A 56,563-nucleotide genomic window follows, 5' to 3' on the forward strand; every position below is an offset into this window, starting at 1 on the left:
AAAATGTGGTGAAAATTTGAGAACCATTGAACTTCGCGGTGATAAGGTTGTTCTTGTTGATCAGACACAGCTGCCGTGGAGACTGGTGAGAGTAAGATGTCACAGCGCTGAGGAGGTGGCTGCGGCCATCGAGGAAATGAAGATTCGGGGTGCACCGGCGCTCGCCGCGGCAGCAGCCATGGCTCTGGCTATCACGGCTCTCCGGAGCAGGGCCAGGACCAAGGAGCAGCTAATGCGGGAGCTGGAGCGCGCGGGCGGAAGGATAAGAAGGACCAGGCCGACCGCGGTCAACCTCTTCGTGGGGCTGGAGCGAGTCCTCAGCGCCGCAAGGTCGGCGGTCGATATTGATGGGGTCCGCGAAGCCGTGGTCCGCGAGGCAAGAGCCATCGCCCAGGAGGACGTCAAGGTCAACAGGAAGATAGGTGAGAACGGGGCGGCGCTTCTGGAAGACGGCGATGTCGTCCTGACCCACTGCAATGCGGGCTCGCTGGCGACGGTTGATTATGGGACCGCTTTAGGCGTGATTCGTGCGGCACGAAGCGCCGGCAAGAAGATCGAGGTCATCGCAACTGAGACCAGGCCGCTCTTGCAGGGGGCGAGGTTAACGGCTTGGGAGCTGAGTCGCGAAGGAATTCCGGTCAGGGTGGTCACAGATGGAATGGTGGGATATCTAATGGCTAAAGAGATGGTTGATAAGGTAGTCGTCGGTGCCGATAGAATCGCCGCCAACGGCGACGCCGCCAACAAGATCGGGACCTACTCGATTGCGGTGCTGGCCAAGGAGCACAGGATACCGTTTTACATCGCGGCACCCACGAGCACGGTGGACCCGAAGGTAAAGACGGGAGCCGAAATACCGATCGAGGAGAGGCGTCCTGAGGAAGTGATCTTCTTCCGCGGAGTAAGGATCGTACCCAAAGGTGTGAAAGTTTTTAACCCCGCTTTTGACGTCACTCCTGCCCGCTACATCACGGCGTTCATCACTGAAAAAGGAGTCGTCAAACCGGGCGAGCTCTCAAAACTGTTTAAAAGCTAACCGCCACGACCTTTTTCACGCCGGGTATCTGTTTTTTCAGCTCTCTTTCGATGCCGAAGGCGAGCGTCATCGTCGACATCGGGCAGCCGGCGCAGGCCCCGACCAGCCTGACCTTGACTATCCCATCATCGGTCACGTCGACGAGCTCAACGTCGCCTCCATCGGCCTGCAAAGCTGGCCTGATCTTTTCAATCGCGGCTTCAACTTCCTTCTTCATTGGATCACACTTAAGATTGAGGCAGCCACCGTTTAAGCCTGTTGTTTCTTCAGGCCCCAAACTTGGGACTCTTGCCCATCAGGTCGACGATGATCGGGATGAGGTCCTTGCCGCGGATTCTACCCAGTCCCCCTTTTGCGGCCGCCCTTTCGCTAAAAGTTTTAACATCGTCAGTGCGCACTCCCGGGCCAGAGATGACCACAGGAACCGGGTCGGCGGTGTGGTTTTTGGCGCTGATTGGTGTGGTGTGGTCGGCGGTGATGACGATGAAGTCAAAGGCGTCGATGAACTGGTTAATGATAGTATCCACTCGCTCGATGATTTCTATCTTGGCCTTGATGTTTCCATCGTGGCTGGCTTCATCAGCCCCTTTTACATGCAAGATGACGAAGTCGTGGTTGTTTATTAGATTAAGCACAGCCTTAGCCTTGGCGTTGAGGTCGGTGTTGACGCTTCCCGTTGCTCCAGGGACATCGACCACGGTCATCCCGGCCAGCTTGCAGACTCCCTTAACCAGTGCCGCTGCAGCCACGCAGGCCCCATTGATCCTGAACCTCTCCTGAAAAGGTTTCAGGTGTGGAACCACACCACCACCGCGGATGAGGAGGTAATTGGCCGGCGGCAGACCGTTCTTGACGCGTTCGAGGTTAATCGGGTGCTTCTTCAAGACCTCGTGGGCTTTTTGCGAGAATTCGTTCAATAGCTTTGCCGTTTTAGCCGCCCACCTCCGGCGCATCACATATTTTCTGACACCACCGGCGATGATCGGATATGCGGGGACAACCTCTTCCTGTGACTGTAAAAAGGGTTCAACCTTCAACGGTCTTTTGCCCTCCTCATGGGGGTCGGAGTCGGAGACCTCGTGCGTGAGTCCTTTTCCCCTGAGCACAAGGGTTGCCCTATGAGCCACGGTGCTCCTGAAGATGAACTCGGCTCCCTTAAGCTTTATTTTCTGCACCGCCTCGGCTAGGGCCTTGGTATCCTGAATTCTTCCTGCCCTTCTGTCGGTGATGATCATGTTTTTGTCCACGGTGGCGTAGTTGACCCTGAAGGCGATGTCTCCCGGATGCAGGTCAATACCAGCGCCAGCCGCCTCAAATGGACCTCTTCCCGTGTAGGTTTCGTAGGGATCGTAGCCCAGTAGCGCTAGATGAGCCGTGTCGCTTCCTGGCGTTGTTCCAGGAGCGATGGTGTCCATTATCCCGCTGATGCCGCGCTTGGCCAGCCAGTCCATGTTGGGCTTCTTGGCGATCTCCAGAGGAGTCTTGTGGGCCAGCGCGGGGATGGAGCGGTCGGCCATCCCGTCGCAGATGATCAAAAGGGTCTTCATTCACTCAACCAACATACATACTAATTTGGTAGTAAAAAAGTAGTGTGGGGCCCGTGGCGCAGCCTGGATGGCGCGGCAAGTGGAAGCACCCGCAGGGCTTCGGGCTTATGGGAGGAAACCTGTAGGTCGTGGGTTCGAATCCCACCGGGCCCGCCACTTCAATTCTTATTTTTCTAGTGAGAGATAGCAATGGGCCGGTAGTCTAGCTTGGATAGGACGCGGGCCTCCGGGCTCCAAGGGGGGAGAGCCTGCAGCACGGGTTCGAATCCCGTCCGGCCCGTATCGTTTGATTCAGAAAAGTCTCAACAAATTTTAGAAAATCAATTGTGATATGAGCAACAGAATCAAAACGCTATATAGCACAGCAAAACAAGAGGGTGTGGGTGAGTAAGATGGAAAAAGGCAAAATCTGGGTTGTAGTTGTCATAGTTGCAGTAATAATCATCGCTAGCGCGGTATATGTTTTCTATTTCACCGGCTCCTGGGGTGTGGATTTGGAAACACGGGCCAGAGATTTCGTCGTTCTTCTTAAAGAGTGGAGATTCAATGAAGCATACGGGCTCTTCAATGAGCAGATGGCTGCAGCCATAACGGTGGGACAGCTTGAGGCCATATGGAATGGTGTGATCGGTGAGGTCGGGGCATACAAGGGCATTACTGGAACGAGAGCCGCAACTGAAGCCGGGTATGAGGTAGTATACGTTACCACGGAGTTTGAGAGAGCTTCACTTGATGTGAAAGTGGTTTTCGATGGAGCGTCAAAGATTGCTGGACTTTGGTTTTTTCCCAAAGGCTAGCTACACCCCTCCAGCATATGCCCATCCGGAGTCGTTCATTGAAGAAGAAATCCTCGTTGGTGCTGAGGGTTGGGCGCTGCCGGCCACCTTGACGGTACCTAAGGGAAATGGTCCTTTTCCCGCCGTGGTTCTCGTACATGGTTCTGGGCCTCACGACAGGGATGAAACCATTGGTCCCAACAAGCCCTTCAAGGATTTGGCTTGGGGCTTGGCCACTAAAGGAATTGCGGTGCTTCGGTACGAGAAGAGGACCAAACAATATCCAATCAAATGCGCTGAGATGATTGAAAGCTTTACCGTTGAGGATGAGACGATTGCCGATGCCTTGGCGGCGGTCGAAGCACTTCGCAGAGATAAAAGAATTGACCAAGAAAGGATTTTTGTTCTTGGACATAGCTTGGGAGGAATGCTTGCGCCCAGGATAGGCGTTCGAGATGGTAAGCTGTCCGGGCTGATCCTCTTAGCCGCCAACGCTAGGAATCTTGCGGACCTGATTCTGGAGCAAGTTCATTATCTTGCCTCCTTGGATGGAAAAATAGACGATGCGGAGGCCAAGCAGATAAAAGAAACAGAAAACATAGTCAGAAAGATTAAAGAGCTCGACATCGCCAGCGGAGAGGTTGTGTTGGGCGCGTCGAGGGCCTACTGGGAAGACCTGATGACATACGATCCCCTGAGGACCGCAAGAGAGCTTAGCCTACCCATGTTGATCCTGCAGGGGGGACGGGACTATCAAGTCACCCTGGATGACTTTAACCAGTGGAAAGAATGTTTAAGCGATCGAGAGTCAGTGACTTTTAAACTCTATGATAATCTCAACCATCTTTTCATTTCAGGTCGTGGCGTGCCCAGTCCTGCCGAGTATCAGCTTGCCGGCAACATGGATCAAACTGTAGTTGAGGATATCGCGGAATGGGTGAAGTCGCATTAAGAACCGCTTAAAATAATGTTTTTTCCTGCCCACCGGTAGATTTCACTTTTAACCGTCAAACTCTTGGATAACCGTCCCGAGTAAATAAGTGTGCGCTGCCCCAACGACTTTGACTTTCAGGAATTTTCCCAGTAAATTTTCTGTTGAGTGAACCACGATCGGTTTGTAGGCGAAATTCCTCCCAATCCAAGTGTTTTCTTTTCTGCCCTTTTCGTCGATCAGACATTCACCTTCCCATCCGATCCATTTTTTATTTTTTTCCAGCCAGATCGTTTTGCAAAGATTGAATAGTTCTTTAGACCTTTCTTTGATGACGTCTCCCGGAAGCTGTTCATACCCAGAAGCCTTAACCCAGGGCCGAGCACCGAACTTCGACACATTGGTGACCTCGGGCTTTATTCTCCTGATCAGCTCCAAAGTTCGTTTGAAATCAGAGTCGCTCTCCTCAGGAAATCCGGTTATGACGTCGGTCGCCAGTGTCAGCTCAGGCAATTTTTCCCTGAATTCTTCCACGATTTCCACAAAATCTTTTACTTGGTAACCGCGTTCCATTAGTCTGAGTATTTTATCCGATCCCGCTTGCAGCGGCAGATGGATGAACTTGAAAATTTTCGGGTTTCGGTATGCTTCGATTAGCTCTTTCAGCATGTTCTTTGCATGCAAGGGATTAATCATACCTACACGAACGAAAAATTTGCCTTCGACCCCACATACTGCATTCAACAATTCCGCCAAATTTGTCCCGCCGTCTAGGCCATAGCAACCGTTGTCTAGACTAGTGAGCCAGATCTCCTTACAGCCCTCAGCCACAGCCCTTTTAACCTCGCTAACTATCTCCTTCAGAGGATAGCTGAAGAGCTTACCCCGGTAGGGCTCGTGGCAGTAGCTGCATTTTTGCAGGCAGCCGCGGGCAATGGGTACAATGCCGATCACCGGATTTATTCGTCGTCGCGGTAAGTTGAGTTTGGGTTTGTTTTGGTCCTCTAGGAAGACAACTTTCTTTCCTTCCAGAGCTGAACCGGCCGCTTCAACTATTTTTTCAACAGAGTCAGGGGCTACTAACGAGGCATCTGGATTCAACTTTTCTATCAACCTTCTTTCCGTCTTTGTCATGCAGCCGGCGACGATTAAGGGTTTCTTTAAATTGGTCATTTGTTTGATCATATGGAGCATTCGGTTGAAAGTTCGAAATTTAACTATGCAGGTAAAAATTACATTAAGGTCTGACTTTTCGGAGTTGTCCACCAGCTCAAAACCAGCTTGGGTCAATAACCCGGCGGCAATTTCATAGTCCGCCAAGTTTGAGCTGCAGCCGTGGACGACGAGGTAGACCTTAGGCATTATCACACCAATGAAAATTTTAGGTTTTTGCAGTTTTACATAACTGTTTCCCGAATGCGTTTGAATTACAGAAGTCGGTGCTCCAATGAATTTTAGGATTTCGAGATTTTTTGATTTCCACCAACCTACAGCCTTCTGATGGGTAATATTAGCGCGTAAGGTATAAAATGAAGCTTCACCAATGAAGGATGGTGTTCTAATGGTTGATCTCTATGGGAAAGATTTCATCACCACCCAGGAGTGGAGCGTTGAGGAACTTAGGCATGCTATCGACGTGGCGAGAAAGTTGAGAGCGATTGTCAAGCGTGGCGACAGGCCGCCCAGAGTTCTGGACCGCAAGAACTTTTTCATGCTGTTCTACGCCCCCTCGACAAGAACGCGGGGAGCCTTCGAGGCCGCCACTGCGATACTGGGCGGGCATCCGGCTTTCATCGACGTTTCCACGACCAGGATGGAAGAAGCGGTAAAGGACGCCGCGAAGATGTATGATTCATATGCGGATGGTATCGGCGTCAGAATTCTGGATAAGTACATCGATTTCGTCTACGGTGCCGGGCTGAAGGTAGTCCGTGAGTTCGCCCGAGCCGCCAAGGTACCGGTGATCAATATGGCCGACTGCACCTTTCACCCGACGCAGGGTCTTGGGGACATAATGACGATCGAGGAGAAATTGGGCAAGCTGCAGGGTAAAAAGTACACCATCACTTGGGCCTACTCCAGCAAGCCGCGTGGCAGGTGCAGCATTCAGGAGGAGGTGCTGATTGCCACGAGGTTCGGCATGGATGTCACGCTTTCCCATCCCGAGGGCTTTGAAATAGATCCTAAAATAGTTGAATGGGCCAAGCAGAACGCGAAGGAAAGTGGCGGCAGCTTTGAGATCTGTCATGACTTTGAGGAAGGACTCAAGGGCGCCAACGTTGTCTTTCCGCGGAGCTGGGGGACGGCGGAGTTCCTCAGGGTAGGTGCGAGCAAGTTCGGTGTAGATAAGGAGATCGCTATCTACAATAGGTACCGGAACTGGATGCTGGATCAGAGGCATGTGGACGACCTGATGGACAAGCCGGCGATCGTGACACACGTTCTGCCGGTGATGCGGGGGGAGGAGGCCACCGACGCCGTCATGGATGGTCCGAACTCGGTGATCTACGAGCAGGCCGACGACAACTTCTACGCCAAGATGGCCACGCTGGCGTTGACGATGGCCAAGGAAGTACCTCTGTGAGCTGAAAGGATTAAGTTATTATTTTGCCCACGATTGGGATTTCACGCCTGCATTTCGGGCATTTTTTCTCCTTTAATTTAGATTCCAGCAGCTCCAGTCCAAAGCGTTTGATGAGCAGCTCCCCACAGCCGGGACAGTAGGTGTTTTCATATTTATGTCCCGGAACGTTGCCGATGTAAACGAAATCGAGCCCTTCAGAGACGGCAATGTCGTGAGCTCGCTCAAGGGTTGAAACAGGCGTGGGCAGCGCGTTGAATTTGTAGGCGGGGTAGTAGGCGGTGAAATGGAGCGGTGTGTCCTGCCCAGCCTCACAGTAGTGACGCTTGGCCAGCTCCCGAAGTTGCTCTTCTCGGTCGTTTACACCGGGAATTACCAGGTTAACCACTTCTAGGTGAATTCCGAGCTTCTTCGCTTCTCGCACGTTTCTCCAGACCAATTCAACGTTGGCTCCGCAGTATCTCCGCACCACTTCGGTATCCCCCTTGATATCAATGTTGATCGCGTCCAGTCCCGCCTCACGGAGCATATAAAGCGCTTTTCTAGTCATGTAACCGTTGGTAACAAAGGTGTTGTAGAGACCCCTTGTGCGGGCTAGCCTAAAAACGTCCAAGGAGTATTCAAACATTAAAGAAGGTTCGTTAAACGAGATGGATGTTCCATGGCAGTGCCACTCTATCGTTTGTTTCACGAAATTTTCGGGGCTAATGTAGTTTGCCTTCTTTAATTCTGGTGGTGATTTTGAGATGTGCCAGTTCTGACACCACGGGCATTCGAAATTGCAGCTCCAGCTGCCGCAGGTCAGGGCAACGCTCCCTGGCCAGAAGTGGTAGAAGGGTTTCTTCTCGATCGGGTTCGCAGATATTGAGGAGAGATTCCCATAAACCAGCGTGTAAAGATTTCCCCCGACGTTAAACCTAGTTCGACAGAAACCGGTTTTGTCAGGCTGGATTAGGCAGCGTCTTTCGCATAGCTCACATTTTACCCGATCGTCCATTTTTTCATAGAGCATGGCATCTCTAATCCAAGGGCGGCTTGGTTTCAGAATCTCGTTCATCATTTTTAACTTACATTTTTTTTAATTAAACAGTGAGAAAATTAATTGAATTAATATAAGATTTTAAAAGCAGTTCGTATGGTTTAGTTGTTATAAATATAACAAATAAATGCCTTAAAAGCCGCTTATAAGTGTTTTTATCGCTCACTTAACGTAATCCAACCATGACTTGTACTTAAGTTCCCTTCCCCGCACGGTGTTGAAGTAGATGTGCTGTAGCTTTTCCGTGAGCGGCCCCCTTTTTCCGTCTCCTATTTTATGCCCGTCTACCTCTCTGATGGGGGTGACCTCGGCAGCCGTCCCGGTGAAGAAGGCTTCGTCCGCGGAGTAGAGTTCCTCCGGCGTGAGGTCCTTCTCCTCGAAGTCGATTCCCTCGTCGCGAGCTATCTTGATCACAGAATCCCTGGTAATCCCAGCAAGGGCTCCTGATGAAATAGGTGGAGTGATGAGTTTACCATCTCTCACGATGAAGACGTTTTCTCCCGGCCCCTCGGCTATTTTCCCGTCAAGGTTGAGCAGGATCGCCTCATCATAGCCTGATTCTAGGGCGTCCACCTTGGCCAGTATCGAGTTGGCATAGTTGGCCACCACCTTGGCCTGCGGCGGCATGATGTTCGGGTGGATCCTGCGCCACCTTGAAATTTTGGCCCGAACACCGTTTCTGAGCCCTTCCTCACCAAGGTATGTCCCCCAGGGCCAGACCGCTATTGCCACGTCAACTTTGGATCCCTCCGGGTTCAGCCCCATGACCCCATAGCCGTAAAAGGCGATGGGTCGGATGTAGCACTCTTGGATGCGGTTGGCCTTTACTGTTTCCTTAGTGGCTTGGACTAGCTTCTGCAAGGAATAGGGGAGTTTCATCCCGACCAGCCTGGCGGAATTTTCCAGCCTGAGCATGTGATCCTTAAGCCTGAAGACCGCCGGCCCCTTTTCAGTCCGGTAACACCTTATTCCCTCAAAGACCCCCATCCCATAGTGGAGGGTGTGCGTCAAAACATGGATTTGGGCCTTAGCCCAAGGAACCAACTTACCATTCATCCAAATGTATTTCGTTGGTGTGAGCGACATCTGATCCAAAAACAAAATTACATTTGCTTCTTATAATAATATCCAAAAATTTTACTTGAGATCGCTTTCGTTGGGGATTTTGTCAGGCCTGCTGTTGGATAACTTAATTTAATGCAAAATTATTTCACCCGTTTATGGCCAGCGATTGGCAGGGACAGAATGGCGCTTATGAGGTGGTTCTTAGGCAATCGCTGAAAAACTAGGATACAAGAACCTACTCGTTTATGGATCGTGGCGGTAAGTGATACAGCATCTGGGCAAAGACCGCGGAAAAAGTTCTCGGTTTGATTTACGCCCAATTCAATGTAGCAGAGTAGTAAATTTTCTGTCAGGTTTTTTAAAATTGCTGTTTAATCACTTCTGAGAGGGCCTGAAGCATCTCCTCGATGTCCTCCATAGGGATGTATCCCATGTTGCCGATCCTGAAGGTGCTGTCCTTGAGTGAGCCGTAACCTTTAGCGAGTTCAAATCCCTTCTGTCTCATCCGTTTGTAGACCTCAAGGCCGCTCATCGATTTCGGCGCACGGACGCAGGAAACGGTGGGACTTTGGCAGTCCGTCTTGGGGAAAAGGGAGAGGCCGAGGGCTTCCACCCCCTCCTTTATCATCCGGCTGCGCCTCTGGTAGAGCTCCAGTCGCTTGGCCTTGCCGCCCTCCTTCTCAATGATCTCCAGCTCCTTGTTGAGCGCGGCAATCTGTGGCACCGGGGGCGTCATGTGGGTGCCCCAGTCCTCCTGATATTCCTCATAAAGTTTGAAGTCAAAGTACCAGCCCTTGTTTTTCGCCTTTTCTGATTTTTCGAGCGCCTCTTCACTTACGCTGCCCACCGCCAGGCCGGGCGGCACGCCGAAGCACTTCTGTGAGCTGGCGAAGCAGACGTCAATTCCCCACTCGTCAACCTTGATCTCAACACCGCCCATTGCGCTCACCGCGTCAACGAAAAGCAGCTTGCCTTGTTCCTTGACCACTTTGGCCAGCTCTGGCAGAGGATTTATCACGCCGGTGCTGGTTTCGTTGTATGTGATCGTCACTGCCTCAACGTCGGGGCACTGAGAAAGTTTTTCCTCGAGCTGCTCTGGAGTGGTCGCACTGCCCAGCTCAGTTTCCAGTCGTTCGACCTCCCTTCCGTTGGATACTCCGACCTCTGCGTAGCGCTTGCCGAATTCCCCGTTGATGCAGCAGAGCATTTTTTTGTCAACACAGTTTCTCACGGTACCTTCCATCACACCTGAGCCCGAGCTCGGAAACAGGAAGACCTGATTTTTTGTCTCTAGAAATTTCTGTAATCTCTCAACCGTTTGCCGGTGTAGTTCCCGATACTCCTCGCTACGGTGGCTGAACATTTGTCGCCCCATCTCAGCGAGGACTTCTGGCCTGCAGGCAACCGGACCGACCGTGAACAGTTTCACAATAATCCCTCGCATAATGAAGTCATCAGTTTCACTTATAACTTTCGGTATCAGGTTTTCAGAAGATTAGTTTGCTTGGGCTATCGGCGGAACAGGTTAGGTGGTATATTTTGAGTTGATCCGGACATAGTCGTAGGTCAGGTCGCATCCCCAGGCGGTGGCACAGGCCTTCCCCATGGCCAAGTCCACGTGAATCTCTATCTCGCGGCTTCGCAGAATGTCTCTCGCTCTCTCTAAAGCTCTTTTTCTGCAGGGCTTTCCCCTGGCAACAAGGTCCACCCGACCCCTTTCGCTAACAAGTTCGATGCTGATCTTCGAGGGATTAAATATTGCCCCGGAGTAGCCCAAAGCTGAGGCGATGCGGCCCCAGTTCGGGTCTTTGCCGAAGACGGCGGCTTTAACCAAGTTGGAGCCAACGACAGCTCTGGCAGCCCTTCTTGCGTCGTCCAAGTTCTTGGCGTTCTTGATCATCACCTCGATCAGATGAGTGGCTCCTTCTCCATCCTTTGCAATCATCCAAGCCAGCTCAGTAAGGACAAATTTGAGACCTTCCCAGAACTCCTTGTCCTTTCTCTCTAAGGTGATGCGGCGATTTTTGGCCCGCCCGTTCGCCATCACGATCACGGTGTCGCTGGTGCTCATGTCTCCATCAATGCTGAGCATGTTGAAGCTATCGTCAACCGCCGACTGGAGCGCCGCCCTCAGCGCGTCCAGCGTTATCGAGACATCAGTAGCGATGAAGGCAAGCATCGTGGCAGTTTTCAACTTGGGAGCGATCATCCCGGCTCCTTTGGCAATACCCCCAATTTTTACCGGCGTGCCGTCTTCGAGCTCTACTTGGACTGCGATTTCTTTTGGAGTGGTGTCGGTTGTCATGATGGCCTTTGCCGCGTTGAGGCTGGCCTCCCTCGAGTTGGAAAGCTCCTTCACGGCCGCGCGGATCCCAGCCTCCACCTTGCGCATGGGCAGATAGGCACCGATCAGCCCCGTTGAGGCCACTCCGATGTGATAAGGTCGCAGCTTGAGTAGCCGTGCCGTCAGCTGGGCCATCCGGCGGGCATCGCGAAGCCCTCTCTCCCCGGTGAATACATTGGAAATGCCGGAATTGGCCACGATGGCCCCGAGCTTTCCCCTTTGAATATTCTTGGAGGTAACGATCACCGGCGCCCCTTTAACCCGATTGGTGGTGAAGGCCCCTGCAGCAGTGACCGGACCATCCTCGCTGGCTATCAGCATGATATCAAGTCCCCGCCGCTTTATTCCGGCTCTAACGCCTGCCGCCAGAAATCCAGGAACTTCAGTAATGCCGCCCTCAAGAACCGTAGTCATGACGCCACCAATGAAAAGAAAACATTTCTCCCTTAACTTCTTTATGGCTCAGCCGCTGTTTTTCAGACCTCCGTACCTCACTAAAGCTGAGAGCGATAGAGCCGCTCTGGCTGGCGTGGGGTAGGTCGGAATGCCATTTTCCTCAAAGAGTTCCCGAATCTCGAGGGAGACCCTACCTCCAGGGAGGCAGACGACCAAAGGTTTGTCGTTTTTACCCTTAGTATCAACGACCATGTCAACGAAGGACTCAAGGTCGATAGTCGGCGTGTGGGGGATACAAGTCAAGATTAGAGAATCCACCGAGTCGTCATCGATCACGGCGCCTAGAGCTTCTCGAAATCTCTCATTGTCCGCGTCTCCACCTAGGTCCATCGGGTTGTGAAGGGTGACGTGAGGTGGAAAATTCATCTCAAGCTCGGCGACGGTTTTCTCACTTAGCTTTGCAATCGTCATGCCGTGCTTTTCCAGTTCATCAGCAATCATGACCCCGGCACCACCACCGTTGGTTATAACTGCCACCCTGTTGCCTCGGGCGGCGGGCTGGTAGGCGAGGGCCCTGGCGATATCGAACATTTCCTCCCAATCATATACCCTAATCATACCTGTTTGTTTTACCACGGCGTTAAATATTTCATCAGTGCCGGAGAGCGACCCCGTGTGCGAGAGCGCTGCCTTAGCTCCCGATTCAGTGATCCCACTTTTCAAAACAATTACCGGCTTCTCTTTGGTCACCTCCCGGGCTATCTTGGCGAACTTTCTACCCTCCTTTACGCCCTCAAGGTACATGGCGATGACCTTGGTTTCCTCGTCCCTAGCCAGAAATTCCAAAAGGTCCGCTTCGTCGATATCCGCCGCGTTACCATAACTGGCAAACTTGCTGATGCCTATCCTCTCACCAGCTGCCCAGTCCAGAAAGGCAATTCCCGAGGCGCCGCTCTGGGAGATGAAGGCGATCTTACCCTGCGGCGGCCTTTTCAGCCGGTAGCGCGGTATGAAAAGGGTATCGACCATCGATGTGGAACTGAAGACGCCCATGCAGTTGGGGCCCATTATTCTGAGGTGATATTTTCTGGAGATTCTGACCAGCTCCTCTTCCATCCCGGCACCTTCTTTTCCGCTTTCCCTAAAGCCGCTGGAGATCACTACAGCGGCCTTAACTCCTTTTTTACCGCACTCCTCCAGCACCTCTTTCACCGATTTGGCTGGAACGGCGATGACGGCTAAATCCACGTTTTCAGGAACTGAGCTGATGTCAGGATAGCATTTGTGGGAGAGGATTTCCTGGGCGTTGGGGTTGATCAAGAAAAGTTTTGCGGTAAAACTCTCGATGAAATTTTTCGCGATCACATAGCCGATCTTTTTCTGTTTTGAGCTGGCTCCGATTACCGCGACCGATTTGGGATTGAAAAAGGGGGATATCGACCCAGGTTCTTCGAGAGCTTCTACCATCGTCTTCACCCGCATTTCACTGTAGAAAGACGCACCATCGAGATTTTAAGGATATCCCTTAGGGTCGCAGGGCAGGGCCGCGCAGGCCATCCGTCTCCTCAAAACCCAGCATAATGTTCATGTTCTGGATGGCCTGCCCGGACGCACCTTTGACTAGGTTATCGATTACAGTGACGATGACGGCGCGGTTTCCGTCCGCCTCGTTTTCTAAACCGATATCACAATAGTTGGACCCCACCACGTAGTTAACCTGGGGTAGCTCTTCCCTTACTCGCACGAAGGGCTCATCTCTGTAGAATTCTCGATAAATTTCCAGTAGCTCGGAATTTGTCATCGGTTTTTTGAGGAAGACATGGGCAGTGGAAAGGATGCCTCTGATGAGGGGGAGGAGGTGCGGCGTGAAGTGGGCCTTGACCTCCTGGCCGGCCAGCTTGCTCAGTTCCTGATCTATCTCCGGCGCGTGGCGGTGGGTGGTTGCTTTGTAGGCCGCGACATTGGCTCCCGCCACCGGGTGATGAGTGGATTCGGTGGGGATAGCGCCAGCTCCTGAGGTGCCCGTCTTAGCGTCTATAATTATATGTTCTAGATCAATCAATTTTTTCTTCACCAGAGGCGCTAGGCCGAGCAAAGCCGCGGTTGGAAAGCAGCCAGGGTTGGCCACCAGTCGGGCCAGTTTTATTTCTTTTCGATATAGTTCCGGAAGGCCATAAACCCCTTTTAGCTCTGGACTTTCGTGTTTCACATAATATTTTTCAAATATCTTCACGTCATCAAAGCGGTAGTCGGCGCTCAGGTCGATCACCTTGGTATTTTCCCTCAACAGTCCCGGGACAAGCTTCATGGCCACACCGTGCGGCGTGGCGGTGAAGACCACATCCGCTTTTTTGACAATTTTTTCACAGTTAGGCTCTTCAATCGTTAGGTCAATGATGTCGCGTAGGTGGGGGTGTATCTCACTTACCTTTTTTCCAGTATTTTTCATGCCATAGGCTCCAACAAGGTTGATCTTGGGGTGGCAGGCCAGCAACCTGAGGAGTTCGGCACCTGTGTATCCCGATGCTCCAATTATGGCCACGTTGACGGTCATTTAAATCTCCTCTCGGCCTCCTTGATCAGATTTTCCTCAGATCTGGTCACAGCCCGCCTCCATGTCCACAGCAGTTTGTGGTGTTTTCTGAGTTTAGTTTTTAAAGCAGTCAGCTGTTGTTTCAGTGCTTTTGGGCCGGGTGCGCCGATGATGTTTCTTGAGTAAACACAGTTCCTAGCATCTAGGGCCTTTTTCATTTTTTCCTGAGCCATGGTTATCTCCCTACCAATGATTTCATGCGAGGCTTTTTTCAGGTCATCCACGGTGAGATCAGCCGCGGTTCGATTGTTTTCAACCGCGGTGGAAATCATCCGCCCCACAATCGAATGGGCTTCCCTGAATGATAGCCCGGCCTCCCGAACTAGGGTGGCCGCAAGTTCTGTGGCCGCTGAAAACCCTCGCTCAGCCTGCTTCAGCATTTCCTCCCGTCTGGGCTTTAAAGCCGCAATCAGCTTTTCCATTACCTCAAAGCTGCTGATGGTTTCGTCGATTGAGTTCCAGAGCAAAGGTGTTAGCTCTTGGAGGTCAAGGTTGTAAGCTTGAGGTAAAGCCTTCACCAGAGCGAGGGCTCCAGCCAAGTTGCCCATTACCCTCGCCGCCTTGGCCCGGGCCAGCTCAGCGATAACAGGATTTTTTTTCTGAGGCATGATGCTGCTGGTCGAGGAGAACTCATCTGGAACATTTATCAAAGAAAACTCCGCAGACGACCAAAGGATGATTTCCTCCGCCAACCGGCTGAGGTTGGTCATGGCGATGGCAGCGGCGCCAATTGATTGTAGGGCAAAGTCACGGGATCCGACGGCATCCATGGTATTCTCATCAACTTTTTTGAAACCCAGCAGGCGCGCAACTCTCGCCCGGTCGATGGGAAAGCTAGTGCCAGCGAAAGCGCAGGCCCCCATGGGAGAGGAATTGGTCATTTCATAGGCATTTTCAATCCTTTCGATGTCCCTGAGGAAGGCCGCGCAGTATGAGAGGAGGTAGTGAGCGAAGGTGGTCGGTTCAGCCGTCTGGAGGTGGGTGTATCCTGGCATAACGGTTTCAATGTTTTTCTCCGCTTGGACCAGCAAGGTATTTACCAGTTTCAACAGCTGATCACCTAGGTCAAGCAGCTTCTTGCGGAGGGCGAGCCTGATCGCCGCGGAAACCTGATCGTTCCTGCTTTTCGCAGTGTGCAGCTTTCCACCGATTTCTTCCCCAATTTCCTTTATCACGAATTCCTCCACCGCCATGTGGATGTCCTCCAACTCGGGCCTCAGGTCAAGCTTGGAAATCCCACCACGGTGGAGACTATGTAGCGCCTCCAAGATTGTCGCGGCTTCTTTCTCAGAAATGATTCCCTGCTCAGTCAACATGATGGTGTGGGCGATGTTGATCTGAACGACGGGATGAAAAATTGTTAAGTCATCCTTCATCGATGAAATGTATTCGCTAGCGGTAGGGTCCATAGGCCGCGCAAAACGTCCCCGCCGTAACAACCCGACACCCATTTCTATTAGTTTGCCCTGTTATAAGTGATTTACACAGACCGGGTGTTTCAAATATCAGGTTTTTTTCTGGACCAAGCAATCCGTTGCTGCAACCCATAGATCTTGATAAACGCCTCGGCTTCCGAGCCCTTCCAGCCTGCCGCCTGTGCATAGCGAGCTATCTTCTCGTTTATCAGGGAGTACGGTGACGTGACGCTTTCCTGCATAACGGACATTTCTTGCAGCCTCATGGTGACCTCCCCGCTGACGACTTCTTGGGTGGAATCGATGAACTTTTCGATATCTCTCATCACGGGCTCATAGAATAGCCCCCTGAAGGAGAGGTCCGCGTAGACATTGCCCAGCTGGTTTTTGAGGTTAAGCTGATGGTGGGTTAAAACCAGATTTTCCAGCGACCTGTGGGCTTCTATCAGCAGCAGCAAACCAGGCGCCTCAAAGGCCTGATAACCCTTGATCCCGAACGTTTCATCTTCTATGTACAGCCCCCGGCCGTAGCCATGGGCGCCGGCGATCTGATTTAGTTTGTGGAGCAGATCCACACCATACATTTGCTTTCCATTTACCGCGGTGGGCACACCCTTTTCGAAGTTGATTTTCACCGATTCCGGCTCCCTCTTAGTTATCTTAGTTAAGACCCAAGCTTCCTCGTTCGGTGCCTTGTTCTCATCTATTTCAGATCCAGAGATGGTCCTCCCAAAGATGTTTTCATTTATCGTGTATTTTTTGGTCTCGCTTTTTACCTTGAAGCCTCTTCTCTCCAGATATTCTATTTCCTGTTCCCTGCGCATGCCGAGTTCCCTGGTAGGGGCGAATATCTTAAGATCCGGCGCTAAACTGTTGACAGTTACATCAATCCTGACTTGGTCATTGCCCGCACCCGTGCAACCGTGAGCCACCGCTTTTGCGTTTTCTTTTTTAGCGATTTCAACGATGTGTTTTCCGATGACGTAACGGTCAGAGCACATAAGGGGGTAGACCCCCTGATAGAGCGCGTTAGCCTTTATGATGTAAGAGATTATTTCATCGAAGATTTCCCTTTTCGCATCGACAAAGTAATGTTTAACTGCCCCCAGCTCCCTAGAGCGGTTCTCAATGTACTCCAGCTCCTCGTTGCTCAACCCACCAGTATCTATGGTCGCGGTGATGACGTCAAAATTTTTCTCCTCCCTGAGGTACACCGTGCAAAAGCTGGTGTCCAGTCCGCCGGAGAACGCGAGCACGACTTTCTCAGCCATATTAATCAACCACTTTCTCACATTTCCAGAATTTAAACTGTTTGGCCGCCTTTTAACCGCACCAAAAAGCCTTTTAGAGACCTTCATTAGTGTTATAATTGTTAAAAACTGGCCGGGTTCAGAATAATGCAGGTAAACACTAAATCACAAAAATCGTGATGAAATGGAAGTTGTCGTCAGATTGAGTGATGAGCTCCGCAAGCGTGCAGGAACCGACACGATAAAGATACCGATCGACGAAGACGAAACAGTAGATACTTTGTTGATGAAGCTCGGCCGCAGACATCCTAAGCTAGTTGAGCTGGTGCTGGACCCCACCACCGGGGAGGCCAAGGGAAGCTACGAAATACTCATTAATGGCAGGCGCATCCGGCACCTCCGCGGCATTTACACCAAGTTGAAGCACAAGGACGAAGTTTTAATTGCCCAGAGTGAACCGGAGTCCTCTTGATTTTTTTCCCGACTTCACAAGTAACCGCTCATTTCAACGGCCATCTTGATCTGACGTTTAAACCCAGACGTTTGTCAACAGCTAGTCCCGCATCCATGGCCTTTTGGATCACTTCTTCCTCGTCTAAACCCATTACGCTACGATTTTCCATGACGATTTTTCCATCAATGATTGCGGTATCGACATCGCTGCCGTTCGCCGCGTAGACTAGATTGGAGACAGGGTTTCGCACTGGCACTAAGTGTGGTTTTCGCAAGTCAACCACAATTAGGTCCGCAACTTTTCCCCGTTCGATGGATCCTATTTTATTCCTCCAGAGCGTCGCCTTAGCCCCGTTTAGGGTGGCCATCTCCAGTACAGTTTCGGCGGGAAGCACCTCAGGGTCTAGGAGCCTTGCCTTGTGGATGAGGGCAGCCAGCTTCATCTCTCTTATCATGTCGTAGCAGTTGTTACTAGGTCCGCCGTCGCAACCGAGCGCCACGTTAATTCCTGAGTTCAGCATCTCGGGAATCGGGGCGAACCCTGAGGCCAGCTTCAGGTTGCTTGCCGGACAGTGGCACACAGTACTTCCGGTTTTTTGCAGAATTTTGAAATCATCTGGGGGGATCCAGACGCCGTGGGCATATATAACATTAGGTCCAACGATTCCACAGTGCTGCATGAATTCCATGGGAGTCATTCCGAACTCCCGCCGCAGATATTCGATGTCTCTTTTTACCTCACCGAGATGAATCGTGATTCCGGTTTTATATTTTCTGGCCTTTTCAGAGATTTCACGGTAAAAATCTACAGTGCAGGCTCCAGGTGTTCGAGCGCCGAACCAAACATGAATTCTGTTGTTAGCTTTTCCGTGCCAGCGTCTAATCATCTCAATAGTTTGTCTGATGGTGGTTTCGCCGTCTTCTATCATTCCGCTAGGGATGGCATCCTTCTGGTCGGCGTAGCCGGAGATGTTCATTAATGACTTGGATAGAACGGCCCGAATGCCAATTTTCTCGACGGTTTTAGCGATCTCGTTGAATCCATACCTCCAGTGGAGCAGACTTTCTACAAAGGTTGTGGTACCCGATTTAATCATTTCGAGGCAACAGAGCTTGGCGCTTAGCTCACCCTCTTTCGGAGTATATGCTCCTTGGAGCGGTAGCACCCGCTCGCGCAGCCAAGGGATTAAGGCTAGGTCGTCGGCGCAGCCGCGGATCAGCGCTTGCGCTAAATGGACATGGCAATCAATCAACCCCGGGAGCACCAGTTTTCCGCTGCAATCGATCTCAACATCAGCTCGGTGTAATGTCTTTACCTTTTTTGTTTTTTCAACTTCGACTATCTTGTTTCCTTCAACAACAACAGCTCCATCTTGGATTATCTCGCGTCGGTGATTCATGGTGATCACCGTCGCATTTTTGAGAATAATGTCCGCCATCAGACTCAATCATGTAATACTCTTTTACTTCTTTAGCTTTTCCAAAACGTTAAACAACTTCAGCCAGCTACTCTTGTAAGGGGTTCAATTGGAGATAGTCCTGGTGGGTAGATCTAACGTCGGAAAATCCAGCATCATCAGACAGCTAACTGGCAAGAAAGTCGTCGTGGGCAAGCGGCCTGGTGTCACCCGCAGGATAACTCGCTACCAAGTGGGGAAAATGGATATTGTTGATATGCCCGGGTTTGGCTTCATGAGCAGGGTACCGAGATTTCTTCAAGAAAAAATTAAAACGGAGATAGTGCGTTACCTAGAAAACAATCGTAAGGAGATAGTTCTTGCGATGGAGGTTGTGGATGCCCGTTCTTTTTCCGAGATAGCAGAAAGGTGGCAAAAGAGGGGCCAGATTCCGGTCGATGTGGAAATGTTTTCTTTCTTGAATGAGTTAAATCTCAGCCCAATAGTCGTTATCAATAAAATAGATTTAATTCCTAACACATATCGCGACGTGGTATTGGATGATATCTGTGACAAGTTGGGTTTGCCGCCACCATGGCGTCAGTGGGTCGACGTTTTGGCCCCAGTTTCGGCGAAGACAGGGGAGGGAATTCCAGAACTGAAAAAGATAATAAAACGAAGGATTCATGCTTTAGGTCTAGGACGCTATCTGGGCTGGCTGAAATGAAACTTCTATCTTAATCGATTTTAATTTCCTTCGCCTTTAGGTTCAATAAGTACTGCTTCGACGGTGCCCGCCTGTCCCGGACGGTTGGTGATTTTTGCCTTGCCCAGCTCGGTTTCGATGATTGCGCCACGGGTCAAGATATTTCTCCGGACGAAGTGCATGTCGGCCGGGTTCTGAACCACGGTGATAATCTTGGCCTTCTGCGCCTTTCCTGTTTTAGGGTCAACCACGTTGGCAACATCGGTGTAAAGCAGCTTCTTCTTTTCCCCGCCGCCAAAGGTGCGTATCTTTATGGTCTTTTTAGGCCCTATTTTTGGCTCGAGAAACTCGCTGCCCATCTCCCGCTTGCGCTTATGGCGGCTCGGCCAGATTCTCCCGCCGCTGGGTTTCTTCAGGGATCTTCCTTGCCATCTCGCCATGGTAACACCAGAGGAGTTATGTCTTCACCATATATAAAGAAAATTATCTCAGCCGATTTTGAATTTCCTCTCGGATTTTATCCATGTCATCTTCAAATCCGAAATAGCTGGCAAACTTCTTGGTGGTTCGCAGCATACGGGTCCTGCCGTATGGCCTTGATTCAACGAAACCCAGACTGATCAGCTGCCTAATTTGGTCATAGACACGGTTGCCGCGGCACTCCGCCAGCTTAGCCTGAGATATGTTTTGGTTGTAAGCAATCATGGCCAGGGTCTTTATCGCGCCACGTGTGAGCCTAATTTTCGGGATAACTCCCTCAAGCTTTGGTATGTATTCTTCATTGAGGCGGAGAGTGTAAGTGTCCTTGCCGGTTTCCGCCATGCAAAGTGGCCCGCCTCTTTTGTTGTAATCCTTTTTTAAATCCTCAATTATTTTTCTGATGTATGTTTCCGAAGAAGTGCCGATTAATTTTTTCATCTCCGCTAGCGTGAGCGGACGGTCAGCGGCATAAAGTGCGGCTTCAATTATCGCCCGATCCTGCTTAATTCCCATTCTTGGCACCCTGCTTCGGAATTGAGATGTAGATTTCTCCAAACATCTCCGGCTGTTCCAGAGTTATCTTGCCTTCGGCGCAGAGGTAAAGCAGGAGAAGCAACATCCTGGCAATGGCAATCCTAGTCTTTTCCTCAATAAGTTCGCTAAAGGTCAGGCTCTTTCCCGATTCCATCAGTTCTAGAATCCTCTTGTGTAGAATTGCCATGTGTTTGAGTATGTTGATTTCATACTCATCAACGGTGTGCGTGAGTTTCTCGATTTTTTTACTGATTACTGGCTTCTTTTCAGGCACTTCCGATAGGGCCTCCTTGAGCGCGCCAAGGAGATCTTCCAGGGTTATCTTTCGTGGTGTAGACTGGATGATATTTATCTGGCCCAAATCAGGCAAGTCCAGATCGAGCATTTCCTCGATTTCTTCACCATCAGTTTTTTTGGCGTGACCGTTGAGCACATGGTCGGACTTTATCCTCAACAACACCGATGAGGCGAGCAGCACACGCCCTGAAGCTCTTAGGTCAATTTCGACTATTTCTCGCACGCGTTGGATGTAAAGGTAGGTCAGCTTTTCAATGTCGATGTCCCAAGGGTCCAACTTGTGCTGTTGGACCAGTTCGAGGAGCGTCTGTATGGGTTGGTCTGTGAAAATTGTCATCTTCTCAGCTCCCGACTCCGGAGAGTTCGACGGAGTAAATCTTGGAAATGCCGTTTTCCTTTGTAACTCCGAAGAGCCTATCGGCTACGGACATTATTGAGTCATGTAAGGTTATCACCACAATCTGGGAGTCCTTTGAGAACTGTTGCAGCATCTCGGCCACCCTGATCCTATTTTTCGGGTCCAAATGTGCGTCTATTTCATCGAGCACATAAAAGGTGGTCGGACGATAGCGCTGCAGGGCAAATATGAAGGAGAGCGCCGTCAGGGCCTTCTGGCCTCCGGATAATGAGCCGATATAGGCGGCCCCCGATCCCTCTGGTCTAGCGATTATTTCAAGCCCCCCTTCAAATGGTGATTGTTCGTTCTCCAGCTTCAACATGGCATCGCCGTTGGGTGAGAGTTCCTTAAAGATTTGGGTAAATTGTTTGGAAATTTCGTTGAAAGTCTTCATAAAAACGTGTTTCTTTTTCTCATCAATTTCCGCCATAAACTTCAGCAGTGATTGTTTTTCTGCCATCAGCTTGTCGTATTTTGTTTTTTCTTCGTTGTATCTGCGCTCAGATTCTCTGAAGTCTTGGATGGCTCGAAGATTCACCCTTTCGCTGAGCGGCCCCAGCTCAGCCTCTATTTCCTGGGCTCGTTTTTCCAAGTCTTCTGCGTCAATATTTTTGGGTAAATTCACTTCACCTATCTTCTTCAGGTTCGTGTTTATCTCTTTTAATTCATTGCTCAGGGCTTCTCGTTGAATTTGAAGCCTTTGCAGGTCACCTTCTATAACTCTGATCTTTGTCTCCAGCTCCCTTTCTCGCTTGGATATCGACTCCAATTTCTGTCGCAAGAGATTTCTACCGTTTGTAAGCGATTCAATTGATTTTCTAATTTCCTTTTCTTGAGAGTCAGCATTCTTCAACTTAATCTGCACCTCGTGTATTTTTGCGTTGAGTTCCATTATCTGCTTGGTCAACTCGTCGCGCGCGCGCTGCAGACCAGCCAGTTCTTCGCGCAGCATTCTCTCCTCAGCTCTTGCCGAGTCCATCTGTTTGATTTTTTGTGGGTCAATTTTGTCTGAGATCCTTGCCACGATTACGGAAATCTCGTTCAGCACTTCATTGATCTGTTTCAGGATATTTTTGGCAGAACTCAAGGATTCACATTTAACGAGCGAGCGGTATAGCTCCGAGAATTTATTGCGCACTTCATTAAATTTGGAAAATGTGGACTCCAAAGTTTCGCCATCGGTTGTCTTCGAATCGCTCATTTTTTTGATTTTGGCGTCGAGCGATTCTATATCTCGATCAAGTGCGGATTTTCGATCCAGCGTTCTTTTTAAGATGTCGCTCAGGGTGTTGATTTCGGTCCTGGACCTTTCAGCCTCTACCAGCACATCGGAGGCTCTTTTTTCATCAATAGATCTAGAAATCACATCTATTTTCACGTTCAACTTGTCCTTTACTTCGAGTGTTTTCTGGTATCTTTTTTTGAGTTCTTCGATTTCATCTGTGAACTTTGATATTTTTGTCTCCAACTGCGCAATCTTTTCCGAACATTTTTCCTTTTTAATCATTAAAAGAGCGCCTTGAATCTGTTCCCGCTCACGTTTTAGTTGTTTAAAGTGAATTGCAGTTTCCATTTGTTCGCGCAGGTTCTCCATCTGGGTGGATATTTCAGTCAGGACGGCGCCGACGTTGTTCAGGTTGGCCTCGACCTTTTGAAGCTCGTTCAGTGATTTTTGTTTCTTTTCATCATATTCCGCCACGCCCGCCAGATCATCGATTATCTTTCTTCGCTCAATTGGGTCCATGTTGAAAAATCTGTTGACTTCCCCCTGCATCACAAAGTTGTATCCGCCGGGACAGGTCATCTTAGGCGCCAGCAGGTCAATGATCTCCTCTCTCGTTGCCCGGCGCTTATTTATCCTATAGGTGCACCTACCGTCGCGGTGCAACTGTCTCGTGATTACAACCTCCTTTGAGTTTATGTGTAGGCCGCCATCGCTGTTGTCGAAATGCAGAGAAACTTCGGCGAAGGAGGCAGGTCGGCTTCCGTTGCCTCCGTTAAAGAGCAGGTCTGAGAATCTCTCTGCCCGCATGGTTTTAGCGCTCATCCAGCCTAAGACGAAACACAAAGCATCAATGATGTTGCTTTTTCCCATCCCATTTGGGCCGACAATGGCCGTCAGTCCCTTTGATAGCGGGATGGTGACTTTAGTGTTTCCAAATGATTTGAAGCCTCTCAGCTCAATTTTGCTTATGTACGGCACTACATCTCCCTTGGGGGTTGTTCACGCTACCCCCTCTTAAGCCCGCCTCCAAAAGCCAGTTTATTATCGCCATAGAGGGTTAAAAAATTTACGTTTTCATAAATAAAATCGATTTTAAAGAGAAAATAAGCCAAAATTAGCCATTTAACTACCCAAAAATAAAAAGAAAGCCTTTTAAATCTTTTTTATTTTTTTCAAGTTCAAAGTTAGCCTAGGTGTGATACTTCTTCCAAAATCCAACAACGATAGATTTATAAACCTCTCGAGGTCTAAATGCTCGAATAAGTTGGCGATAGTAATGGAGTTCTGTCCTAAGTGTGGTACTGTTCTTGTTCCGGCCAAGGTGGGGCGCTGTAAGAGATTGACCTGCCCCAGATGTGGTTACAAAGGCAAGGTCAAGAAACTCTCCTCTTATAAGATCAGCGAGAAGGGCAAAGAGGCACGAGAAGTGGCTATTATCGAGGAAAAGAAAACTAAGAAGCGACCGATATTAAATGAGTACGAAATCGAACCTCCGGAGTATGAGGAGGAGATGTACGAGTAACGCAGGCTGCATTTTCGTTTTTGATGGCAGGTTTCAGATATTTTTGAAAAGGCTTTTTTGACCCCTCTAGTGCAGAGCAAAATATTTTTAAAACATTGAGATGGGTAGTTCGATGGCAAAATTTCCAATCATTTTCCAAATCGTCGTTCTCTACTTTGATAAGTGCGAATGGCCCTGAGAAAATCTATCTTGCTGAAGGCTGGCCAGTTAGCCTCGCAAAAGTACAGTTCACTGTAGGCCGACTGCCAAAGTAGGAAGCCGCTCAGACGTTCCTCGCCGCTCGTTCTGATGATGAGGTCAGGATCCGGCAAGCCAGCAGTATACAGATAATTGTTGATCATTTCTTCGTCGACATCCTTGGGAGTTATTTCACCATTTTTTATCCTTTCACAAATTTTACGCACGGCGTCTGCCAGCTCGGCTCTGCCGCCATAGCCCACAGCAATGTTCAGCGTGTGTCCGTTGTAGCCTACCGTCGCTGCTTGGGCCTCATCAATAGCTCGTTGCACTTGCTCCGGCAGCATTTTCAGATTGCCGATGGCCTTCACTCGGATTTTATATTTATGAACGCGTGGATCTTTTGCCACCTCTTTGAACTTTTGAGCCAGCAAATTCATTAGTTTGTTGACCTCCTCTTTGTCGCGATTGAAATTCTCGGTGGAAAAAGCGTAGACGGTAATGTGTTTGATGCCTAACTCCTGACACCAGCCAATTACCTCCTCGAGCTTTTTGGCACCCAAAACATGACCGTAAAATCGATCCACTCCCATCTGTTCCGCGAATCTGCGGTTGCCGTCGAGGATTATCGCAATGTGTTTTGGTATTTTTTCCGAGTTAGCTACTTCGGCGAACAGCTTGCGCTCGTAATATTTTGTCAGCAGCTTTTGGATCTGGGCTATTCCCGGCAACCTTTCGATGGGTATTTTTTCCACTTCCATAAGATCAAATGTTAATCTAACCTCCATCTTTTAAATCCCCTGCCAATCCGTGAAGATTTCAGGATAAAAAATTCCTTCGGGCGAGGTTTAAACTACAATCGATCAGAATCTGAGCAGAACAACGGGGTTAAAAGTGAGATTGATAAGTCATTATATACCCTGCGTCTAAAAATAGGGAGGAGTATCATGAGGCTGTCTTGGCCGCCACAGCGTCTGAGAGGCAGAAGTTTGGTTGCAATACCACTGATAGTTTCGGCTATCTTTCTGCTAGCAATTTTGGTTCTTGGGTTACCTTTAGGGAGGGATTTTAATGGCGGGACTTTAGTTATGGTCCGTGGTTTGGATAAAGTCCCTGATTTTGGCCAGCTTGAATCTCAGATTGATAGACTAGCGGGTTTGGAAACTGTGGTCCGAGCTGCCGGCGATGGATTTGACATCGAGATGGATGCACAGGTCGTGGGCTTAGAAAATGAGATCAGGGCGTTGCTTTTAGATTCTTTTGGCATTCCGAGTAGTTCGATAGTGATCGGTGAGCTGGGCCCAGTGGTTAGCAGCGCCCAGTGTTTTCAGATCATCGCTCTTGGCCTCGGTGCTCTGATTCTTGTTGGAGTTGTGACATTTATTTTCAGGCGCCGCGTTGCCGCCGTGACATCGGTAGTTGTTGCGGTTCTCGACGTGGTTGGAGTTCTAGGTCTTATGGCGATACTCAGGGTGCCCATAAATCTGGCGTCGATTTTTGGAATTTTGATAGTTTTTGTTTATGTGGTGGAGGTCAATGTTTTTCTTGGTTATAGACTCTTGAAAGGAGCCGTCGGAGATCTGAAAGAGAACATTAGTGAAGCGATGAGAGCAGATCTGACCCTGAGCGCTATTGCCTCTGTGGTTCTTTTGAGCGTGAGCTTTATCGTAACTGCAGTCTCAGTCAGGGAGTTCGCCTTGGCATTGGCTTTTGGGGTCGCGGTAAATGTTTTCAACGTTTGGTTTCTTGGCATTGCTCTTTATCTCAGGCATATCGAACGGAAAAAGGTCGTGAGCTATCATGTCAGCATTTAAGACCCGCCGTGCTAAATTGCTGCTAGTTGTGTTGGCCCTTTCAATCTTGATTTTATGGCAGCCTTGGTCAGGGCTCGAGCCAAGGCTTCGGGGGGTCAGAATGGGAGCCGACTTTTCAGGAGGAACACAATTGGTATTTGAGCTGCAATCTTATCGCGTGGCCCTGCAGGTCGATTCAGCCGGTGAAAACGTCATGGATTATATTATTGCTTCGCTCGAGTCTGGGTTGGGGGCTGAGGTCAGATTGATTAGCTATGACCCCAGCAGCGGAAAGGCTGTTGTTAACGTTAACGGCAGATTAACTGGCCCAATGCTACAAAAGGCGGCGGATATAGCCACCGTTGTCAATGTTGAGGCCTATGTTGAAGAAGGTGAAATGGAAAAAGCCATCCAATTGTTAAGGGCGCGTGTTGATCCATATGAGCTGCTCGATGTTCGGCTAAGGCCCTTTGGAGAAACTTCCATAATAGTCGAGGCCTCAGGGCTGGACCCTAGTCGCATTAGAGATCTGTTAGGTGTCCAGGGCAAGCTTGAGATGTTTCTGGATAACCAGTTGATTCTGGGCAACGATGAGATCAAGAATTTGACCGCGCCGATTTCGGCTGAGGGACTAGCCTACGTTCCCATCAGCTTGACAACTGCCGGCACAGAGATGCTGAAACAGGCCTGTAGCGGCAAGGCTGAGCACTCCATTGTTATTTACTTAGACCGACCGACCGATGCGATCTTGGTTTTCGAAAATCGCACCCTGGAGGAGGCGAGCCATCTTTTTTACGATGAACACTCTCAGAAGTTTTATGTAACCCGTGAGACCGGACTCGCGGTCTCTACCTACTATATCTCAGTTGTAGCTGTTCCAGTTGTTGGAGGAGATGTTTCGGCAGAGGTTGAGAGCTATCTCTTAAGTCGAGTTGGCAATAAGGCGAGAATTATCCTATTGGGTTCAGAGGATGACTTCACACCTGAATTGATTGACCGGCTTTCGTCCCTCTATAGGCTTGAGATGGTTCCACGGCGTGATGGTGAAAGTGTTGATGAATGGGTGCTGCGGGCCTGTGGGGTTCAGTCGGCACCTGTTGTCACGCAGACGATGGCGGCGGGTGGAGTGACCGGAAACCTGACGATTCCTTTTGTGGGGAGGACGCAGGCCCTCTCGTTGATCAAAGCTCAGAACTTTCAAAGAGCGCTGGCGTATCGGCTAGATTTCCCCATAGCCTTCGTTCAGGAATCGTCATTGTCGCCATCCTTTGGGCCGAAGTTTAAGTTGGAGTTAACGTTTGCGGTTGGAGTAACGATTTTGCTCGTTCTCATCCTCGTTTATCTCGCTTTTTCGCGCGTAAAGGCTGCCCTCACCATCGTGGTCTTTCTTTTTGTCGATGCCCTACTGACGCTTGCGGGTATTTCAATCTTCGGACTACCTCTGGGTTTGCCCGCCGTTTCCGGGCTGGTGCTTGTAGTTCTTTCAGGCTTAAACCAGCACATAATCATCACTAATGAGCTGCTGAAGGGCGTCCAACCTCAAGAAAAAGTGAGCGTTGGCTGGAGGGCGTCCAGAGCACTGTCGATATCTTACCTAGCGTCCTTCACCATGCTCTTAGTCTCTATTTTGATAGCCCTGCTGGGATTCGGTCCCATTCGTATTTTTGCCATCGTTGCTTCGGTGGGAATGGTAATCGCCATACTTTTAACCCGTCCCGTATTTGCGCGCGTGATGGAATCGGTGCTTTCAGGGCGGCCGAAAGTAATTCCTCAAGAGTCAGCCGCCAAACCCGAGCAGAAGCAGCAGTGAGGCCACGGCGAGTCCGCCCATAGTCGCAATCAAGCCCAAGAACAGCTTGTTTACCTGCATTGCCTTTAGCGCCTCTCGGGTGATCAGGTAGATGGAGGCTGTGGAAAAGAAGTAGAACCAGAGGACCACGGTGACCACGAGCAAGGGGTCCATTTTTAGAATCAGCATTAGAAAGGCAATTAGTCCGGCCGAGACACTGACGATGGAAAGCGGATAGAAAAGCGCCATCAGAATTCTCCACCTTGTCAAGAAATCACCATCCGAACAGGTACTGAGTAGTCGTAGCCAGTTTTTTCCTTATGATAGCAATTTCTGGGCGATAAACGATTAGTTCATCTCCACTAACTTCTTTGTTCAGAATTTTTCCGATAACTTTAGCCTCGATTTCCCCGTTTATCCTAGCTGCGCCTCGGCCGAGCTTGGGTTCAAGTAAAATAAATATCGGCAAAGACAAACCATCCCATTCAGACTCCGGTAGAAGTTTTGAGAGGTGCTCGAGTTCCTCTTTTTTGAAATAATGTACTTTACCGTCTTTAGTCCTCACATATGGTTTGTCAGAAGATAAAGCCGATTTTAACGTGATGCGCTTCTCCGGAAGATGGGCGTTGAGTCTGTTCAGCTCAAATTTTATTATTCTTTCCACCTTCACTCACGCTTTTCCAGTATTGCCTTAATGCGTTTTAGGCGGGTGAAGTTCTCCCGTTCCATTTCGTCGAGTCTCATCATTATAAAGTTCATCGACTCTCTAAGTCTGGGAATCAATATATACTCCAACGCGTTTACACGTCTTTTGGTTTTCTCGAGTTCATGGGCTAGGGCAAACGCCGTTATTTCCAGCTCAGCTAGTTCGATTAGGAGTTTTGTCGCCCGCTCCATTTCCCTAGCGGCGATGTCTAGGTAGGAAGAGGTCGTGTGCAGGCTGTAGCCACGGGCAAGGGCGTTTCTTTCGATCTCCCCAGCTTGGATAGTTGGAATTTCAATGCCCATTATGTTTCGTACCGAGACATCGATGGTGAGTTCCTTTTTCGTTTCTCCTGCCGCCTGCACCGTTTCAAAGGTCCCCAGCACAGCCATGCAGCTAGACAATGCCTCGTAACCTCTCTTCAGCTGGGCCATGGCCTCGGCCTTGGATTTCTGAATTATCCTCAATGTGTTCAACAGTTCCATGACTAAGGCATCCATTTTTTCCTTGAGCAAATCATAGCCTTTTTCCGCTAGCGCTAAGCGATTTTTAACTTTCATCAATTCCATTCTGTTTGGCGAGATGCTGACTCTTGCCGCCAATTACTTCACCCCGTCTTCATCTGTATCTCAACTCCGACCGTTCTTTTGATTAGCTCTTGGAGTTCATCCCTTTCCGGAGCATATCCGGTTCTGTCTGGTATCTTAAGCACTAGGGGGACCAATCCCTTTTCTTGAATTCTTCGATTAAATTCTGGTCCGATTTCTTCCACAACTCGGTGAGTAATAAAAATCAGACCAATTTCGCCGTGCGTGAGGAATTCCTCCAATTTGGCCAGCGTCTTTTCTTTATCAGTGTGTACGTGCGCGAATCGGGCGCCAGCCAAATTGAATCCGGTTACTGTTTCGAGGTCTCCGATCACAGCGATTTTATAGCTCAATTTTGGACACCACCCACATCTTTTCTTTTATTTTTTGGGGCTCAACTTTTTCCGCTTTGAGCCTCAGTATGGTCAGCAGGTTTCTAACCTCCGTTTCCTTCAATAGTATGTATAAAATCACCGGAGCTAGGCTGAAAATATGAGTCACCGCTTGCTCCCGGAATACTTTCAGCCGCAGCTCATCTAGCGCCCTTTCAGCGGCGGAAATTCCTAAGACTTCCATCTGTGGGAGCAGATTCAGCAGAACCATTCCGTAAGAAGTTCGTGAAATCGCGTCCAGCCCCGATTTAATATTTTCCGCATACGTCATGTCTTTGAGCATCCCTTCAGTTAACAGGTAAGACGGACGAATAAGGTACTTATCTATTTCCTCCGGAGGCACGCCCTCGTTTTTCAGCCTCAAGATAAGCTTAATGTTTACGATATCGATCTCACTCCCGATCATCTTAGTTAAAATTTCTCGCTGGGGTTTGGTCCGGTTTACCTCCTCCCACAGGGCGGTGTAATAATGAAAGTCAAGCGCGGAGAGCAGGGCTAGCAATCCTCGTTCCCTATAGTCTTTTAGTGCGGCATTTAGAATGGGAAAATATTCGCTTTCCTTTAGGAATTCCAACAGCTGGTCGAAATTTTTCACCGAGGTTAGCATCTCGAGCTTTTCCCTCGTCATCGTGGGAGAACACATATAGTGTTTTAGGTCATCCTCAATTGGAACACCGCTGTGAATCGCGGTGATGATTGCCTTTAAGCCCCAAATTTCCCATTTCTTGAGTAGTCTTTCCACAGTTTCCTTTCGCTGTCTAGGAACTATTTTTAGGATTTCCCGGTAGCGATGGTTCAAATGGTCTTTTAATATAACTTCAGCCTTTTTCACGTCGACCACTCCATCTTTGACTATTTCAGCTAAGAGTGGCCGGTATTCAGTGTCATCGAGCAAAGTGAGTAAATTTTCCACTGTTGGAGCTTCAACCATTTCCATGAGTCGGTTCTCTTTTAACAGTTTAGCCTCCCAAGCGCTTATCATTGCTCCACAGTAAATGTAGGGCACGGTCCTTCTAGCGTGGAGCACGATCAGGATGGAGATAAGCCCTATGATGCCAAAGATTATAATCAATATTTCAGTCATCGGGATCCTTCAAATAACAGTTTTGCCACCCTCACCCTCAGCACGTCGGTTAATCTTTGGATGATTCCTTCAAAGGTTTGATCGATCTCGATTTTTCCATCAGCGGTTGCCACTTTGACCCCTCCCGTTGTTTCAATCGGTTCGCCTAAGGAAATGTTGATGTTTCTGTTGCCCGCATTCAACTCGCGGACGATGGTGTTTTTTAATGATTTGAGCGTTTCCAAGTCCCGCTGGTTAACTCTGATTATAATATCGTTTGAGCCAAGTTGTCTACAGGCGTCTACGATCATCCTGGCGAGATCCTCTTTGTACTCTGGTGTGAGGGCGTGTTTTCGCAGCTTTTCTTCGGCTTCTTTAAATACTCTTTGGATTATCTGTTCTTTTTCCCTGAGAAGTTCCTTCCTCGCCTCGACTTTTGCCTGAGCCAATATCTCTGCATATGTTTGACGTCCCTTGATTTCAGCATCCTTTAGCTTTAGTTTTTCCTCCTCCTCAGCGTTTATCTTAGTGGAGTCGATTATTGCGCTTGCTTGTTGGGTTGCCTCTTGAATGATCAAAGCTGCTTTTTCTTCGGCTTCTCTCAAGATATCTTCAGCTAACAATCTTGCGCCTTTTTCAGCCTGCAAGGTAGTCCCCTCTACAATACGCCTATGAAGGTTAGCATGAGTATGGTGGCTAGAAATCCAAGTATGGCATATAGTTCTACCGCAACGGTGTACATCAATCCCACGGAGAAGACCTCAGGCCTTTTTGCGAAGGCAGAAATACCGGCGGAAGCGACCAATCCTTGTGGATAAGATGTAAATCCCTGCAGAATAACAGGAACAGTTGCAGCCAAGACGGCCAGTCCAACAATTCCTGGTTTGGCCATCTCTGGGATCACGCTGCTGGGCGCAAGACCGGCACCGATTATGACCAAAAATCCAGCAACGAAGCCGTATATCCCTTGGGTTCCAGGCAACAGCTGGAATACAAAGGCTTTGTAGGCTTTCTTTGGGTCCTCGCTGGCAACTGCCGCCGCTGCAACTCCGGCTATGCCGACGCCCATACCTGCCATTACTCCTGGGATTCCGATGGCCAATCCAGCCGCCAAGGCAATCCAGATTCCTTCGACCGCCAGCTTCATCACCTCCTTTTTATTTTAGTGAATCTCCTTATAACCTTAAAGGGAGAGAACTTGTTGCCTTCTCCCTCATAGAATTTTCCAAAGAACTCAACATAGTGCAGACGCAGAGTATGGTTGAATGCCCCGAGGCTTTGAATAAAAATGTTGAAGCAGTGGGCCACGAAGAGCACGGCCCCGATTATTATCATCAGGAGGATTGCTAATACGCCCGAAATCGCAGCAAGTGGTGGCGATAAGCTCTCGTACAACCAGATGCCGATGTAATTTATCGCAAAGGCTATAATACTGGTAGCTATGCTAAGCGCCATTAGCCTTGTGTAAGATGCTGCGTCAGCTATAAGCGAGCTTAGCCCATAGACAACGTTAATGGGGCCGCTTATTTTACCAAGACCAGTTGCCATAATCGAGGCACCAAACATCTCGATAATTAATCCGGAAAAAAAGAGCAGCCTAAAAACGACGACCAGCGTTGGGGCGGCTATAAAAGGATTGAAGACGTCGAAAAGCTTCAGCTTGGGGAAGACGAAGTTTATTCCGAACTCAAGCAGACCAATCCCGAGGACGCAGAAGATCATTCCGAAGAATCCGACGATGATCAATATGTGGGGAATGTGATTAAGTACCATCAGTTTCCATTTTTTTCTGAGGATATCTTTGGCAACATTGATTGAATAACCTAGGATGAGGTGAAATATTCCAAGAAACACGGCAATTTTGAGTATTGGTATGGGATTTTCCATGACGTTGATCCAAAGAGGAGCTATACCGAACCATCCACCGATCAGGGCCCCGATGATGATGGTGAGCCCAGAGCTCAACAGAAGTATCATTTTCAACTTTTTGGGAAAAATTTTGGTCAACTGAATACCGGAAAGCAGGAAAATTGCAACTAGAAGACCATAAGCGGCATCGGATAGACAAAGGGCGAAAAATAGAGGAAAAGTTATCGATATAAATGGCGTAGGTTCTATCTCATCGTATTTAGGTGTGCTGAACGTTTCGGTTATAATCTCAAAATCGCTGACTAGCTTTGGATTCTCAAACTGCGATGGGACAGATTCCACTTCCTCCGCTTTAGGATCATATACCCTGACGACATGGATCCCATTGGTTACAGGAGCCAGTAGTGAGTCGATATTCGCCTTTTTCTTGGGAACCCAGCCCTCGATTATTACCGTGTTCTCGGTTTGGCCAAAAAACTTCGAGCATTTTAGGCGCTCAATTTGGATTTCAAGCAACTCAACCGTGGTATTTACGGCAACGGAATTTGCCCTCGCGAAATCCTTTTTTTTGTCCTCAAATCCCAATCTTTCCTCTTCAAGCCTTTTTAGCTCCTTCTCGAGCTTCTTTAGAGCCTCGCTTGCCGTCTCATAGTAGGGTGGAATCTCCATTAGTTCCACGCCGAACCGGTATAAGATCGGCAATAGCTTTTGTTGATCCTTGGTCCGGCACACCGTTATGAAATTTTTCTTCTTTCCTTTTCCAAAAAAAGTTATGAACACTTTATAGTCAAGTGCGGCAGTGATTTCGTTGGAGAGTTCTTGCACAAGCTCCGCAGCGACCGAGCCGGCGAGAGTCCTGATCTCGTCCGTTGTTTTAAGGTAGCTGAGGGGGGATTCTATCTCAACGAACTTTTTCAGGACTTCCATTTTAGTGATTAGTTCAATTTTTTTCTCGCTCAGTTTACTTTCTGTTTCTCTGAGCGAGTTGAATTTGGCTTCGATAGCTTTCAGCAGCTTTTCTGCTTTGGCGATGGTTGCTGTGCTCGTTTCCTCTTCGACTTCCACGACCTTGTTAGAAGGGCCAACGAACTCTTGGATTTCTTTCAGTCGGTTGAGCAAAGATGAAAGCTTGTAGACCTCTTCACCTACAGCCATCCTTCCGATTTCAGGCTCCGTGACCTCCTTGAATTGTACGATGCCCTGCTCATGGAGCGTTGCGATTACCTCCCCATATAGCCTTCTTGGAAAAATGGCCAGAAACCGCTGCATCCTCATGGTTCTAAACATGAGTTCGCCCCAGGACAACATCAAAAATTAACTTGACAGCATCGGAGGCGCGATCTTTGGCTTCTTTAATTATTTTCTGTTTTTGTTGCTGAGCTTCGTCAAGCAGTTTTTTGGCGTCAAGCTCGGCCTTTTTCTGGCATTCTTCGAGCAGCTTTTTGATTTTTAGCTGGGTCGTGGCCTCATATCTTTCCCTGATTTTTTCGGCTTCTTTTCTAGCGGATTCGAGCAAAGCCGTTGCTTCTCGCTGGGCCTCCTCAATCCTTTTCCTTGCCTTTTGCTCGGCTTCGAATATGAGTCGAAGTTCTTCGTTGACCAAATCGTCACCTTCTGCTTATGGTTAATGGAAGGCCCAATAAAAGTTTTTCTTGAACAACAGCTCTTCAAGGGCCTTTTTTTAGTTGATTTATTCGCCCGAAACAGTTGGTATTTAATTGATGTTTGCCGTTATTTTGTGTTGTAAACTGAAAGCCCAGATCTGTTTTTATGGTTAAATCAGTAAAAGTTATTTTTTGAACGGAAAAAGTAGGAAGGCAAACTCATAAAAGCGTTGTTTCTAAAAATAATGGGGGCTATAAAGTGGGAAAAATTACCAGGATTACTGGGCCTGTCGTTATTGCAGATGATATGCGTGGTTCAGAGATGTATGAGTTGGTTCGGGTTGGCGAAGAGAAGCTGATGGGAGAGATAATCGGACTAACTGGTGATCGGGCAACCATTCAAGTCTACGAGGAGACCGCGGGCATAAAACCCGGTGAAAGGGTCGAGGGAACGGGAAGACCCTTGTCGGTCGAGCTGGGGCCGGGGCTGATCGGTTCTATTTACGATGGAACCCAAAGGCCATTGACCATAATTCGTAGTAAAGTTGGTGATATGGTAAAAAGGGGAGTTTTTGCCCCCGCTCTTTCTCGGGAGACAAAGTGGGAGTTTATCCCCAAGGTTAAAAGGGGAGCTGGGGTTGTTGAGGGAGACATTTTGGGAACAGTGAAGGAGAGTCGCTTGGTTGAGCACAGGATACTAGTTCCACCGGGCATTTGTGGCAAGGTTTTGGAGATTTCAGATGGGCAGCATAAGGTAGAAGATGTAGTTGCTGTGATTGAAACACCTGCTGGCAAAAAGGACATTCGAATGATGCAAGTTTGGCCCGTCAGGCGCCCACGTCCCTTTAAAAGAAAATTGGAAGCAATTCAACCGCTGCTCACGGGCCAACGTGTTGCCGATACCTTCTTCCCGATTGTAAAAGGTGGGACTGCCGCAATTCCAGGCGGTTTTGGAACGGGCAAGACAGTTTTTCTCCATCAGGTCGCCAAGTGGGCCGATGCTGACGTTATCACTTATGTAGGTGCTGGTGAGCGCGGCAATGAGATGTGTGATGTGTTGATACACTTTCCCGAGCTTAAGGACCCCAGAACAGGAGAATCTTTGATGCAGAGGACCACGCTGATAGCCAACACATCTAATATGCCGGTAGCTGCCAGAGAAGCAGGCGTTTACACCGGCATCACTATCGCCGAGTATTTCCGGGACATGGGATACGAGGTGGCGCTGATGGCCGATTCCACATCCAGGTGGGCCGAGGCCATGCGTGAAATATCTGGCCGGCTTGAAGAGATGCCTGGAGAGGAGGGTTTCCCTGCATATTTAGCCTCACGATTGGCCGAGTTCTACGAAAGGGCAGGCCGTGTACAAACTCTAGGTTCCGACGAGCGTTTCGGTTCCGTCACCGTGCTCGGTGCTGTTTCGCCTCCGGGAGGAGATTTGTCGGAACCGGTTTCTCAGAACACACTTCGAATTGTTAAGGTGTTCTGGGCTCTCGACACAAGTTTGGCTTACCGCCGGCACTTTCCCGCCATAAACTGGCTCACCAGTTACTCATTATACGTCGACAACATCAAGGATTGGTGGAAATCAAAAACTGGGGAGGAATGGAAGGACCTGCGTGATGAGGCGATAGCGATGTTGCAGCGAGAGGCGGAGTTGGAAGAAATAGTTAAGCTGGTTGGCCCCGATGCGCTGCCGGAGCCGGAGCGAGCATTACTTGAATCGGCTCGAATGATGCGGGAGGACTTTCTCCAGCAGTTCGCCCTTCATGAGGTCGATACCTACTGTCCCCCTGAGAAGCAGATCGGGATGCTGAAGATAATAATTAACTTTTATCACAATGCAGTTGAGGCGGCCAAGCGGGGGATCCCTGTTGAGGAAATAAGAAAACTTCCAGTCAAGGAGGATATCGCTGGAATGAAAAGACTTCCGGCAGAAAAATTTGTCAAGGAGCAGGGAAGAATTGAGAAGCATCTCAAAGAGCAGTTTGATTACTTATTGAAGACGAAGAAAGCCCCAGAAGCGGGGACGAAAAGCACTGAGGGATAAGATGAAAAGCCGCGAATATTTGACGGTGACGGAGGTCTACGGCCCCCTGATGGTAGTTGAGGGGGTTGGCGGCGTAGCCTACGGAGAGGTGGTCGACATTACTACGCCGGATGGGGAGATCAAGCATGGTCAGGTTCTGGATGCTTATGAGGACCGTGCCGTGGTTCAGGTGTATGAGGGCACCAGAGGCATAGACACTTTCAAGACGAAGGTCAGGTTCAGAGGCGAGACAGTAAAGTTCGGTGTCGGCATGGAGCTGCTGGGCAGGATTTTCAGCGGTAGGGGTGCTCCGATAGATGGTGGACCCAAGCCGATATTTGAGGACGAGTGGGATGTTTACGGATCCCCGATAAATCCGTCCGCTCGCGAGTATCCAAACGAGTTCATTCAGACCGGCATTTCTGTCATAGACGGCATGAACACATTGGTTCGGGGTCAGAAGTTGCCCATTTTCTCCGGTGCCGGTTTGCCGCACAATGAACTGGTGGCCCAGATAGCTAGACAGGCCAAGGTCTTGGACGAGGAGGAAAGATTCGCCGTGGTTTTTTGCGGAATGGGAATTACCCACGAGGAGGCGGCTTTCTTTATCAAGGACTTTGAAAGAAGTGGAGCCATTGAGCGCGCGACCGTCTTTCTGAATTTAGCTAACGATCCCGCCATTGAGCGGATTCTCACACCTAGGCTTGCCCTAACCACAGCCGAATACTTGGCCTTTGTCCAAGGAATGCATGTGCTGGTGATCCTGACAGATATGACCAATTACTGCGAGGCGCTTCGGGAGGTTTCTGCTGCCAGGGGTGAGGTGCCTGGCAGAAGAGGATATCCCGGATATATGTACACAGACTTGGCCACTGTCTATGAGCGTGCAGGCAGGATCAAAGGTAAAAGCGGTTCGGTCACCCAGATGCCGGTCTTGACGATGCCAGGCGATGACATCACTCACCCGATTCCAGATCTCACCGGTTACATAACCGAAGGGCAGTTGGTCATGGATCGGGAACTCCACCGGAAGGGAATTTATCCCCCGATAAACCCGCTTCCTTCTCTTTCTAGGTTAATGAAGGACGGTATTGGGGCCGGACACACACGTGAGGATCACATGGATGTTTCGAACCAGCTCTATGCTGCCTACGCCGAGGGAAGAGACCTCAGGGCGCTGGTGGCTGTTGTCGGTGAGGAGGCTCTGACAGACAGGGATCGCGGCTATTTGGCCTTTGCCGATCGGTTTGAGAGAGAGTTCGTGAATCAGGGCCGTGATGAGAACAGGTCAATCGACACCACACTTGACTTGGGTTGGGAGCTTTTGCGTACCCTGCCAGAATCTGAGCTTAAGCGTGTTGACCCCAAGTTCATCGCCAAGTATCTGAAACCGAAATAGTGCGCTCGTGACTCAAGATCTTCATCATCAGATCAGAAGCTCGTGTCGTCATCGCGCAATAGAAAATTGGGTTGTTGATCTTAAAACGATATTTCTAGGGGCCGGCAGAAATTTTTCTCAACGATTTTTTTGATCTTCGGTAGTGCTCGCTTGTATTTGGCGCGGTGTTCTTTGAGGTAGTTCTTCATCATCTCGATAGCTCTGGTTTTACACTCACCACAGATCATCTTTCCTGACCTGCAGAGCTCGTTGATTTCAAGCAGTTCATTATCATCAGGCATCAGGTGGTAAACGTAGAGTTCGTAGACGCGGCACTTGGAGGGATCTCCACCTAGACGGCGCTGCTCGGCGGCGGTGGGGAGACCGCCGGTAAAGGCGTTTCTTATTTTTTTCTCTAGATCCTCGTCGGAATCGGTAAGAAATATCGCGGTTTCCGGCCGGCTGCTGGACATCTTGTCGCCGGTCAACCCGGGCAGTAACCGGTGATAAGTAGAGGATGGTAAGATGAACCTGAGGTCTTTTTGGAATCGGGCCGCTACATCCCTTGCTAAGCGAATGTGGGGGTCTTGGTCTATCCCAACAGGAATCACGGTCGGGCGCGGGCCGCCGAACTCCTCCAACTGTGGGTGTAATATGTCCGCTATGTCGATCATCGGGTAGAAAATTTGCGAGATGCTCGACTCTCCAGAAAATCCATAGATGGCCTTCATTTCGCTGAAGTTTACCTTCTTCGCGAGTAGAAAGGCAAGATGTCTTACCGAGTTATTTGTGGATTGGAAGTAGACATGGCAGCGCTCCAGATTCAAACCAAGCGCGTAGTAATTGGCTAAATATTCCTCAATGGCCAATTTTTTCGATTGCTCGAACGAAATCCCGCGGGCGGAATAGGCCTCTAGATCGGCCACGCAGAGGAAGATGTCCGATTTTTTCTCCTGATACCAAATCAGCTGATCGATGACCAGCTTGTGGCCAAGGTGCATCTTTCCACTCGGCATTAGTCCGGTCATGACGGCGAAATTTTCCCCCTTATCCATCGCGCTCAATATTCGCTCAAAATCACGGTGCCCGAAAATTATCTTTCTTCTCATCAGCGGGTGGGGATTGGATATTTTCTGGAGTAAATTTTCGAAAGGAGAAATCCCGAACTCTTCCATGACCCGGCTGTAGTTCTCAGGAATGGTCGCTCCCCAAGGATCGAGTTTTATGGTCATTCAGGGTCTCTCCCTAGTTACTGAGTAGTAAGTTATATCCCCCTCATCATCGACCACTGCCCAGACTATCCTCTTTCGAACACTGTGAGCCAGCCTGACGGCCCTGGCCAGTTCCGTCGGCGTCATCTTCACACCCTCGGGTATGGCGTGGACCAGAAATTTGGAGTGGGCCTCTCCTGGTTTTTCACCACGCTCGTAGACACGAAAGTGCGCACCAAACTTTAAACCAGTTTTGACGATGTATCCTCTCGAGCGAAGATCAGCATACGCCGCGTACTTGAGTATCAGGTCAGGGTCGGTTTCGGTGAATTTATCCGCCAGAGCCTTGAAGCTCAGCTTGTTACCCTCTTCATCGGTTATGGTTATTTTTCCGGAGTCCAGCAAGTAGAGAGCCTCAACAGGTGCCAGCTGGAGCTTGCCCCCGCTGAGAGGTTTACCGTAAAAGCCACGCTGGTAGAGCTGGTTCGCCTGAGCTTCGTCCCAGACTATTATCTTTCCCCGATAGAGCCTAGCTTCTGTAACGGCACCTTCGGCCTCCATACTATTCCCCCTCTAAAATATCCAACCACGGTTAAGAAGATTGCTTTAAGATTCGGTGGGGCAGTTTAGGCTGATAGTTGCGCCGATGTCGGAGATTTTTTCTCCTGCCTAAGCAGCTCCCAGTAATGAAGGTTGTGGATGCATCCGGGGTCTGGGGCCCGCACATCACCGTAGTATCCATAAGCTCTGGCCCGGCACCCGCCACAGATGTACTTATGTTCACACTGACCGCACCCCTCCAAGGCATCTCGATTTCTCAGCTTCCAAAGTATCTCCGACGAGTGCCAGATTTCACGCAAGCTATCCTTTCTTATGTTGCCGAGCTTTATGGGCATGAATACGCAGGGGGTAATGTCGCCGTTGGGCTCTAGGCCGCAGTACAATCTCCCGGCCCCGCATCCGCCCAAGAATTCCGCGAGGCTTTTAGTTCTGCCCTGTAGCGCTTCTATCGCACCTTTGTTGGTGAAGTGGGTAGCTACCAACGGTGCCGATTCATCACCAAAGGCGTATTTCCACGAGATGGTGGAGTACTGTGGCGCGGTGGAGTAACAGATCAGCCTGCAGTTGTTGTCCATCATTCGTTTGTAAAGGTATTCCAGAAGCTCCTGTCTTTCCTCAGGGCTCAGGTCTTGGTAGATAATTTCCTTACCTCTTCCGGTCGGCACATAGTTAAATATAATTACCCTTTTGACGCCCAGTTCTTTTTCAGCGAAGTCGACTAGGTTTGGGATTTCGTGAAGATTGTACCGAGTGGCTGTCAGAGCGACGCAGGTGTCGATTCCTTCCGCCACGCAGTTCTTGATCCCCTCACAGGTGCGCTTCCAGGCACCAGGGACGCCGCGGAACTTGTCGTGGGCGGCTTCGAATCCATCCAAGGAGATTTCGACGTAGCCGAAGACTTCCTTCATCCTTTTCGCTAGGTCTCGGGTGATCAGCGTCCCGTTTGTGGCGACACTAGTGTAAAAGCCATGGCTTTTCGCATAACCGGCTACTTCAAAGATATCTTTTCTCATCAGCGGCTCGCCACCGGAGAAAGCTATGGCTACCACACCGACTTCCTCGAATTCATCGATGACTTTTTTTGCCTCCTCAGTGGTCAACTCGTCTTCCATTGCCTTAGGACCGGCACTTTCGTAGCAATGTTCGCAGCGCAGGTTACAAAGCTTGGTATAGTTCCACACCACAAGGAAAGGAGCCACCGAGGTGAAAGGGCGGCGAGTACCATAGCGTGCAATGCCCTCGAGCACATTTACCATTCCGCGTCTTATCAGGGGGTCGGAAAGATTTTCTTTCAGGTTAGTGCTAGAATAGCCAAAGGCGCTGGCACCATGGTCAAGTACAAATTTGACCACAATGGAGGCGATGGTGTCTCGAACGTCGCATTTGATATTTTCCCCCATGTATTTGCGGATGGCGATATCGAGCCGGTTTCCACCGTGCTTGCTTTTACCACAAACGAGTTTTAGCATGTTTCTGGCGACCGGATTGTCAAGCCACCTTTGCACGGACTCGATGATGGCATCCTCAGTTCTGATTTCAGACCCAATAGCTGGGCCCACACCAGAAACCATAAAAACCCCTCGAAAGGTTTTATGTGATTTATAAAATAAAACATTACCCTATAGAAGTTTTTAAATCGACACCTTTAAATAACAGTGTTAACACAATATCTGTCGAAGTCAGATTCGACGGTCGCGCTAATACCAGGCGGCACTGCCGAGACGATGAAGAAAGAAATAGAATGAGGCAAGATTGCTTTTTGCCGTTGATATGTCACCTCCAACTTAGTCGGTGCGGCTGGCCGCCTGGTATTAAGGATTAGTTTTGGAGTTTAAAGTAGTCCAAACAGACCGATGTAGATAACGCTCAGTATAATGATGAGCACCGGCAATAGGTTTTGCATTTTGGCCTCGAATTTCTCCGCCTGCTCCACTTTTCCGGATTCCACTAGCCTCATCCCTTGGACGGAGACCAAGAGATTGTAGAGGAAAACAGTGTAAACCACCAACATTATTCTGTCAAATAGGGTCAGGTAACCGAGTGCGGGCAACCCGCTTAAGGCGGCGATGTGATAGGCAACCGCGGACATCAGCGTTGAGACACAGATACCAACCCTCTGTCCGAAGTTTTTAATTGAAATGGCAAAGGTGAGCAGAGAGATTAACGTGATGATGATAATCGGGAGGAAATTCTTGAGTACAGCTGAAATTTTGGAACGGTAGACGGTCAGGCCAAAGGTAACTTGAGAATAGCTTTCGTCTGGGTAGGCGTGTTCGGTCACGAAGATTCGGAAGTCCTTCACATCCCAGCCAGCAACAGTTAGATTAGGATCGGTGCCGCTCTCTTCAATATCAGGCTCAAAAACTAATTCTGTGATGTTGTGATTTTTATCTTCGAGCGAGACTGAAAGGAAGTGCTCGTCCAGGGGAAAATCCCTGAAATCAAATGGCTCAACGTATGCTCCCCTCACCCTATACTCCAGATAGTTTTCCGCCTCTCGCTCTTCCTCAACGATAAGGTCCATTCTTGGCGTGCCTCGAAGGAACTCTATGTCAGGCTTGATGTCTTGATACTTGAACCAAAGATAGAAGTCGACGGTGAATGTCTGCGCCGGTGTGTCGACCTTCTCAATTGAGTTTATCCAAACACCGACCTTGACCACACTTGCCCCAGCTTCGTTTTTTGAACAGCCCGGAGGGATGAAGGCAAGGCTAAGCAGAAGGATAAGAACTAGTGATGCCAGCAGCAGTTTTGCTTTCACGGAATTCACCTGCTCTTTTTACTGGCAATTTGGATTTTTAAATTTGTCGCGTTCTTTAAGAAACCATTTAAAAAATAATCGGATTACTTTAAAGCAACCGGGGCGATTTTTCTGAAGTACAAATGGACAGTTCTCACAGTTACCACGATAGGGATGCTGATGTTCGGCATTAACTCTAGGATAGTGATCGTCGGTCTGCCGCAGGTTGCTGCTGCCTTAAACGCCGATGCCGAGCAAGCGATTTGGTTCACGCAGGCATACATGTTTGCCAGCACGGTGGCGTTATTCCTTCTCGGCAGGGCCTCGGACATTTTTGGGCGGGTAAAAATCTATGTACCTGTTTTTGCGCTCTTCACCCTTGGGGCCCTGCTTTCGGGGCTCTCCTCAAACCTGGTTCAGGTGATCGTTTTTCGAGCTTGGATTTTTTCTTGGCCTGAATCAGAGTGCTTTTAGACTAGGTGCTATGCTCGGCCTGACTTTGGAGTTTTGCTCGCTCTCTTGGACTGGAGAGCGCTGTTTTTCATCAATGTTCCAATAGGCATCTTCGGGACAATTTGGGCAAGCAGAAGGCTTAAGGAGGTGGCTAAGGTGGAAAAACGGACTTCGATAGATTGGGGTGGTTTTGTAACAGTTTCTGCAGCCATAGCTTCGCTTCTTTTTGCACTTACCTTCGCGGCCTACGGAATGGCCCACTAGAACACCGTTTTGTTGTTTGTCGTATTTTTTGCGGTGGTTATGATCGTATTTTTCATGCATGAGAGTCATGCCGAGTACCCATTGTTTGACTTGAGCCTGCTGAGAATACGGGAGTTCTTGGGAGGCAATCTCGCGCAGTTGCTGAACGCGGCGGCTTGGGGCGCGGTCTTGCTGTTGCTCAGCCTTTACAACTAGTTTTGGGCCTCAGCCCGTTTGAGGCTGGGGTGAGGTCGATCCCTTTTGAGATAACCTATTTTGTCGTCGGGGTTATCAGCGGAAAGCTCTCAGACAAATTCGGCTGCTTATCCTTCACGACATCCGGTCTGTCTGTGACCAGCTTGTCATTATTTTTATTCTCGACCATGGATGCTCAGACGCCTTATCAAACGGTGGTCGGCTACATGCTGGTCTTCGGGATAGGTATGGGTGTTTTTGCTTCCCACAATGTGAGTTCGATAATGCGCTGCGTTCCCCTAGAGAGGAAGGGAATTGGCTCGGCGTTCAGGACCACAATGTTCAATGTTGGTTATCTGATGAGCCTGAGTTTGGCCGTTCTGTTGATGAGCCTGACAATTCCGTATGATCAGCTGACCCAGATAGTCACCTCCATTGACCCGATTTCAATCAGCTTATCTGACAGACAGCTTTTCGTTGAGGCCATGCAAAAGACGTGTCTTGGACTGGCCGTTCTGAATACGCTCGCCATTATTCCCTCAATATTGAGAGGCATGGGGAACCGAAGCAGGTCGAGTTGATCATGAATTGTGATAAACTGTTGGTGGGGTCGCCGAGATTTGAACTCGGGTCACGAGCTTTTCTGCGCCTGAGCGACCCAAAGCTCGCAGGATAGACCAAGCTACCCCACGACCCCGCTTCATATTTGAAGGTTTATTTTAAGAGATTGTCCCTGTTGGTCCTCTTAATTTCAGTGAGGCCGTCTTTATCCCCAAGAGTTTCAAAGCCATGCCTCTGATACCAATTAACCCGCTCTTTGAAGACGCTGGCGAATAGATCTCGTCCGCTGAAGTCTTCTATCACTCGTCTGAGCAGTGCGGTCCCGATCCCCAGCCCTCTGTGGGAACTTCCCACGTTTATCTCCTTAAGGTAAACAAAGTCCCTTTTTTCTACCACGACTGCAAAGCCCACGACTGAGCAGCCATAGTCGTCCCAGCACTCATATCGGTGCACGCCATTTTCCATCGTATGTTCTATCTGCATAGGGGTCAAGGCACTTAGGCGGCAATATATAAAAAGTTATTCTTGGTTGAGCCTGTCGGCGTTGTAACACCGGATCCGCTAGCGCCAAGAGCTAGGCCCGCCCGCGCTTGTCCCAGCGCAATTTCTTTTCCCCCGCTCGAGGATTCACCTTTTCGCTCCCGAACGTAGATTGAAAGTTAGCGATTTTCGAGTTTACGAAATAATGATGCTAAAAATAACTTTAATTCAGAAAAGAAGGAAAAGGTCCCTAAAGCTCAACATCTAGCCCCAACTTCTCGCAAAGTTCCTTGTAGCGATTCCTCACTGTGACTTCAGTAACCCTCGCCACGTCTGCCACGTCCCGTTGCGTCCTGCGCTCGCCCATCAGCACGCTCGCGATATAGATGGCCGCGGCCGCAACTCCCGTCGGACCCCGGCCGGAGGTTAATCCTTTCTTTTGCGCTTCCTTGAGCAGTTCTATAGCCTTTGACTGCACTGCCCCGCTCAAGCCTAGGTCTGATCCGAACCTCGGGATGTAGTCGATGGGGCTGGTCGGTCTCAGATGGATGAGGAGCTCACGGGCGATGAAGCGGTAGCTCCTCCCGATCTCCTTCTTGCTGACGCGCGAAACCTCGGCGATCTCATCCAGCGTTCTGGGAACTTTGCTTTCGCGGCAGGCCGCATAAAGCGCCGCCGCCGCAACCCCTTCGATAGACCGTCCGCGGATCAACCTCTCTTCCACAGCTTTTCTGTAGATGAGGGCAGCTGCTTCCCTCACGTTTCTTGGCAGGTTGAGATGAGAAGCCATGCGGTCAATTTCTGAGAGAGCAAAAGCTAGGTTTCTCTCGGTGGCGTCAGAGACCCTGATTCTCCTTTGCCATTTCCTTAGCCGATAAATTTGGGCCCGGCGCTTCGGCGTCAAGTCCTTTCCATGGGAGTCCCGGTCTCGCCAGTCAATCATCGTCGACAGCCCCTTGTCGTGGATCGTCAGCGTCATTGGTGCCCCAACCCTGCCCCGACGCTCTCTCTGTTCTTGGTCAAAAGCGCGCCACTCCGGACCCATATCCATAATCTTGGCATGAATGACATAGCCGCAGCTGGCGCAGACCAGCTCCGCTCGCTCGTAGTCGCGCACCAGCTTAGTGCTTCCGCACTCGGGGCACTTTTTCTGACTTTCCACCTTTTGCATGCGGCTCCCCCACATATACTTCTGTACCGACCAGCCGATTGAGTTCAGACTTTATCTCTGAGGCTGGTTTTATAGTGAAGTATGGTGATCTCACCGGCCCGAAGATGTCGACCACGTTGCCTATCCTCCTTTTTGAGGAGTCTAGGACGATCTGGCCCATTTTTGGGGCTTGGTCACCACGGGCAATTAGTCCCCTAGGTCTGATGTGCAGTATCTTGGCAGTTAGGACCAAAATTATCCCTCAAAAACCTTTTAAGTAGTCAAATTATCCTATATATAAACTTTTCGTAATGTTTTTATTTTGATTTTTTTACCCCACGTAGCTGGGTCTTTCCCGGTCCTCCTTATGGGGTGGCTGCAGGCTGGGCATTGGTATCGGCGGCGGAATGTTCAAAGATCTTGAAACCACGGTGGCTTCGACCAGCGAGGTGTTGGTTATCGCCTGTAACAAGAGTTGCGGAGGAGGCAGTTGTTTTTTGTAATCTTCATAAATTTTTTCGACTTCCGCGGGTTCGGCCAGAATAAGTGCTTGCCCCTTGATGTTTATCTGGGCCAGTGGGGGGCTATAGACAATGGTGACAACAAATGGCGCCGCTAGCCTATCTTCTTTTCTCTCCAGCCCAATGATATTTACATTAGTTGAGATGTGAACGCCAGCCGGAGCTGGTTTTTCCTGCTCCCAGAACCTCTCCGCTGAAATGTAGTTGATGCTCACTCGGACTTGCAATCACTTCACCAGTTTAAAAATTGCCTTTTTTACTATAAATCACCGCTGTTTTTGCCAGCGATTTCTCTGATCAGGGGCTTTGCTAGGTGCCTGCGGGCGCGAGGAGGAACTTCAAACTTTCCGGCACCTATTGCCCTTTCCACTCTTATTGTTTTTGCTGAACTTGCCGGAAGCTTTGTTTTGCACCGTTTGCAGGAGTACCCTTTATTTTTACCCTCCGACTTCATCCTTTTGCCGCAGCTCGGGCACCTTGGATTTTCCTTCCTAAAAAGTGGGGCTGCTTCTAACACCTCGACTTTTTCCAGATTTATCGTTAGGGGCAGCTCGGGTTTTTCCTTTATGCCGCCGTAGACTCTTAGCCGATCTCCAATGATAAATTTTCTTACTTTGTCGCGAAACTGTCGCGTCGGCTCATAGGCAGCGCAATCTATTTCCCCAGTTTCGTCCTTCAACCTGAAAATCACATGACCACCAGGGATGGTTCGTGGAGCTTTGGATACAACGCCTTCAACGATAACAGACCAGTTTGGCTTGGCGTCAGCTATTTTTACCTTTCTCAGATGCTCATCGGTGCCTTGGTTGGTTTTATAGATAATTATCTGTTCAATCGGTTCCAACGCCCTAACCATTTTGCTGGCTTTTTTCACTGCTTGTGGTGTTTCACCCCGGATCCCGTAAAGTATTGGACATGGTGTATGTGGAGTGATCCTGATTTCACCCGTGCTTGGATCTAGATTATCAAACGTGCTTGGGTAGGTTTTCCTGTTCATTTCCTCAACGGAAGACCGGTCGATTCTTCTCGGCGTCCCACGATTTTCAGGTATTCGATAGGCAATTAGTTCAAATGTCCAGTCATTTTCAAGGGCGTTTCCGATGGCGGCCAGCGCCCCCACGATACCCCGACCGAGCTTGAACTTGTGGACTTCAGCGCCGACTCTTTTGGCTAGTTCTTCGGCCTCCTCAATAGTGACTACGTCCTGGATGACTTTTTTTGAGAAGAACTTCATTTCCGGCGCAATTCTACTTCCTTGGTAAAAGACGACTCCGGGGTTGGTGGTCTCTACATGTAGTTCGGCCAGTTCCTCCACCGTTCTGAGAACGATTTCTTTGATGGTGGGAATTTGGTCCCTTTTTGCCGATATGGTAAAAGCGATGGAGCAGTTGCCCCTTGTTTTTATTTTCCAGTTGGGGTTGAGCCTGATCAGCTTTGGGTAGCCCTTTAACCTGAAGCCGAGTTTTTGTAGGCGCCTGATGGCAACTGCACCAACGTAGGTCGTGCACATACCCTGTTTCGAGTCGGTGTCGTCAATGCCGATGTGAAGGAGCACCATTTTCCCACCATAATTGCTATTTATTATCAAATAGACTGTTTGGCCCCGATTAATCGAATCGGTTTAATTTGTTCAGGAGGTAAAACCTTATTGACATCGTTGATAAGGGAATTTGGTAACATGCCGACCAATCCATGGGGACAGTTCAAAGGTGATGTGATTCGGGCGCTGGGGGAAGCTATTTCTCGGCTAGGTTGGCAGGTATCAGCTCCGCTTGATGCCACGCTTGAGGAGCCGCCGGACCTAAAACTGGGTGACATTGCGACTAGGGTTTGCTTCGAGCTGGCTAAGTCGTACCGCAGGCCTCCCGCGGAGCTAGCAGCAGAGTTGGGTGGGGAAATAAGGCCTGAGGGATTGGTCGAAAGGATAGAGGTCGCGGGTAATTATGTTAACTTTTTTGTTGACGTTTCACAGCTGGCCGAACTCACCCTGCAAAGCATTGAAAAGTATGACTGCAGCTATGGTTTCTCTGACGTCGGCCGGGGCAAGAAGGTGCTGATAGAGCACACCAGCGTGAACCCAACCAAGCCACTTCACATAGGTCATGGCAGAAACGCCGTTATCGGAGATACCATGGCAAGACTGTTGCGGGCGCTGGGTTATCAGGTCGAGGTTCACAACTATATAGATGACATGGGTAGGCAGGTTGCTGAAACTCTTTTAGCCTATCGTCTCATCAAGGAGAAACCCAAGGCCAAGTTCGATCACATGCTTGGGCTGATCTACTCTGACATGCACGGACGGATTGAACGAGAGCCAGGGCTTGAGGAGGAGGTGCGCAGAATACTGGCTCGGCTTGAGCAGGGGGCCGGCGTTGACCCCAAGCAGGCGAGGCGTCTTTCGGAGAAATGTGTAAAGGCTAACCTTGAAACCACCGATCGATTGGGTATAAGCTATGATGTGCTGGTTTGGGAAAGCGACTTGGTCAGGTCAGGAATTTTGAACGAGACCCTGCAGAGACTAAAGGGCACCAAATACTTGGTAGAGGGAGCCGGGGAGTACTCTGGTGCCCTAGTGCTGAAGCTTTCCGACTTTGGCCTTGAGGATAAAGTGCTGGTTCGATCAGATGGAACGGCTGTCTACACAATGAGAGATATAGCCTACCAACTCTGGAAGTTCGGGAAAACCAAGGCTGGGTTGAAATTTAAGTTGCATTCCAAGCGCCCCGATGGGACCAAGACTTATACAACCTCTTTGCGCGGTAGAAAAAATACAAGGTTTGGTCGGGCGGATATGGTCATTAACGTGGTCGGTGCCGAGCAGAGATTTCCCCAGCAAGTAGTCTTTAATTCACTAAGGGCACTTGGTCTTGAGAAGGAGTATGAGAACTCTTACCATCTCGCTTACGAACACGTTTGGTTGCCAAGTGGAAGATTCTCCGGAAGAAAGGGCACATGGATTGGTTTTACCGTTGATGACGTCGTCGAGGAAGCGGTGGCGAGATCACGAGCGGTGGTCGAGGAACACGCCCCCAGCGCCAGTGAGAGTTTCAAGCGCCGGGCAGCTGAATTTGTCGGCGTGGGCGCGGTAAGATATTCTTTGATCAGCACCTCTCCGGAAAAAAGGATAACTTTCAAGTGGGAGGAGGCCCTTAGCTTTGAGAGGAATAGTGGCCCGGCAGTGCAGTATTCCCATGCTAGGGCTTGCAGCATCCTCCGCAAGGCCAAGAGCTTTGAATTTAAACCCGTTAATAGCGCTTTTAAGCTGCCACAGGAGCAAAAGCTGGTCAGGCTCCTAGCTAAATTTCCTGAGGTTATATTGGAAGCTGGTATAAGAAGGCAGCCACATCTGCCCGCCTTGTATGCGGCGGAACTTGCCTTGGCATTTAATACTTTTTATGAGGTGGCACCGGTTATCGATGCCGAAACCCCTGAACTGCGAAACGCCCGCCTGCGATTGGTCAATGGTGTCCGTGTGGTTCTCAGGAATGTTCTCGAGCTGATGGGAATAAAGGCGCCTGAAAGGATGTGAAAGGTTAATCGGGTTTGATGAGCTCTCCCTTGAGATCACCAGTTTTCAGACGGTTGTACCATTCCTTAGTAAGTGGTTCCTTTTCGTGGAGCTCTTTGCGCCTCGCCTCCAGAAGTTCTGGTTCCAAGCCCAGTAGCTCCGAAGCTGTCAGAAGGCGGTGTCTTTTTTTCTCCGCTTCCCTGAAAACAGGACCGAGAAACTCCCGGTAATCAAGTGACCTTAACAGATGATGGTCAATGACGTTTAGCGGTACTTCTCTTACCATTTTCATCATGTTGCTCTTTGCCGACTCTAAGCTGGGCCCGTCGATTTTGTAGCCGGCGAGATAAATGGGTGGCCCACCGACTATCACCACTTGAGGCCTTTCGCTCAGGATCATCTGGAGAGTTTCACTGTCGACGGGCCCCTGAACATCGGAGGCATGGACGAGCGTACATCCATGGGTTTTGACCGTTAGCATCAGCAGGTAGCCCAGCCCGGTTCCGGGGGAGCCGTGAGCCACCGGTCTGGAAAACTTTAGCACAGTTTGGCCGAAGGTGAATTTTTTTCCATCGGCGATTTTTATCTCCTTGGCTATTTTTGCGTTCAGCTTCTGAAAAATGTAGCCGCGCTTGCGCTGGCTGGCATTGATATCAGCGTTGATATCCTTTGCTAGGATGACTTTGCCGCGGTAGAGGTTTGCCGCGATTTCAGGTGAACTCCAGATCCAGACCCAATCCTCGAAATTGGGAACATAATGGTCAAAGTGATAGTGGCTTATGGTGAGCAGTTCGGACTTTCGGGCTGCCTCTAAGATAGCAAGCCGAGACCGTGCTAAGGCCACGTATTCCCGTTCGTGCGGACTTAGGTGGAATCTCGGACCAAGGGCGGAACCGGGGTCGATGATCATTTTCACATCGTCGGTTTCTACAAAAGTTGCCATGCCCCTTACACCGAGGCTTTCAAACGCCAGTGGGAGAACTCGGATTTCGCCATTACCTATGGGTATGGGGTCTTTTATTTAACCACCCTGCTGCGATTCAACTTTAATTTCATCTAGTCGTCGAGGTTAATCTTTATTCTCTATTGAAATTTTAACGCTTAAATTCAATGGAACTAAAGGAATTATTATGCCCACGCGCTTGAAGCATCTCAGCCGCCCAAAGCTGAAGCAGCCGGTCTTGGTGGCGGGTCTACCAGGCATAGCTAATGTGGGTAAGCTTGCTCTCGAGTACTTGGTGCAAAAATTATCGGCGGAAAAGTTCTTGGAACTCTATTCAGATTATTTTCCCGAATGGGTGATTCAGGAGGAGGGCCGGGTTAGTCCCTTAAAGGTAGACTTTTTTCACTGCCGCCCCGAGGGAATGAAACAAGACCTGATTTTGGTAACCTCCGACGCCCAGGCGGCGACTCCACTGGGACAATATGCGCTGACGGGAGAACTGCTGGATGTTGCCGTTCGACATGGAGTTAAGTTGGTTGGGACAATGGCTGCCTATGTGGTCTCACCTGAAGAGAGACGCAGCTATGGGGTGGTCGGAGCGGCCTCGGATGTCGATCTGGCCAAGGCGCTGAGCGAAAGTGGAGTCAAGCTGTTGAACAGCGGCGTTATTGTGGGTATGAATGGGATGCTTCCGGTGATGGCAACCCGGCGAGGATTGAGGGGATTTTGCCTACTCGGTGTCACTGAGGGTGGGGTTCTGGACGCAGGTGCTTCAGCAGCGGTTCTGAGGTCGTTGGCCGCGGTGCTGAACTTTAAGTTGGAGCTAAAAGATTTAGAACAGCAGGCGAGGAAACTAGCCAAGCTGATTCCACCGCCACCCGTTTCCGAGATAGGTGGTGTCGCTGAGGAAGAGCCCAGTTACATTCGTTGATTAAATTTCAGTAAAACTCCTCACCCTGTCAGCGTCTAGCTCTTTGACGATCTCGATGGTTAACTTGACCGCGTTTTCCACATCTTCCAAGCACAGGTAGCCCACATGGGTGTGGATGTGCCTAGTGGGAACGCTGATGACGGCGGTGGGGCATCCGGCTCTATCAAGATGTATGCTGCCCGCATCGGTGCCACCGCCCGTGGACTGCGAGAGCTGGAGTGGTATCTTCTTTCTCTCCGCTAGCTCAATGATGAAGTTCTTCAATGGTTGATTCGGGATCATTGACCTGTCGTAGGTGAGCAGGGAGGGCCCTTTTCCCAGCTTGGTTGGGGCTTGGTGCGGCTGGATTCCAGGCACATCCCCTGCGATATCAACCTCCAACACAATTCCCACGTCTGGGTCGACCACGTGAGCGGAGGTCTTGGCTCCTCTTAGACCCACCTCCTCCTGCACGGTTGCGGCCGCATAAATGGTGTTGGGGTGTTTGATTCCTTGTTCCCTGATTCTTCTGACTGTCTCGGCCATCACAAAGACACCGATCCTGTCGTCGAATCCCTTACCCGAGGCAAATTTACCATCCTTGAATAATGAGAAGGGAGACCAAGGAGTAACTGGGTCGCCAATCCTCACCCCCATTTTAACTGCTTCATCCATGGAGCAGGCCCCAACGTCGATGTACATATCCTCCTTTTTCACCACCGCTTTCCTTTCCTCCTCAGTTAGAACATGGGGGGGCTTTGAGGAAATGACGCCAGGCAGGTCTCCTTTTTTCGTCCTGACGATTACCCGCTGTGAGAGCAGCACCTGATCCCACCAGCCGCCCAGCGGACCGAACTTGAGAAAACCTGTTTTTTCATCAATTCCAGTGACCACAAAGCCGACTTCATCAAGGTGTCCTGCCATCAGAATCCGCGGTCGCTGTGATTTTCCCCTAGCCACAAAGATGATCGAGCCCAGCTTGTCGGAGATAATTTCGCTTGAGTAGGGCTTCAAATATTCTTTAACAATTTTTGCCGGTTCCGCCTCAAATCCAGACGGACCGAAGGATTCCATTAACTCCTTCATGAATTTCATCGCTTTTTTATCGAACATGCTACTCCGTTTACCATTCTAGACTCTTTCATAAAAACTTGTCTTTTAAGCAACGGGGCCGGTGCTAGATAAAAATAAATAGTGGTTTTTTGATAGGTTAGGTAGTGTTTGTTATGACTACGATTGGCGATAGCAGGGTTATCAAAACAGTTTGTCGGATCTGTTCTGGTGAATGTGGTTTGGATGTTTACGTCCATGACGGTAAAATTGTCAAGGTGGAGGGGATGAAGGAGCATCCGATTAACCGGGGCGAAATTTGTCCCAAAGCGGAAGCAGCGATTGATTATGTTTATTCTCCAGATCGTCTCAAGTATCCTCTGAAGAGGGATGGCGATTCTTGGAAAAGAATTTCTTGGGATGAGGCGCTGACTACCATTGCCCAGGAGCTGACTAGAATTAAGAAGGAGTACGGGAGCAGGGCTCTGGCAGTCTATCTGGGGCAGGGGATAGATTATTATGAAAATAAGTGGTATGCGCGCAGGTTCTGTGATGTTTACGGTACTCCGGGCTATTACTCAGTCGACAGCATGTGTTATCGGGCTAGAGTGATAGCACACAGGCTGACATATGGCGCAATGTCCGTGGCAGATCAAGAGAATTCTAAGTGTATTTTGATGTGGGCTCGTAATGAGTACAACGCCATCTTGCCTCGGGCGAAGAAAGCCCTCAAGGCATTAGAAAACGGTGCCAAATTGATCGTCGTGGATCCGGTTCGAACCTTTTTCGCAAAAAGGGCAGACATCCACCTGAGACCGAGGCCTGGAACCGACTGCGCGCTGGCCCTCGCCATGCTGAATATCATCATCTCCGAAGGCCTTTATGATAAAGAGTTTGTGGAAAGGTGGACGGTCGGTTTTGAAAAGTTGGCCGAACATGTGAAGAAGTACCCGCCTGAAAAGGTTGAGGAGATAACTTGGGTCAAAGCCGATGATATGGTTAAGGCGGCTAGACTCTATGCTTCAACTAAACCCGCCTGCATAAATCAGGGCAATTCCATAGATCTTCAGGCAAACGGAGTCCAAACCTCCCGTGCCCTTGCCATAATGCAAGCGATAACTGGGAACCTTGATGTACCCGGTGGAAACATATACTCTCCGAGGTTGAGATTAACTAATCTGGGTTTTCCGAAAATGGTGAGTGAAAAGCCCTTCGGTGCCGATGAACATCCCATCCAGTACGAGCACACCCGAGAGGGTCAGGCAATGGTCCTGATTGAAAAAGTGATAAGCGGTGATCCCTACCAGATCAGGGCCATGATTGTTTCAGGGGGCAACCCCGCGCTTCAGTTGCCCAATTATAACAAAGTTAAGGCGGCCCTAGAAAAGCTTGACTTCCTCGTCGTGATGGACGTTTTTATGACGGCCACAGCGGAATTCGCCGACATCGTGCTTCCGGCTGCCACATTTTTGGAGAAAACCGAATTACTCGACTTCGGTGCCGTGATGGGAATTCCTTATGTTATGTTGAGAAAAAAAGTGGTGGAGCCCATTGGTGAAGCTTGGCCGGACTGGAAGTTTTGGTTTGAGCTGGGCAAGAGAATGGGTTACGGTGAATATTTCCCATGGAACGACGTTCGGGAAGCCATTGATGTTCTGTTAAAGCCAACAGGTTATTCAGCTAAGATTCTTGAGGAACTGCCCGGTGGCTTTTACTACGATTATCCTCGATATCGTAAGTATTTGGATGATGGCTTTTTGACCCCGTCTAAAAAGGTAGAGTTGTATTCTGAGACCCTTGAGAAGTATGGTTATGATCCATTGCCCACTTATGTCGAGCCTAATGAGAGCCCGGTAAGTACTCCTGAGCTGGCTGAGGAATATCCGCTAATTTTGACTACCGGAGCGAGAGTTCTGGAGTATACTCACTCCCAGTTGAGAAATATACCTCAGTTGCGAGAGAAGGTTCCTCACCCCTCGGCTGAAATTCATCCAGAAACTGCAAAAAGATATGGCATCGCGGATGGTGAGATGATAGTGGTCAAGACAAAGAGAGGAAGTGTTAAGATAAAGGCAAAGGTCACAGAAGATATGCACCCCAGGGTTGTTCACGTTCAGCACGGATGGAAGGAGGCCAACGCCAACGTTTTAACTGATGAAGCGAACCGGGACCCAATCTCTGGATTTCCAGCGATTAAGTCCTTATTGTGCTCAATCGAGCGATTAGGCAGATGAAGTTTTGACCCCGAATGGCCGATAAAAAATATAGGGATACAACTGAAAATTCAAAAAAAGAAAAAAGGTAATGATTTAGCCAGTTGTCAAGGTTTATGAAACTATCTGAGGTTCTGGCCACCAAGTTATCTGATCCAACCCAAAGTCCCAAATGCCAATCTGCGCCCATTTGTATGTACCATCTGATTTTACAACTTGGAATAATCCGTAGTTACTGCCCTCCCTGTCACCGGCTTCATCAAAAGGCGACCAGCCCGTGACGCCGGTGTAGTTGGAGACAACCCAGGGTAACTGGGCTTTAACTGCGTCGGCGTCGTACATTTTTGCGCTGTTCATTGCCAATGCCAGAATCCAGACAGCATCATAGCCATTTAGCCCATAGATATCGGCTTCCCTGCCCAGTTTAGCTTTTATCTGCGCTTGAACCTTGTATAATTTCGGGTTCGGAGTTGGGATTAAGCAACCGTAGACGCCTTTTTCTGATATTGTTTCAGCTGTATCGGTTTCCAATGCCCAGTCCGTTAAAACTAGACCGCCGACACCCACCCAGTGTACTCCCCAACTTGTCGGGTTATATGCTTTTAGCGTGGAAAAGATCGCCTTGCCCTCTTCAAAGCAGTGTATGTAAACACTTACTTTGTCGGCTCCATAAGTAGATATGGCGGTGTTGACTCTGGAAGCAAAGGCAGCGGCTTCAGAGCTGAATTCAGTGGCGTTGGGGTCGTATCTTACTCCCTCATCCACAGTAATTCCTAGCTTGGAACAGTAATCCCTTACATAGGACATCATTGAGTCTCCAAAAGTATCGCCGCGCCACATCGGTACTAAGTATTTCGTTCCTAAATCATGGGCGATTCGCGCAAAGCATTTGCCCTCAATTTTTGTAGTCGGCATGAGTCGATAGGTATAATCGTCTGGTATAGCTAAATCTGCCGCGTTCGATCCATAAGCAAGGAGAAGAATTTTGTTGGAATTGGAATAAGATATAGATGCCCTTAGGTCTGCGCTAGTTCCCCAACCGCCAACGATGGTAATGCCTCTAGCGTGTAAGCTCTTTAGCTTCTCCAGGGCAATGTCAGGCTTTGTTTCTGAGTCTTCATAAACTATGCTCATTGTCCAGCCAGCGTTGGTTTCGCTTAAATATTGGTTTACCTCGCTTAGCGCGACATCCGCAGCTGTTCTGGCCGCTTCTCCCCAGAAGGCGTTGCCACCGGTTAGACCGTCCACCCAGCCTATCTTCACTTCACCGGAGAGACCTGCGGGTGCACCTGGAGTTGCGGTAACGGTTCTGGTTGTCGTTACCGTCGCCGTGGCCCCTGGAGCAGTAGTCACCTCTGCGGGTTTGGCTACCCAACCGGCACCGATCCCAACAATAAGACCTACTACGAGCGCTATAGTGGCCATTACTAGCGGTTTCGTATTATCTACCCCCCCTGTTGTTTGTTTTTTGGCGTATTAAATGTTTTGTTCTCTAAGGGCAAAAATTAGATGTTAAAAATTACTTCTATTCCTCTAGCCACCCAGCCGAGCGGTAAGACGTGATTTAAAGGTTCCTCACCAATAGAACAGCTTCGTCAGGCCACCTGAATCACGCTCGAGCCTGAGGTGTCTCAAAATTCGCTTCCTAGAAAAATTGTGCATGAAGTTGTACAGTTAAATTAGTCTCTTAACTCTAGCTTCTTGAGACCACGCATGGAGCAGACCTTCGGCGAATTTGTTATGTATATAAATTGTTGTATCTTAAGAAAAAAGGGGGGGCGTTTGTTTAGACCTGTAGATAAGATAAGAGAAGCGATGTCAACATTTGATCAAGAGAAGTTAATCGAGGTCGCAAAGGGAAGCTTGAAAAATGGCTTTCACCCGTTGGAGATTATAAATGCGATCACTGTTGTTCTTCGGGAAATGGGTGAAAAGTATGAGAAAGGTGAAATTTTTATCCCGCATTTAGTGACAGCCGGAGAGGCTGCAAAGTATGTGATTTCGGAGCTTCTAGAACCATTGCTTAAGGATAAGGCGGAGAGAAAGACCCTAGGACGCGTTGTTATCGGCACCGTAGCCGGTGATATTCATGATATAGGTAAAAGCCTGGTTGCGTTGATGCTTTTCTCCGCGGGATTTGAGGTAATCGACTTGGGAAAAGATGTCCCAATCGAGGAGTTTGTTAATGCTGTTAAAAAATATAGCCCAAGCATTGTCGGCATGTCTGCCTTGATAACCACAACGCGACCTATGCAAAGGGAAGTAATCGAAGCCCTTAAGAAACAGAACTTAAGGCACAAAGTGATGGTAATGGTGGGTGGTGCGCCAGTTTCGGCTGAGTGGGCTGAGGAAATAGGCGCGGATGGTTATGCTGAAAATGCCATTGAGGCCGTTAATGTTGCTAAAAGACTTATGGGGGGTTAAAAAATGAGTTTAAAAAGCGGACAGTTGCGATT

General features: G+C 49.4%; 58 protein-coding genes and 3 tRNA genes (1 of these 61 cut by a window edge). 22 read left to right on the forward strand and 39 right to left on the reverse strand.

All coding sequences use genetic code 11. The features are described from left to right. Window positions 1-16 precede the first annotated feature (16 nt). Window positions 17-1,036, forward strand: coding sequence for an S-methyl-5-thioribose-1-phosphate isomerase (gene mtnA, locus QXT02_RS05435; RefSeq protein WP_342812470.1), 1,020 nt, complete (start codon window positions 17-19; stop codon window positions 1,034-1,036). On the opposite strand, the gene QXT02_RS05440 is transcribed toward mtnA, so the two are convergent. Together QXT02_RS05440 and QXT02_RS05445 are read right to left on the reverse strand one after the other, a co-directional pair. Next, window positions 1,026-1,253, reverse strand: coding sequence for a NifU family protein (locus QXT02_RS05440; protein WP_342812401.1), 228 nt, complete (start codon window positions 1,251-1,253; stop codon window positions 1,026-1,028). The two genes, mtnA and QXT02_RS05440, sit on opposite strands and share 11 nt — an antisense overlap. Before the next feature lie 49 nt (window positions 1,254-1,302). Further along, window positions 1,303-2,583, reverse strand: coding sequence for a 2,3-bisphosphoglycerate-independent phosphoglycerate mutase (locus QXT02_RS05445; RefSeq protein ID WP_342812403.1), 1,281 nt, complete (start codon window positions 2,581-2,583; stop codon window positions 1,303-1,305). Between the two features lie 47 nt (window positions 2,584-2,630). Here QXT02_RS05445 and QXT02_RS05450 point away from each other — a divergent pair. The 4 genes from QXT02_RS05450 to QXT02_RS05465 all read left to right on the forward strand — a co-directional run bounded on the left by QXT02_RS05450 (window position 2,631) and on the right by QXT02_RS05465 (window position 4,311). Further along, a tRNA-Arg gene (locus tag QXT02_RS05450) sits at window positions 2,631-2,739 on the forward strand. Between the two features lie 35 nt (window positions 2,740-2,774). After that, a tRNA-Arg gene (locus QXT02_RS05455) sits at window positions 2,775-2,863 on the forward strand. A gap of 112 nt (window positions 2,864-2,975) precedes the next feature. Beyond that, the gene (locus tag QXT02_RS05460; RefSeq protein ID WP_342812404.1) at window positions 2,976-3,380 is read left to right on the forward strand and encodes a DUF3887 domain-containing protein; all 405 of its coding nucleotides are present in this window, start codon (window positions 2,976-2,978) and stop codon (window positions 3,378-3,380) included. Then, entirely contained in the window at window positions 3,334-4,311 is a 978-nt protein-coding gene (locus tag QXT02_RS05465) for an alpha/beta hydrolase family protein (protein ID WP_342812405.1), read from the forward strand. Before QXT02_RS05460 ends, QXT02_RS05465 begins: the two co-directional genes overlap by 47 nt. A 48-nt stretch (window positions 4,312-4,359) precedes the next feature. Here the strand turns inward: QXT02_RS05465 and QXT02_RS05470 are convergent, their stop codons facing one another. Then, the gene (locus QXT02_RS05470) at window positions 4,360-5,652 is read right to left on the reverse strand and encodes a tRNA (N(6)-L-threonylcarbamoyladenosine(37)-C(2))-methylthiotransferase (RefSeq protein ID WP_342812406.1); all 1,293 of its coding nucleotides are present in this window, start codon (window positions 5,650-5,652) and stop codon (window positions 4,360-4,362) included. A gap of 199 nt (window positions 5,653-5,851) precedes the next feature. On the opposite strand from QXT02_RS05470, the gene QXT02_RS05475 reads away from it, so the two are divergent. Continuing rightward, on the forward strand, window positions 5,852-6,874 hold the full coding sequence (locus QXT02_RS05475; RefSeq protein WP_342812407.1) for an ornithine carbamoyltransferase: 1,023 nt from the start codon (window positions 5,852-5,854) through the stop codon (window positions 6,872-6,874). Between the two features lie 10 nt (window positions 6,875-6,884). Here QXT02_RS05475 and amrS read toward each other — a convergent pair whose 3' ends face one another. From amrS to QXT02_RS05515, 8 genes are all read right to left on the reverse strand, one after another. Further along, complete coding sequence (amrS, locus tag QXT02_RS05480) at window positions 6,885-7,928, reverse strand: AmmeMemoRadiSam system radical SAM enzyme (RefSeq protein ID WP_342812408.1); 1,044 nt, start codon at window positions 7,926-7,928, stop codon at window positions 6,885-6,887. Between the two features lie 144 nt (window positions 7,929-8,072). Continuing rightward, the gene (locus QXT02_RS05485; RefSeq protein ID WP_342812409.1) at window positions 8,073-8,996 is read right to left on the reverse strand and encodes a branched-chain amino acid transaminase; all 924 of its coding nucleotides are present in this window, start codon (window positions 8,994-8,996) and stop codon (window positions 8,073-8,075) included. A gap of 337 nt (window positions 8,997-9,333) precedes the next feature. Then, the gene (locus tag QXT02_RS05490) at window positions 9,334-10,404 is read right to left on the reverse strand and encodes an alanine--glyoxylate aminotransferase family protein (protein WP_342812410.1); all 1,071 of its coding nucleotides are present in this window, start codon (window positions 10,402-10,404) and stop codon (window positions 9,334-9,336) included. A 96-nt stretch (window positions 10,405-10,500) separates the two neighbouring features. Next, the gene (argJ, locus tag QXT02_RS05495; RefSeq protein WP_342812411.1) at window positions 10,501-11,733 is read right to left on the reverse strand and encodes a bifunctional ornithine acetyltransferase/N-acetylglutamate synthase; all 1,233 of its coding nucleotides are present in this window, start codon (window positions 11,731-11,733) and stop codon (window positions 10,501-10,503) included. A gap of 48 nt (window positions 11,734-11,781) precedes the next feature. Next, window positions 11,782-13,182 (reverse strand): acetate--CoA ligase family protein, encoded by a 1,401-nt coding sequence (locus QXT02_RS05500; protein ID WP_342812412.1) that lies wholly within the window; start codon window positions 13,180-13,182, stop codon window positions 11,782-11,784. A 58-nt stretch (window positions 13,183-13,240) separates the two neighbouring features. Next, window positions 13,241-14,269, reverse strand: a complete 1,029-nt coding sequence (gene argC, locus QXT02_RS05505) for an N-acetyl-gamma-glutamyl-phosphate reductase (protein WP_342812413.1) — start codon at window positions 14,267-14,269, stop codon at window positions 13,241-13,243. Then, entirely contained in the window at window positions 14,266-15,759 is a 1,494-nt protein-coding gene (argH, locus tag QXT02_RS05510) for an argininosuccinate lyase (protein WP_342812414.1), read from the reverse strand. Before argH ends, argC begins: the two co-directional genes overlap by 4 nt. 47 nt (window positions 15,760-15,806) lie before the next feature. Beyond that, a complete protein-coding gene (locus QXT02_RS05515; RefSeq protein ID WP_342812415.1) occupies window positions 15,807-16,994 on the reverse strand; it encodes an argininosuccinate synthase in 1,188 nt (395 codons plus the stop codon). A gap of 163 nt (window positions 16,995-17,157) precedes the next feature. Between QXT02_RS05515 and QXT02_RS05520 the strand changes: the two genes are divergently transcribed. Further along, window positions 17,158-17,445, forward strand: coding sequence for a MoaD/ThiS family protein (locus tag QXT02_RS05520; RefSeq protein WP_342812416.1), 288 nt, complete (start codon window positions 17,158-17,160; stop codon window positions 17,443-17,445). 28 nt (window positions 17,446-17,473) lie between these two features. Here QXT02_RS05520 and QXT02_RS05525 read toward each other — a convergent pair whose 3' ends face one another. Then, window positions 17,474-18,865: an amidohydrolase gene (locus tag QXT02_RS05525; RefSeq protein WP_342812417.1), complete on the reverse strand. Its 1,392-nt coding sequence runs from the start codon at window positions 18,863-18,865 to the stop codon at window positions 17,474-17,476. A gap of 88 nt (window positions 18,866-18,953) precedes the next feature. On the opposite strand from QXT02_RS05525, the gene engB reads away from it, so the two are divergent. Next, a complete protein-coding gene (engB, locus tag QXT02_RS05530) occupies window positions 18,954-19,550 on the forward strand; it encodes a GTP-binding protein EngB (protein WP_342812418.1) in 597 nt (198 codons plus the stop codon). Between the two features lie 20 nt (window positions 19,551-19,570). Here the strand turns inward: engB and QXT02_RS05535 are convergent, their stop codons facing one another. Genes QXT02_RS05535 through QXT02_RS05550 form a run of 4 tightly spaced genes read right to left on the reverse strand, consistent with a single transcriptional unit; the run spans window position 19,571 to window position 23,440 of the window. Continuing rightward, window positions 19,571-19,969 (reverse strand): 30S ribosomal protein S8e, encoded by a 399-nt coding sequence (locus QXT02_RS05535; RefSeq protein WP_342812419.1) that lies wholly within the window; start codon window positions 19,967-19,969, stop codon window positions 19,571-19,573. 43 nt (window positions 19,970-20,012) lie between these two features. Then, entirely contained in the window at window positions 20,013-20,522 is a 510-nt protein-coding gene (scpB, locus tag QXT02_RS05540; protein WP_342812420.1) for an SMC-Scp complex subunit ScpB, read from the reverse strand. Then, window positions 20,512-21,177: a ScpA family protein gene (locus QXT02_RS05545; RefSeq protein WP_342812421.1), complete on the reverse strand. Its 666-nt coding sequence runs from the start codon at window positions 21,175-21,177 to the stop codon at window positions 20,512-20,514. The genes scpB and QXT02_RS05545 overlap by 11 nt, the downstream gene beginning before the upstream one ends. A gap of 4 nt (window positions 21,178-21,181) precedes the next feature. After that, a complete protein-coding gene (locus QXT02_RS05550) occupies window positions 21,182-23,440 on the reverse strand; it encodes a chromosome segregation SMC family protein (protein WP_342812422.1) in 2,259 nt (752 codons plus the stop codon). Window positions 23,441-23,726: 286 nt separating this feature from the next. Here QXT02_RS05550 and QXT02_RS05555 point away from each other — a divergent pair, with 286 nt between their 5' ends. Beyond that, a complete protein-coding gene (locus QXT02_RS05555) occupies window positions 23,727-23,984 on the forward strand; it encodes a DNA-directed RNA polymerase (protein WP_342812424.1) in 258 nt (85 codons plus the stop codon). Window positions 23,985-24,112: 128 nt separating this feature from the next. Here the strand turns inward: QXT02_RS05555 and uppS are convergent, their stop codons facing one another. Further along, entirely contained in the window at window positions 24,113-24,949 is an 837-nt protein-coding gene (gene uppS, locus QXT02_RS05560; protein WP_342812425.1) for a polyprenyl diphosphate synthase, read from the reverse strand. A gap of 159 nt (window positions 24,950-25,108) precedes the next feature. On the opposite strand from uppS, the gene QXT02_RS05565 reads away from it, so the two are divergent. Together QXT02_RS05565 and QXT02_RS05570 are read left to right on the forward strand one after the other, a co-directional pair. Beyond that, window positions 25,109-25,975, forward strand: coding sequence for a hypothetical protein (locus QXT02_RS05565; protein WP_342812426.1), 867 nt, complete (start codon window positions 25,109-25,111; stop codon window positions 25,973-25,975). 100 nt (window positions 25,976-26,075) lie between these two features. Beyond that, window positions 26,076-27,764 (forward strand): hypothetical protein, encoded by a 1,689-nt coding sequence (locus QXT02_RS05570; protein WP_342812427.1) that lies wholly within the window; start codon window positions 26,076-26,078, stop codon window positions 27,762-27,764. On the opposite strand, the gene QXT02_RS05575 is transcribed toward QXT02_RS05570, so the two are convergent. From QXT02_RS05575 to QXT02_RS05615, 9 genes are read right to left on the reverse strand one after another with little or no spacing between them, the layout of a single operon-like run. Beyond that, entirely contained in the window at window positions 27,732-28,013 is a 282-nt protein-coding gene (locus QXT02_RS05575) for a hypothetical protein (RefSeq protein ID WP_342812428.1), read from the reverse strand. The two genes, QXT02_RS05570 and QXT02_RS05575, sit on opposite strands and share 33 nt — an antisense overlap. A 4-nt stretch (window positions 28,014-28,017) precedes the next feature. After that, on the reverse strand, window positions 28,018-28,413 hold the full coding sequence (locus tag QXT02_RS05580) for a DUF61 family protein (protein WP_342812429.1): 396 nt from the start codon (window positions 28,411-28,413) through the stop codon (window positions 28,018-28,020). Beyond that, window positions 28,410-29,048 carry a V-type ATP synthase subunit D gene (locus QXT02_RS05585; protein ID WP_342812430.1) on the reverse strand — a complete coding sequence of 213 codons (639 nt, stop codon included), beginning with the start codon at window positions 29,046-29,048 and terminating at the stop codon, window positions 28,410-28,412. Before QXT02_RS05585 ends, QXT02_RS05580 begins: the two co-directional genes overlap by 4 nt. A gap of 5 nt (window positions 29,049-29,053) precedes the next feature. Further along, the gene (locus tag QXT02_RS05590; RefSeq protein ID WP_342812431.1) at window positions 29,054-29,386 is read right to left on the reverse strand and encodes a V-type ATP synthase subunit F; all 333 of its coding nucleotides are present in this window, start codon (window positions 29,384-29,386) and stop codon (window positions 29,054-29,056) included. Beyond that, entirely contained in the window at window positions 29,376-30,509 is a 1,134-nt protein-coding gene (locus QXT02_RS05595; protein ID WP_342812432.1) for a V-type ATPase subunit, read from the reverse strand. The genes QXT02_RS05590 and QXT02_RS05595 overlap by 11 nt, the downstream gene beginning before the upstream one ends. Next, complete coding sequence (locus QXT02_RS05600) at window positions 30,506-31,135, reverse strand: V-type ATP synthase subunit E (RefSeq protein ID WP_342812433.1); 630 nt, start codon at window positions 31,133-31,135, stop codon at window positions 30,506-30,508. Before QXT02_RS05600 ends, QXT02_RS05595 begins: the two co-directional genes overlap by 4 nt. An 11-nt stretch (window positions 31,136-31,146) precedes the next feature. Then, window positions 31,147-31,635, reverse strand: coding sequence for a permease (locus QXT02_RS05605; RefSeq protein WP_342812434.1), 489 nt, complete (start codon window positions 31,633-31,635; stop codon window positions 31,147-31,149). Then, window positions 31,635-33,644, reverse strand: coding sequence for a V-type ATP synthase subunit I (locus tag QXT02_RS05610; protein WP_342812435.1), 2,010 nt, complete (start codon window positions 33,642-33,644; stop codon window positions 31,635-31,637). Before QXT02_RS05610 ends, QXT02_RS05605 begins: the two co-directional genes overlap by 1 nt. Next, the gene (locus QXT02_RS05615; protein ID WP_342812436.1) at window positions 33,637-33,960 is read right to left on the reverse strand and encodes a hypothetical protein; all 324 of its coding nucleotides are present in this window, start codon (window positions 33,958-33,960) and stop codon (window positions 33,637-33,639) included. The genes QXT02_RS05610 and QXT02_RS05615 overlap by 8 nt, the downstream gene beginning before the upstream one ends. Window positions 33,961-34,220: 260 nt before the next feature. Between QXT02_RS05615 and QXT02_RS05620 the strand changes: the two genes are divergently transcribed. Both QXT02_RS05620 and QXT02_RS05625 read left to right on the forward strand, forming a co-directional pair. After that, a complete protein-coding gene (locus QXT02_RS05620; RefSeq protein ID WP_342812437.1) occupies window positions 34,221-36,011 on the forward strand; it encodes a V-type ATP synthase subunit A in 1,791 nt (596 codons plus the stop codon). A gap of 1 nt (window position 36,012) precedes the next feature. Continuing rightward, window positions 36,013-37,389 (forward strand): V-type ATP synthase subunit B, encoded by a 1,377-nt coding sequence (locus QXT02_RS05625; RefSeq protein WP_342812439.1) that lies wholly within the window; start codon window positions 36,013-36,015, stop codon window positions 37,387-37,389. Between the two features lie 80 nt (window positions 37,390-37,469). On the opposite strand, the gene QXT02_RS05630 is transcribed toward QXT02_RS05625, so the two are convergent. From QXT02_RS05630 to QXT02_RS05645, 4 genes are all read right to left on the reverse strand, one after another. After that, window positions 37,470-38,600, reverse strand: a complete 1,131-nt coding sequence (locus QXT02_RS05630) for a tryptophan--tRNA ligase (protein ID WP_342812440.1) — start codon at window positions 38,598-38,600, stop codon at window positions 37,470-37,472. Then, complete coding sequence (gene endA, locus QXT02_RS05635) at window positions 38,601-39,140, reverse strand: tRNA-intron lyase (protein WP_342812442.1); 540 nt, start codon at window positions 39,138-39,140, stop codon at window positions 38,601-38,603. 65 nt (window positions 39,141-39,205) lie between these two features. Then, on the reverse strand, window positions 39,206-40,711 hold the full coding sequence (locus tag QXT02_RS05640; RefSeq protein WP_342812443.1) for a radical SAM/SPASM domain-containing protein: 1,506 nt from the start codon (window positions 40,709-40,711) through the stop codon (window positions 39,206-39,208). A gap of 260 nt (window positions 40,712-40,971) precedes the next feature. Further along, the gene (locus tag QXT02_RS05645; RefSeq protein WP_342812444.1) at window positions 40,972-41,901 is read right to left on the reverse strand and encodes a hypothetical protein; all 930 of its coding nucleotides are present in this window, start codon (window positions 41,899-41,901) and stop codon (window positions 40,972-40,974) included. 153 nt (window positions 41,902-42,054) lie between these two features. Between QXT02_RS05645 and QXT02_RS05650 the strand changes: the two genes are divergently transcribed. Genes QXT02_RS05650 through QXT02_RS05665 form a run of 4 tightly spaced genes read left to right on the forward strand, consistent with a single transcriptional unit; the run spans window position 42,055 to window position 43,352 of the window. After that, window positions 42,055-42,354, forward strand: a complete 300-nt coding sequence (locus tag QXT02_RS05650) for an MFS transporter (protein ID WP_342812446.1) — start codon at window positions 42,055-42,057, stop codon at window positions 42,352-42,354. A 33-nt stretch (window positions 42,355-42,387) separates the two neighbouring features. Beyond that, window positions 42,388-42,597, forward strand: coding sequence for a hypothetical protein (locus tag QXT02_RS05655; RefSeq protein WP_342812447.1), 210 nt, complete (start codon window positions 42,388-42,390; stop codon window positions 42,595-42,597). Between the two features lie 39 nt (window positions 42,598-42,636). Further along, window positions 42,637-42,792, forward strand: coding sequence for a hypothetical protein (locus QXT02_RS05660; RefSeq protein WP_342812449.1), 156 nt, complete (start codon window positions 42,637-42,639; stop codon window positions 42,790-42,792). A gap of 29 nt (window positions 42,793-42,821) precedes the next feature. Beyond that, a complete protein-coding gene (locus QXT02_RS05665) occupies window positions 42,822-43,352 on the forward strand; it encodes an MFS transporter (protein WP_342812450.1) in 531 nt (176 codons plus the stop codon). Between the two features lie 21 nt (window positions 43,353-43,373). Here the strand turns inward: QXT02_RS05665 and QXT02_RS05670 are convergent. The 6 genes from QXT02_RS05670 to QXT02_RS05695 all read right to left on the reverse strand — a co-directional run bounded on the left by QXT02_RS05670 (window position 43,374) and on the right by QXT02_RS05695 (window position 47,041). Further along, a tRNA-Pro gene (locus QXT02_RS05670) sits at window positions 43,374-43,468 on the reverse strand. A 17-nt stretch (window positions 43,469-43,485) separates the two neighbouring features. Beyond that, complete coding sequence (locus QXT02_RS05675) at window positions 43,486-43,815, reverse strand: GNAT family N-acetyltransferase (protein WP_342812451.1); 330 nt, start codon at window positions 43,813-43,815, stop codon at window positions 43,486-43,488. A gap of 247 nt (window positions 43,816-44,062) precedes the next feature. Then, entirely contained in the window at window positions 44,063-44,983 is a 921-nt protein-coding gene (locus QXT02_RS05680) for a transcription initiation factor IIB (protein ID WP_342812452.1), read from the reverse strand. Then, entirely contained in the window at window positions 44,934-45,215 is a 282-nt protein-coding gene (locus QXT02_RS05685; RefSeq protein WP_342812453.1) for a Gar1/Naf1 family protein, read from the reverse strand. Before QXT02_RS05685 ends, QXT02_RS05680 begins: the two co-directional genes overlap by 50 nt. A gap of 78 nt (window positions 45,216-45,293) precedes the next feature. Next, window positions 45,294-45,710: a hypothetical protein gene (locus QXT02_RS05690; protein WP_342812454.1), complete on the reverse strand. Its 417-nt coding sequence runs from the start codon at window positions 45,708-45,710 to the stop codon at window positions 45,294-45,296. A gap of 32 nt (window positions 45,711-45,742) precedes the next feature. Next, the gene (locus tag QXT02_RS05695) at window positions 45,743-47,041 is read right to left on the reverse strand and encodes a tRNA(Ile)(2)-agmatinylcytidine synthase (protein WP_342812456.1); all 1,299 of its coding nucleotides are present in this window, start codon (window positions 47,039-47,041) and stop codon (window positions 45,743-45,745) included. Between the two features lie 99 nt (window positions 47,042-47,140). On the opposite strand from QXT02_RS05695, the gene QXT02_RS05700 reads away from it, so the two are divergent. Then, on the forward strand, window positions 47,141-49,012 hold the full coding sequence (locus QXT02_RS05700; RefSeq protein ID WP_342812457.1) for an arginine--tRNA ligase: 1,872 nt from the start codon (window positions 47,141-47,143) through the stop codon (window positions 49,010-49,012). 4 nt (window positions 49,013-49,016) lie between these two features. Here QXT02_RS05700 and QXT02_RS05705 read toward each other — a convergent pair whose 3' ends face one another. Continuing rightward, window positions 49,017-49,934 carry an MBL fold metallo-hydrolase gene (locus QXT02_RS05705; RefSeq protein WP_342812458.1) on the reverse strand — a complete coding sequence of 306 codons (918 nt, stop codon included), beginning with the start codon at window positions 49,932-49,934 and terminating at the stop codon, window positions 49,017-49,019. Window positions 49,935-50,121: 187 nt separating this feature from the next. Between QXT02_RS05705 and QXT02_RS05710 the strand changes: the two genes are divergently transcribed. After that, window positions 50,122-50,865, forward strand: coding sequence for a PAC2 family protein (locus tag QXT02_RS05710; protein ID WP_342812460.1), 744 nt, complete (start codon window positions 50,122-50,124; stop codon window positions 50,863-50,865). Here QXT02_RS05710 and QXT02_RS05715 read toward each other — a convergent pair whose 3' ends face one another. Then, window positions 50,866-51,957: a M42 family metallopeptidase gene (locus QXT02_RS05715; protein WP_342812462.1), complete on the reverse strand. Its 1,092-nt coding sequence runs from the start codon at window positions 51,955-51,957 to the stop codon at window positions 50,866-50,868. It lies immediately after the preceding gene. A gap of 113 nt (window positions 51,958-52,070) precedes the next feature. On the opposite strand from QXT02_RS05715, the gene QXT02_RS05720 reads away from it, so the two are divergent. Next, the gene (locus QXT02_RS05720) at window positions 52,071-54,128 is read left to right on the forward strand and encodes a molybdopterin-dependent oxidoreductase (protein ID WP_342812464.1); all 2,058 of its coding nucleotides are present in this window, start codon (window positions 52,071-52,073) and stop codon (window positions 54,126-54,128) included. Window positions 54,129-54,221: 93 nt separating this feature from the next. On the opposite strand, the gene QXT02_RS05725 is transcribed toward QXT02_RS05720, so the two are convergent. After that, a complete protein-coding gene (locus tag QXT02_RS05725) occupies window positions 54,222-55,532 on the reverse strand; it encodes an ABC transporter substrate-binding protein (RefSeq protein ID WP_342812465.1) in 1,311 nt (436 codons plus the stop codon). Between the two features lie 357 nt (window positions 55,533-55,889). Between QXT02_RS05725 and QXT02_RS05730 the strand changes: the two genes are divergently transcribed. Further along, window positions 55,890-56,531 (forward strand): corrinoid protein, encoded by a 642-nt coding sequence (locus QXT02_RS05730; RefSeq protein ID WP_342812466.1) that lies wholly within the window; start codon window positions 55,890-55,892, stop codon window positions 56,529-56,531. Window positions 56,532-56,534: 3 nt separating this feature from the next. Then, window positions 56,535-56,563 carry the start of a trimethylamine methyltransferase family protein gene (locus QXT02_RS05735; RefSeq protein WP_342812467.1) on the forward strand. The gene runs 1,423 nt beyond the window's last position, so only the first 29 of its 1,452 coding nucleotides appear in the window; the start codon lies at window positions 56,535-56,537; its stop codon lies off the right edge, out of view.

Source organism: Hadarchaeum sp. (SeqCode), assembly GCF_038871235.1.
In the GTDB taxonomy this organism is placed as follows: Archaea; Hadarchaeota; Hadarchaeia; order Hadarchaeales; family Hadarchaeaceae; genus Hadarchaeum.

Coding starts and splice junctions, on each gene's coding strand:
- QXT02_RS05440 (WP_342812401.1), bottom strand. CDS start 1,253: ATGAAGAAGGAAGTTGAAGCCGCGATTGAAAAGATCAGGCCAGCTTTG.
- QXT02_RS05445 (WP_342812403.1), bottom strand. CDS start 2,583: ATGAAGACCCTTTTGATCATCTGCGACGGGATGGCCGACCGCTCCATC.
- QXT02_RS05460 (WP_342812404.1), top strand. CDS start 2,976: ATGGAAAAAGGCAAAATCTGGGTTGTAGTTGTCATAGTTGCAGTAATA.
- QXT02_RS05465 (WP_342812405.1), top strand. CDS start 3,334: ATGGAGCGTCAAAGATTGCTGGACTTTGGTTTTTTCCCAAAGGCTAGC.
- QXT02_RS05470 (WP_342812406.1), bottom strand. CDS start 5,652: ATGCCTAAGGTCTACCTCGTCGTCCACGGCTGCAGCTCAAACTTGGCG.
- QXT02_RS05475 (WP_342812407.1), top strand. CDS start 5,852: ATGGTTGATCTCTATGGGAAAGATTTCATCACCACCCAGGAGTGGAGC.
- amrS (WP_342812408.1), bottom strand. CDS start 7,928: ATGAACGAGATTCTGAAACCAAGCCGCCCTTGGATTAGAGATGCCATG.
- QXT02_RS05485 (WP_342812409.1), bottom strand. CDS start 8,996: ATGTCGCTCACACCAACGAAATACATTTGGATGAATGGTAAGTTGGTT.
- argJ (WP_342812411.1), bottom strand. CDS start 11,733: ATGACTACGGTTCTTGAGGGCGGCATTACTGAAGTTCCTGGATTTCTG.
- QXT02_RS05500 (WP_342812412.1), bottom strand. CDS start 13,182: ATGGTAGAAGCTCTCGAAGAACCTGGGTCGATATCCCCCTTTTTCAAT.
- argC (WP_342812413.1), bottom strand. CDS start 14,269: ATGACCGTCAACGTGGCCATAATTGGAGCATCGGGATACACAGGTGCC.
- argH (WP_342812414.1), bottom strand. CDS start 15,759: ATGGGTGTCGGGTTGTTACGGCGGGGACGTTTTGCGCGGCCTATGGAC.
- QXT02_RS05515 (WP_342812415.1), bottom strand. CDS start 16,994: ATGGCTGAGAAAGTCGTGCTCGCGTTCTCCGGCGGACTGGACACCAGC.
- QXT02_RS05520 (WP_342812416.1), top strand. CDS start 17,158: ATGGAAGTTGTCGTCAGATTGAGTGATGAGCTCCGCAAGCGTGCAGGA.
- QXT02_RS05525 (WP_342812417.1), bottom strand. CDS start 18,865: ATGGCGGACATTATTCTCAAAAATGCGACGGTGATCACCATGAATCAC.
- QXT02_RS05535 (WP_342812419.1), bottom strand. CDS start 19,969: ATGGCGAGATGGCAAGGAAGATCCCTGAAGAAACCCAGCGGCGGGAGA.
- scpB (WP_342812420.1), bottom strand. CDS start 20,522: ATGGGAATTAAGCAGGATCGGGCGATAATTGAAGCCGCACTTTATGCC.
- QXT02_RS05545 (WP_342812421.1), bottom strand. CDS start 21,177: ATGACAATTTTCACAGACCAACCCATACAGACGCTCCTCGAACTGGTC.
- uppS (WP_342812425.1), bottom strand. CDS start 24,949: ATGGAGGTTAGATTAACATTTGATCTTATGGAAGTGGAAAAAATACCC.
- QXT02_RS05565 (WP_342812426.1), top strand. CDS start 25,109: ATGAGGCTGTCTTGGCCGCCACAGCGTCTGAGAGGCAGAAGTTTGGTT.
- QXT02_RS05570 (WP_342812427.1), top strand. CDS start 26,076: ATGGGAGCCGACTTTTCAGGAGGAACACAATTGGTATTTGAGCTGCAA.
- QXT02_RS05595 (WP_342812432.1), bottom strand. CDS start 30,509: ATGACTGAAATATTGATTATAATCTTTGGCATCATAGGGCTTATCTCC.
- QXT02_RS05605 (WP_342812434.1), bottom strand. CDS start 31,635: ATGAAGCTGGCGGTCGAAGGAATCTGGATTGCCTTGGCGGCTGGATTG.
- QXT02_RS05610 (WP_342812435.1), bottom strand. CDS start 33,644: ATGTTTAGAACCATGAGGATGCAGCGGTTTCTGGCCATTTTTCCAAGA.
- QXT02_RS05625 (WP_342812439.1), top strand. CDS start 36,013: ATGAAAAGCCGCGAATATTTGACGGTGACGGAGGTCTACGGCCCCCTG.
- QXT02_RS05630 (WP_342812440.1), bottom strand. CDS start 38,600: ATGACCATAAAACTCGATCCTTGGGGAGCGACCATTCCTGAGAACTAC.
- endA (WP_342812442.1), bottom strand. CDS start 39,140: ATGGAGGCCGAAGGTGCCGTTACAGAAGCTAGGCTCTATCGGGGAAAG.
- QXT02_RS05640 (WP_342812443.1), bottom strand. CDS start 40,711: ATGGTTTCTGGTGTGGGCCCAGCTATTGGGTCTGAAATCAGAACTGAG.
- QXT02_RS05650 (WP_342812446.1), top strand. CDS start 42,055: ATGCTGATGTTCGGCATTAACTCTAGGATAGTGATCGTCGGTCTGCCG.
- QXT02_RS05660 (WP_342812449.1), top strand. CDS start 42,637: ATGATCGTATTTTTCATGCATGAGAGTCATGCCGAGTACCCATTGTTT.
- QXT02_RS05675 (WP_342812451.1), bottom strand. CDS start 43,815: ATGCAGATAGAACATACGATGGAAAATGGCGTGCACCGATATGAGTGC.
- QXT02_RS05680 (WP_342812452.1), bottom strand. CDS start 44,983: ATGCAAAAGGTGGAAAGTCAGAAAAAGTGCCCCGAGTGCGGAAGCACT.
- QXT02_RS05695 (WP_342812456.1), bottom strand. CDS start 47,041: ATGGTGCTCCTTCACATCGGCATTGACGACACCGACTCGAAACAGGGT.
- QXT02_RS05705 (WP_342812458.1), bottom strand. CDS start 49,934: ATGGCAACTTTTGTAGAAACCGACGATGTGAAAATGATCATCGACCCC.
- QXT02_RS05710 (WP_342812460.1), top strand. CDS start 50,122: ATGCCCACGCGCTTGAAGCATCTCAGCCGCCCAAAGCTGAAGCAGCCG.
- QXT02_RS05715 (WP_342812462.1), bottom strand. CDS start 51,957: ATGTTCGATAAAAAAGCGATGAAATTCATGAAGGAGTTAATGGAATCC.
- QXT02_RS05720 (WP_342812464.1), top strand. CDS start 52,071: ATGACTACGATTGGCGATAGCAGGGTTATCAAAACAGTTTGTCGGATC.
- QXT02_RS05725 (WP_342812465.1), bottom strand. CDS start 55,532: ATGGCCACTATAGCGCTCGTAGTAGGTCTTATTGTTGGGATCGGTGCC.